This is a genomic window from Rhizobium sp. AP16, assembly GCF_000281735.1.
Taxonomy (GTDB): domain Bacteria; phylum Pseudomonadota; class Alphaproteobacteria; order Rhizobiales; family Rhizobiaceae; genus Rhizobium; species Rhizobium rhizogenes.
On the sequence record NZ_AJVM01000002.1, the window covers coordinates 1 to 57,237 of the forward strand.

A 57,237-nucleotide genomic window follows, 5' to 3' on the forward strand; every position below is an offset into this window, starting at 1 on the left:
CCGCCCGCCATTCAGTGGCAGGGTCACAAGGCGGTGGAGCGGCAAGATCTCGACTTCTTTCATGATCTTTTTGCCGGACAGGTCGCTTCGCGCCTGTCACAGGTGGCATCCGCCGTACAACAGCAGATCATCGTCGGCTTCCAGACCATACCACGCTTCCTGTTGAAAATGGTTGGGTCCTTGGTTCTGCTCGGCGCGCTATCCTGGCAGCTCGCCCTGCCTGTTTTCATCTGGATTGCACTTAACGTCCTGCTCACCGTCAAGATGGCGCCGATCTTTGCCGAACGCTCGCGCCGCACCGCCAAGCTGCGCAGCCTCGTAGCCGGAGCCATTACCGATCTCTATAGCAACATGCAGATGATCAAGCAGTTCGCGGCGGAGGATAGCGAAGCGGGTGCCATCCGCAGCATCATTCAGAAGTCCGTACGAACACAACACAAGGAACAACGTATCTATCGCACGGCGGAACTCGTCGTTATGGCCCTTAACATGGCGCTCTGGCTGTCGATACTCTCCATCGGTCTTTCCGGTTTGGTCGCTGGCTTTCTCACGATCGGTGAATTCGTCGCGGCAGTCTATCTCTTATATGGGCTGTCCGCTTACACCTTCACCTTCCTGCAGATGGGCCAGCAGATCTTCCAGGCGATAGGCACCATTAAGGACGCAATGCCCGTGATGACGACGCCACCCAGCATCACGGATCGGCCCAACGCGGAGAGCCTCGCGGTCAACAGCGGCGAGATTCGTTTCCAGGATGTCCGCTTTGCATATAAGTCCGGGAAGCCTGTTATCGATAATCTGTCGCTGACGGTTCGGCCCGGCGAGAAGGTAGGGCTGGTCGGCCTCTCCGGGGCTGGCAAGACGACGCTGGTGAGTCTGCTGCTGCGCTTCTACGACATCGGAGACGGCGCGATCCTCATCGACGGACAGGACATTCGCGAGATCACACAGGCAAGCCTTCGCCGCAACATCGGAGTCATCGCGCAGGACGTCGCGCTGCTGCACCGTTCGGTCGGTGATAACATCCGCTACGGCCGACCGGAGGCGACGCAGGACGAAATCGAACAGGCGGCAAAGACGGCAAAAGCCGATGGATTCATCAACGATCTTGCGGACGGCGAAGGCCGTAAGGGCTACGACGCCTTCGTCGGTGACCGCGGCATCAAGCTCTCCGGTGGTCAGCGGCAGCGCGTAGCGATCGCTCGCGTTATGCTGAAAGACGCGCCGATCCTCGTGCTCGACGAGGCGACCTCCGCCCTCGATAGTGAATCGGAGGCCGCCATCCAAGAAAAACTCAACCTCGTTATGGAGGGAAAGACGGTGATTGCCATCGCACATCGCCTTTCGACCATCGCCATGATGGACCGGATCGTCGTGCTCGATCAGGGTCGTGTCCTGGAAGAAGGCAGGCCGGACGAACTAATCGAGCAGGATGGCCTGTTTGCCCGCCTGTGGAAACGCCAGACCGGCGGCTTTATCCCCGAAGAAATCAATTAGCGATATTTTCGCCGCGAATTCATAATTTATGAAACGAAATCAATATCTTTGAAAGGTCGACACTTCCTGCCGCATATCAAAAAGGGGCGGAACTCTCGTCCCGCCCCTCTCAAATTTCAAACACCAATCTCAGTGGCTGTCACGGTTCATCGGAATGTCCGAGCCGCGTGCGCCAACCAGGAAGTCCAGGTCGGCACCGGTATCGGCCTGCATAACCGTCTTCACATAGAGACCACCGTAGCCGCCGGCGAGTGGCTTGACCGGGGACACCCAGGCAGCGCGGCGCTTGGCCAGCTCTTCGTCGGAGATCTCGAGCTGGATCGTGCGGGCCGGCACATCGACCGAGATCAGGTCGCCATTCTGAACCAGCGCCAGAGGCCCGCCATCGGCGGCTTCCGGGGCGGTGTGCAAAATGACGGTGCCGTAGGCGGTGCCGGACATGCGCGCATCGGAGATGCGGATCATGTCGGTGATACCCTTTTTCAGCACCTTCGGCGGCAGGCCCATGTTGCCGACTTCGGCCATGCCCGGATAGCCCTTCGGGCCGCAGTATTTCAGCACCATGATGCAGTTCTCGTCGATGTCGAGATCGTCGCGGTTGATGCGGGCGTGGTAATCCTCGATGCTTTCGAAGACAACAGCGCGGCCCTTGTGCTGCATGAGATGCGGTGAGGCGGCCGACGGCTTCAGCACGGCGCCCTTCGGCGCCAGATTGCCGCGCAGAACCGCGATGCCGCCCGACTGCGTCAGCGCCTTTTCACGCGGGACGATGACGTCGTCATTGTAGTTGACGACATCCTTGACGCCGTCCCAGATGCTTTCGCCGGTGACGGTAATCGCATCCTTATGCAGCAGGCCCATGTCGCCGACCGCCTTGATGACGACGGGCAGGCCGCCGGCATAATAGAACTCTTCCATCAGGTGCTTGCCCGAGGGCTGCAGGTTGACGATGGTCGGAACTTCGCGGCCAAGGCGATCCCAGTCGTCGAGCGACAGATCCACGCCGATGCGGCCGGCGAGCGCCAGCAGATGCAGCACGGCATTCGTGGAACCACCGACGGCGCCGTTGACGCGGATGGCGTTCTCGAAGGCTTCCTTGGTCAGGATGTCGGAAGGCTTCAGGTCTTCCTTGACCATGTCGACGATACGACGGCCGGAGAGCTGCGAGATCACGCGGCGGCGAGCGTCGACCGCCGGGATGGCGGCGTTGCCCGGCAGGGTCATGCCGAGGGCTTCGGCCATCGACGCCATGGTCGAGGCTGTGCCCATGGTCATACAGCTGCCGGCCGAGCGGGCCATGCCCTGCTCCGCATCCATGAACTCTTCCAGCGACATCTCGCCGGACTTGACCATTTCCGAGAACTGCCAGACAGCCGTGCCGGAGCCGACATCCTTGCCACGCCATTTGCCGTTCAGCATCGGGCCGCCGGACACCAGAATGACCGGGATATCGACCGAGGCCGCACCCATCAGAAGGCTCGGCGTGGTCTTGTCGCAGCCGCCGAGCAGCACGACGCCGTCGACCGGATTGCCGCGGATCGCCTCTTCGACGTCCATGGCCGCGAGATTGCGGAACATCATCGCCGTCGGGCGCAGCGTGCTCTCGCCGACCGAGAACACCGGAAACTCGACCGGGAAACCGCCAGCCTCGTAAACGCCGCGCTTCACGCGCTCTGCAAGATCACGCAGATGCGCGTTGCAGGGCGTCAGCTCCGACCAGGTGTTACAGATGCCGATGATCGGACGGCCGTCAAACGTGTCGGCCGGCAGGCCCTGGTTCTTCATCCAGGAGCGGTGCATGATCGCGTTCTTGCCGGTGCCGCCGAACCAGTCATAGGAGCGCAGTCTGCGCGGCCATTCAGCTTTCTTCTTCATAATCTCAGTACCTTTTTTCCGTCGTCCAGGGCGCCTCGTACGAACCTGGACATTGAAATCGATGGTCAGGCCAGCGTGTAGGCCGTCTTGACCGTGGTGAAGAACTCGGCGGCGTATTTGCCCTGTTCGCGCGGGCCGAAGGACGAGCCTTTGCGGCCGCCGAACGGCACATGGAAGTCCACACCCGCCGTCGGCAGGTTGACCATCACCATGCCGGCTTCGGCATTGCGCTTGAAATGCGTCGCATGCTTCAGGCTGGTGGTGGCAATGCCGGAGGACAGGCCGAACGGCGTGTCGTTGGCGACGGCAAGCGCCTCTTCATAGTTCTTCACCCGAATGACCGAGGCGACCGGCCCGAAGATCTCTTCGCGGCTGATGCGCATCTGGTTCGTGGCTTCCGTAAACAGCGTCGGCTGCAGGTAGAAGCCGGGCGTCTCGCGGCTGATGATCTCGCCGCCGAAAGCGAGCTTGGCGCCTTCCTGCTTGCCGATCTCGATATAGTCCGTGTCGGTCTTCAACTGCTTGGCATCGACGACCGGGCCGATATGCGTGCCGGCCTTGACGGCATTGTCGACGTTCAGTGTCTTCAGCTTCTCCGTCAGCGCCGCCACGAACTTGTCGTGGATGCCTTCGGTGACGATCAGGCGAGACGACGCGGTGCAGCGCTGGCCGGTCGAGAAGAAGGCGGAGTTGGCGGCGGCTTCAACGGCAACCGTGAGATCCGCATCGTCAAGAACGACCATCGGGTTCTTGCCACCCATTTCCAGCTGATACTTGCGGCCGTGCTCGACGGAGGACAACGCCACGCGCTTGCCCGTGCCGACGGAGCCGGTGAAGGTGAGGCCCGACAGGACCGGGCTGTCGAGCATGGCCTGGCCGACGACCGAGCCCTTGCCCATGACAAGGTTCAAGACGCCCTTCGGCAGGCCGGCGCGGTGAAGAATATCGACGATCGCCCAGGAGCAGCCCGGCACCAAATCGGCGGGCTTGAAGACGATGGTGTTGCCATAGCAAAGCGCCGGCGCGATCTTCCAGGCCGGAATGGCGATGGGGAAATTCCAGGGCGTGATGATGCCGATGACGCCGAGCGGCTCGCGGGTGATTTCGACGCCGATGTTCGGACGCACGGAAGGCAGCACTTCGCCCGCAAGACGCAGCGCCTCGCCGGCAAAGAAATCAAAAATCTGGGCGGCGCGGATGGTCTCACCGATCGCCTCAGGTAGCGTCTTGCCCTCTTCGCGGGCAAGCAGAGCGCCAAGCTCGTCCTTGCGGGCAAGGATCTCATCGCTGGTCTTTCGGAGGATCGAGTGACGCTCGAGGATCCCCGAACGCGACCATGCCGGAAACGCAGTCTTGGCGGCAGCAATCGCATCCGCAACGTCCTGGACGCTGGCGCTGGCGTAGAGGCCGACGACCTCGTTGGTGTCCGACGGATTGATGTTCTCGGCGCCGGTCGTACCGGTCCATTCGCCGGCGATCAGATTCTGATGAATGGTCATGGCTTCATGCCTTCCTGGATCTTTTTGAAAACGACCGGCCGCACAGGCGCAGCCGGCCTCGACGGATTAGAGCTGGCGAACCGCCACAGTCTCCTCAGTGGCAACGGCGAGCGGATTGCGCAGCGGCAAGCCGAATTCGGCGACTTCGATTTCAAAGACATCGCCCGCTTCCGGCTTGATGCCGTCGGCGAAAGACAGCGTCGCGGTACCGAACATGTGGACATGAACGTCGCCAGGCGCGCGGAACAGGTCGTACTTGAAGTGATGATATTCGAGATTGGCGAAGGTGTGCGACATGTTCGCCTCGCCCGACAGGAACGGCTTTTCGAAGATCACCTTGTCGCCGCGCTTGATGCGCGAAGAGCCACGGATATCCTCCGGCGCAACACCGATGCGGATTTCCGGGCCGAAGCTTGCCGGACGCAGCTTGGAATGGGCGAGATAGAGATAGTTGATCCGCTCGGTGACGTGATCGGAAAATTCGTTCGAGAGCGCAAAGCCGATGCGGAACGGCGTGCCGTCCTTGGCGATGACATAGATGCCGGCCATTTCGGGCTCTTCGCCGCCATCAAGCGCGAAGGACGGAGAAACGAGTGCCGCGCCCGGAGCTGCCGCGCCATAGCCGTTGCCTTTGTAGAACCACTCGGGCTGTACACCCTTCTCGCCGTCCTTGGGCTTGCCGCCCTCGATGCCCATCTTGAACATCTTCATGGAGTCAGTCAGCGTCTCTTCGGCGGCTTCGCTCGTCTTCTTATGCATGGAATCGCGGGTCGCGGCGGAGCCGAGATGCGTGAGACCGGTGCCGGTCAGGTGCAGGTGAGCGGCGTCCGGATGGGTGATCGGCGACAGGAAACGTCCGTCAGCATAGGCTTTTTCCAGATCGATCGTCTCGCCGAGACCATGTGCCTCGATGACGGAAACGAGAGACTTGCCGCTCTCGGCAGCTTCCATCGCCAGCGCATAGACGCTGCCGGCATTGACGACAGCCTTGGCGATATCGTCGGGTCCGTTGCGCACGGCGACAACGATCTCGCCGTTCGAACCCTTGATCTGGGAAATGAGCATAGTTTCATCCTTTCCTAATAGACAGAGGCTGGATGCATTCCACCGCTCCGGCTCTCAGCGAGAGCCGGACTCTGTCATGGATTTGGTTTTAAATCTCGGCTGAGCGCTTTAGCGATCAGCCCTTGTTCTTGTTGTAGACGTCGATGAAGACGGCGGTGAGCAACACCGCGCCCTTGATCATCTTCTGCGAATCCGTCTGGTAGCCGAGGATCGACATGCCCTGGTTCAGAACACCCATGATCAGGGCGCCGATCACCGCGCCGGTCACCTTGCCGACGCCGCCCGAAGCGGAAGCGCCACCGATGAAACAGGCCGCGATGACGTCGAGCTCCAGACCGTCACCGCCCTTGGCGGTGGCCGAATTCAGACGCGTGGCAACGATGATGCCGGCGATGCTGGCAAGCATGCCCATGTTCACGAAGGTATAGAAGGTCAGGCGCCGGGTATCGATACCGGAGAGCTTGGTCGCCTTCTCGTTGCCACCCATCGCATAAATGCGGCGGCCGATCGTCGTCCGCTGGGTCACGAAGGCATAGATTGCGATCAACACCAGCATGACGATCAAGACGTTGGGCAGGCCCTTGGCGGAGGAAATCTGATAGCCGAGGAACAGGGTCGCTGCAAAAAGCAATAGATTTTGCCCAATGAAGAAGCCCAGCGGTTCGACATCGATACCATGTTTTTCATTCACCTGACGACGACGCCAGGAAAGGAAGAACATCACAATCGGTATGGCGACGGTCAGAAGGATCGATGTTCCGTGGATGCCGCCGATGTCGAAGAAGTCCGGAAGGAAGCCGGTCGCCATGATCTGGAAAGCCGGCGGGAACGGACCGATGCTGCTGCCGCTGCCGGTCATGTTGATGATTGCATAGGTCAATCCGCGAAACACCAGCATGCCCGAAAGGGTCACGATGAACGACGGAATGCGGTGATACGCGACGAAATAGCCATGCCAGGCACCGACAAGGGCGCCCATCGCCAGGCAGATAATCGTCGCGAGAACCAGATTCATCTGCCATTGCACGACAAGGACGGCGGCAACCGCGCCGACGAACCCGACGACGGAGCCGACAGACAGGTCGATATGGCCGGCCACGATGATCAACAGCATGCCAAGCGCCATCACGACGATGAACGAATTCTGCAGCACGAGGTTGGTCAGGTTCAGCGGCCTGAAGAGAACACCGCCGGTAACGATCTGGAAGAAAAGCATAATGGCGACAAGCGCGATCAGCATGCCGTATTCGCGGATGTTATTGCGGATATAGTCGCCGATCGAGACGACGCTGGGGCCTTCTTTGCTTGGGCTGGCCGTAGTCATTAGTGCTTCTCCCCTGAGCGCATGATAGCGCGCATGATGGTTTCCTGGCTCGCCTCCCCCTTCGGCAATTCAGCGACGATCCGGCCTTCATTCATGACGTAGATGCGGTCGCAAGTGCCGAGGAGTTCGGGCATTTCCGATGAGATCATCAGAACACCCTTTCCGTCGGCGGCAAGCTGGTTGATGATGGAATAGATTTCGTATTTGGCGCCGACGTCGATACCTCGCGTCGGCTCGTCGAGGATCAGCACCTCGGGATCGGAAAACAGCCACTTCGACAGCACGACCTTTTGCTGGTTGCCGCCGGAAAGATTGACCGCCTCCTGAAATACGCCCGAGGAGCGAATACGCAGCTTCGAGCGGAAATTGGTGGCGACCTGAAGCTCGCGGACATCGTCGATGACTGTCGCCTTGGAGACGCCCATGAGATTGGCAAGCGTCGTATTGTGCAGAATGCTTTCGGTCAGCACCAGGCCGAGCTGCTTGCGGTCCTCGGTAACATAGGCAAGTCCGGCGTCGATAGCGCGGCGCACCGTGCTGACGTCCACCGGTTTGCCGTCGATGAACACCTCACCGCTGATCTTGTGACCATAGGACTTGCCAAAGACGCTCATGGCGAATTCGGTGCGGCCGGCGCCCATCAGGCCGGCAATGCCGACCACTTCGCCCTTGCGGACGTTGATATTGATGTCGTGCAGCACCTGGCGGTCGCGATGTTGCTGGTGGAAGGCATTCCAGTTCTTGACTTCGAGGATGGTCTCGCCGATCGGCACAGAGCGCGGCGGATATCGATCGGCAAGTTCGCGACCGACCATGTTGCGGATGATGATGTCTTCGCTGATCTCTTCCTCATGACAGTTCAGCGTCTTCACCGCCATGCCGTCACGCAGCACCGTGATCTCGTCGGCCACCTTGCGCACTTCGTTGAGCTTGTGGGTGATGATGATCGAGGTGATGCCCTGATTGCGGAATTCCATCAGGAGGTTGAGCAGCGCATCCGAGTCGCTTTCGTTGAGCGAAGCGGTCGGCTCGTCGAGAATCAGAAGCTTCACGCTCTTCGACAGGGCCTTGGCGATCTCGACGAGCTGCTGCTTACCGACGCCGATGTCGGTCACGAGCGTGCTCGGAGATTCCTTGAGGCCGACCTTGGCGAGGAGCTGCTTGGTGCGGCTGAAGGTTTCCTGCCAATTGATCACGCCCGAGGCGGCGACCTCATTGCCCAGGAAGATGTTTTCAGCAATCGACAGGAGCGGCACGAGGGCCAGTTCCTGATGGATGATGATAATGCCGATCTCTTCGGAGTCCTTGATGGTCTTGAACTGACGCACCTGGCCGTCATAATAGATATCGCCGTCATAGCTGCCGGCCGGATAGACGCCGGAGAGCACCTTCATCAGGGTGGATTTGCCGGCCCCGTTTTCGCCCACCAAAGCGTGGATCTCGCCCTGACGGACCTTCAGATTGACGTTTTCCAAAGCGTTCACACCAGGGAACGATTTGGTGATGGTCCGCATTTCGAGGATTGTATTGTCCATGTTTTGTATCCAACGCCGCAGCCGAACATAACAGACCGGACGACCGTCTTAAATATCAGAGTCAGGGCCCGTCTTGCGGCGGGCCCTGATCGGTAAATCGAAAGACTACTTCAGCTGGTCGGCCTTGTAGTAGCCGCCTTCGACGAGAACCTTCTCATAGTTGGTCTTGTCGACTGCGACCGGGGTCAGCAGGTAGGACGGAACAACCTTGACGCCGTTGTCGTAGGTCTTGGTGTCGGTGACTTCCGGCGTCTTGCCTTCCATCAGAGCGTTGACCATGTCGACGGTAACCTTTGCGAGGTCACGGGTGTCCTTGAAGATCGTGGAGTGCTGTTCGCCAGCGATGATGGACTTGACCGAAGGAATTTCGGAGTCCTGACCGGTCACGATCGGCAGCTTCTGACCGCCGGTGCCGTAGCCGACGCCCTTGAGCGAAGACAGGATGCCGATGGAGAGACCGTCATACGGAGACAGCACGGCATCGACATGTGCATCGGTGTAGTAAGCCGAGAGCAGGTTGTCCATGCGAGCCTGAGCCGTTGCCGGATCCCAACGCAGCGTGCCGACCTTGTCCATGCCCTGCTGGCCGGACTTCACGACTAGCTTGCCGCTGTCGATGTAAGGCTTGAGAACCGACATTGCGCCGTCATAGAAGAAGAAGGCGTTGTTGTCGTCCGGCGAACCGCCGAAGAGTTCGATGTTGAACGGACCCTTGCCATCCTTGAGGCCGAGGCCGTCAACGATCGAGTTAGCCTGGAGAACGCCAACCTTGAAGTTGTCGAACGTAGCGTAATAGTCGACATTGCCGCTGTTGCGGATCAGGCGGTCATAAGCGATGACCTTGATGCCGGCATCATGCGCCTTCTGCAGAACGTCGGACAGCGTCGTGCCGTCGATCGCAGCAATGACGAGAACCTTGTCGCCCTTGGTAACCATGTTCTCGACCTGCGAGAGCTGGTTCGGAATATCGTCGTCGCCGTACTGAAGGTCGGTGCCGTAGCCAGCAGCCTGGAGCTGCTTGACGATGTTGTTGCCGTCATCGATCCAGCGCGCCGAAGCCTTGGTCGGCATGGCGATACCAACGGTGCCCTTGTCTGCCGCGAAGGCAGGCGCCACAAACATAGCGACGCCGATAGCAGCGGCAGCCGTCAATGAGATAATGGACTTCATTACTCTCTCCCTTGTTTAATAATGCGGCGGACAAAAAATGCCCGCCCGAAACTGCGGCAGGTTCCGTAGAAGGAACAGTTACTTCTGGTTGTGAGAAACGAAGTAGAACTCCTCCACGCTCTCACGTGCATGAGCTGCACCCGGCGCACGCTGGGCAAATTCGTACGATTTCGTATAACTGTCAAATAGAATAACTGGCAAAATATATACCGAATTTGGTATAATGTTAAAAAATAGTACTTTTTTGCCGGCGAAAGGGAAAATTGGCCACCATGGAGAAAATATATAACGATTATTCGAGCGAAGGCATCGAGATTCACTCGGACAGTTTTCGCGACGACACCCTGCTCAAGGCCGGTTTGAAGCTCAATCACCTGCGTATGATCGTGACGATCGAGGATCACGCGCAGATTTCCGCCGCCGCCGAGTCCATGAACATGTCACAACCTGCGGCTTCGCGCATGCTGTCCGAAATGGAGTCGATTGTCAAAAGTCCGCTCTACGAACGGGTGGCTCGCGGCGTCGTGCTGACCCCCTTCGGACTGGCGCTCGCCAAGCGGGCGCGCAAGATTCTGCTCGAGTTGCGCGAGGCGAGCCGGGAGATCGGCGAGCTTAGAACCGGCAAGGGCGGCTCCGTCTTTCTGGGCGCTGTCACCGCCCCGGCAATCAGCCTCGTCGTGCCGGCGATCCAGCGCGTGACGCGCGCCTATCCGGGTATCGAAATCAATATCGAGGTGGAGAACAGCAATGTGTTGGCGCGCGAACTCCTCGCCGCCCGCCATGACTTCATCATCAGCCGCATTCCGGACGAGCTTAATCCACGCCTGTTCACCTCCCATGAGATCGGCGTCGAGAAAGCCTGTCTTGTGGTCCGCAACGGTCATCCACTCTTGGAGAAAGGCGTCGCCAGTCTTGAGGACCTGCCCGGCTACGATTGGGTCTTCCAGCCGCCCGGCACGATGCTCCGGCGCAAGGTGGAGGATATCTTCATCACCGCCGGCGTGCCCCTGCCGGAAAACATCGTCAACACGTCCTCTCTGCTGCTGACGCTCGCCGTCGTCTGCAAGACGGACGCCATCGCCCCGATCGCGCTCGACATGGCGCAATTTATCTGCGGGCAATCATCGAAAGCCGGCGAATCCTGCATCCTGCCGATCGACTTCGAGCTCGAAGTGAAGCCCTACAGCCTGATCACCGCCCGCGAACGCGCCATGCCGCCGAGCGCCCGGCTGCTGCATGACATGATCCTGGAGGAAAGCCGGAATCTTCTTCTGGCATGATCCCCGCCCATGATCGGCAACCCGCCATAAGCTCCGCACCAACTTGCGCGCTTATCCAGGATGCCTCTGGAGGCAGGCATGTTATTCGGGCAATCACTGTTTCAATCCGTCCTCGATCGCCTCGAGACGGAAGACGACAAATCGGCAAAGGATGAGGCGGCGCATCGCATCCGCGGTCTCAACGTCAGTTTTGTCGCGACCGTTCTCGGCGGCGAGCCGGCCGGGTCCTCTCGTCCGGACGATGCCTATATCGACAATCTTGGCAATGAGATCCCGTCGCCGGAGCCGCTGCCTGAACCCGAGCCGAAAGAGCCGGAGCCGCCAGTCATGCCGGATCACTTGGCGCGGACATCCAGGGAAGAGGTGGCCACGGATCTGGCGATCTCGCCGCAAAGCACCTTGCAGTCTCTCCACGAGAAACGCCGCGCCTTCGCTAAGGTCAATCATCCCGACAGCGTCGCCCCGCCCTTTCGCGAACAGGCGACCATGCGCATGATGATCGCCAATCAACTGATCGACGAGGCCCTGCGGCGTCTGGCGCGATAGTTATTTCTTTTCGTCAGTCGGCTCGTCGTTTTCGTCCTGATCGTCCGCAACAATGCTTTCAACCTCGGCCTTGGGCGGCTCCGGCTTGAAGTTCAACAGCAATACCCAGCCGCTGTAGAGGCCGAGCCCGCCGACGATAACAGCCCAGAACGGCTCCGGACCGAATGCCTCGATCGTCGCCCAGCCAAGGCAGACGCCAACGATCAGAACCCGCACCCAGAGCGGCTTGTAGACGGGATGGTTGGGATCGATCAGTTGCATGGGTCTCGTTCACCTGTTGGAGAGATCCCGTCTTTAGCGCATGATCTTGAAAACTGTGAAGCGGTTTCGGAAAAGCCTGTCCAAAGATAAGCCATTTTCGCAATGTGAATTTTAAAATTGTGAAACGCTGGCGGCTTGACGCCGCCTTCGGAAGATGGAATGAAAATTCCATCTTGATTTTTATTCGGTTCATTTGTTCCGAATCCAGGGAGGTAAAAATGACTGTCAGATTTGGTCTTCTCGGCGCCGGACGCATCGGCAAGGTGCATGCGAAAGCCGTCAGCGGCGATGCCAATGCCAAGCTCGTCGCGGTGGCGGATGCGTTTCCGGCCGCTGCGGATGCGATCGCTTCGGCCTATGGCTGCGAAGTCCGCACCATCGAGGCAATCGAGGCGGCCAAGGATATCGACGCCGTCGTGATCTGCACGCCGACCGACACCCATGCCGATCTGATCGAGCGCTTCGCGCGCGCCGGCAAGGCCATCTTCTGCGAAAAGCCTGTCGATCTCGATGTCGCCCGCGTCAAGGCCTGCATCAAGGTGGTTGACGAGGTGAAGGGCAAGCTGATGGTCGGCTTCAACCGCCGCTTCGATCCGCATTTCATGGCCGTCAAAAAGGCCATCGACGAGGGCCGTATCGGCGCGGTTGAGATGGTAACGATCACCTCACGCGACCCGGGCGCCCCGCCGGTCGACTATATCAAGCGTTCCGGCGGCATTTTCCGCGACATGACCATCCATGATTTCGACATGGCCCGCTTCCTGCTCGGCGAAGAGCCGGTTGCCGTCACCGCCACCGCCGCCGTCCTGGTGGACAAGGCGATCGGGGAAGCCGGCGACTACGACAGCGTCTCCGTCATCCTGCAGACCGCCTCCGGCAAGCAGGCGATCATCTCCAACTCCCGCCGCGCCACCTATGGCTACGACCAGCGCATCGAAATCCATGGCTCGAAGGGCATGGTCGCCGCCGAAAACCAGCGGCCCTTCTCGATCGAAGTCGCCAATGGCGAAGGCTATACTCGCCCGCCCCTGCACGACTTCTTCATGACCCGCTACACCGAAGCCTACGCCAACGAAATCGCCAGCTTCATCGCCGCGATCGAAAAGGGCGTGGCAATTACACCATCGGGCGCCGATGGCCTCGCGGCACTCCAGCTTGCAGACGCAGCGCTGCAGTCCGTCAAGGAAGGGAAACTGGTGAAGGTCGCCTGAGACCAGCCCAGCGTCATCGGAATCACAATGGCCGGGTTATCGCCCGGCCATTTCAGTTTGCCCGCGTCACTTCGCCGACCGCTGATCGGCCGGCGGAAGTATCTTGTGTTTCCGGCGTTACGACGCCAGCTTTGACGATGTCGCTGTCCATCATCGTCAGCGCGCGGTTGAGATGCCCTTCGAAGACCAGCGTCGGCTCGTCGGCAAGGACCCGCAATTCCGGCATGCCTTCCATACGCACGATATGCGAGTCCGCCAACCCCTCGGAAATACCCTCCAGCAACAGGTCGTAATAGCGCGCACCGGGACCGGTGATGGCGATCGGCATGCTCTCATGCAGGCTAAGCACGCGCGACAGGCCGTTGCCCAGCGCCAGTCCCGCCTGGCGAAAGGCGAGGATGTTGCGGCGACTGCCCTGACGGGCGCTGGCTGCAATCTTGTCGAGTTCGGCGACCGGCACGAATTTCGCGGGGATCGTGTCGAGCGGCACGTCGAAGGCCGAGCGCAGGATGGCGTAGAAGCCGGCATAGGCCTCGATGCAGCCGCGCGACCCACAGCGACAGAGGCCGCCTCCCGGCAGATGCAGCATATGCCCGAAATTCGGCGCCGATATCTGATGGACGCCCTCCTCGCCGCGACGCACGATACCGAGGCCGATGCTATGACCGAGCGATAGAGCGGCAAGCGCCCGGAAATCGGCGCCCTTCTCATTCTCTTCCTGCCGGCCGACGGCGGCGGCGACCAGCAGCGTCTCGTTGCCGAGGATGATCTTTGCCGGCCAGTCCTCGCGCAGCACCGCGGCGAAATCGATCTCTTCCCGCCCGAAGATGGGCGACCAGCGCAGGATCGGATCAGACGCATCGACCAGCCCCTTGCTGCTGATCGAGATCATCAGAACCTTGTCGCGCGACAATCGCGAGCGGGTAACGATACGGTCGAGCGCATTCCGCAGACCGGCCACGAAGGAGCCGACGCCGGAGACATCCTGCGGCCTCTCCTCGGTGAAACGATCCATCAACCGGCCGGCATAATCCACAAGCGAATATTGCACGGCATCGGATGAAATGATGACGACGATGAGATAACCGCAATCGCGCCGCTGCGAGAACAACACGCGAGGACGGCCACGGCCGCTCGCGGCCTGCTGCTCCGCCTTCTCGATGATCTGCGCCCGCTCCAGATCGGCAGTGATGACCGACACAGTCGCGGATGAAAGCTTTGTGAAATCAGAGAGTTCTGTATGGGCAAGAGGACCATGGCGGCGCAGCGCCGCAAGCACCAGAACGCTGTTCTTCTGACGGACCAATTCGGTACTCGATTTGGCCAGCATCAACAAGCCTCCCCCTCATTCCACCCTCCTGTCCGCATCTTCAGATGGCTCTTGTCCAGCGGCCAATTAAACCTGCAGACGCGGGTGTTGACAGTCGAAAAAATCTCTGACACTAAATTTCTCGACTGTCGAGAAAAAAAGCGAAACCTTTCTCGTCAGCATTATCGCGGCGGCCGACGGGAGTTTCAGGATACGTGCGGTCGCATTCACTCGGGAGGGTAATATGAAAGCTTTTATCAAGCTGGCAGCGGGCGCGGCCATCGTTTTGACCATGCAGACGGCAGCCTTTGCCAAGGACCTCGTCGTTGGCGTTTCCTGGTCGAACTTCCAGGAAGAGCGTTGGAAGACTGACGAGGCCGCCATCAAGAAGGCACTCGCAGCAGCCGGCGCCAAGTACATTTCCGCTGACGCCCAGTCTTCCGCTTCCAAGCAGCTGACCGACGTTGAATCCCTGATTTCCCAGGGCGCCAACGCGCTGATCATTCTCGCTCAGGACTCCGACGCCATCGGCCCGGCCGTCGAAAAGGCTGCCGACGAAGGCATTCCGGTTGTCGGCTACGACCGCCTGATCGAAAATCCGGCTGCCTTCTACATCACCTTCGATAACAAGGAAGTGGGCCGCATGCAGGCTCGCGAAGTCCTGAAGGCCAAGCCGGAAGGCAACTACGTGTTCATCAAGGGCTCGTCTTCCGACCCGAACGCCGACTTCCTCTTCTCCGGCCAGATCGAAGTGCTGAAGCCCGCCATCGACGCCGGCAAGATCAAGAATGTCGGCGAAGCCTACACCGACGGCTGGCTGCCGCAGAACGCACAGCGCAACATGGAACAGTTCCTGACCGCCAACAACAACAAGGTTGACGCGGTCGTCGCCTCTAACGACGGCACCGCCGGCGGCGCCGTTGCCGCTCTCGACGCCCAGGGTCTTGCCGGTTCGGTTCCGGTTTCCGGCCAGGACGCCGACAAGGCTGCGCTCAACCGCATCGCGCTCGGCACGCAGACCGTTTCCATCTGGAAAGACTCGCGTGAACTCGGCAAGCGCGCCGCTGAAATCGCCCTTTCTCTTGCCGGTGGCAAGACACAGGACCAGATCGACGGCGTCCAGACCTTCAATGGCGGCCCGAAGCATGTTGCCATGAAGTCCGTCTTCCTGACCCCGATCGCTATCACCAAGGACAATCTGAACGTCGTCATCGACGCCGGCTGGATCTCCAAGGCTGAAGCTTGCCAGGGCGTCAAGGCCGGCGCCGTCGCAGCCTGCAAGTAAACGGCGACCTTTGGACGGTTGATCCAACGATACCATCGACGCCGCAGCGGCTTTCCGTTGCGGCGTCGAATGCGGATGAGAGGCCAACAACTCTTCCTTGCAGTTGGAGACAGAGCTTCCCGCAGCGTGCCACGCCATCGCATAACCCGTTGATTTGCCGGATGGCGGCCATCGGGACCGGACGAAGACCGGCAGGACTTGCGATGACGAATTTTTGAGATTGGCGCGGTTGCCAGCGATAGCCCAGAATGCATCGCAGGCCGCGCCCAATAGAGGGAGAACGGCAAAGCGATGGCCGACATGACACAGTCCACCACATCGAGCGGGCCCCGGAACGCAGATGCCGGCGCAATTACCCGCTTCCTGCGCGCCACCGAAATCGATACCCGCCTGCTCGGCATGATCGGAGCACTGCTGATCATCTGGATCGGCTTCGATCTTTATCTCAGGGTCTTCGACGGCCGCGAATTCCTGACGGCCAGAAACCTTTGGAACCTCTCGGTGCAGACCTGCGAAATCGCGGTGCTGGCTACCGGCATGGTGCTGGTCATCGTCACGCGCAATATCGACCTTTCAGTCGGCTCGCTGCTCGGCTTCGTCGCCATGATCATGGGCGTCATCCAAGCCAAGTGGCTGCCGCAATATCTCGGCTTCGACAGTTCCTGGACCTGGATCATCACGCTCCTCTGCGGCCTGGCGATCGGCACGGCCATCGGCGCCTTCCAGGGCGCGATCACCGCCTTCATGAACGTCCCCTCCTTCATCGTGACACTCGGCGGGCTCCTCGTCTGGCGCGGTCTCGCCTGGTACGTCACCAGCGGCCAGACCGTCGCGCCGATGGACTCCACCTTCGTCATCATGGGCGGCAGCGGCGCCACGGGCTCGATCGGCGCCACCTGGAGCTGGGTCGTCGGCGTCTTCGCCTGCCTGATGATCGTCGCCAGCATCGTCGGCTCGCGCCGCCAGAGGAAGCGTTTCGGCTTTCCGCGCCGGCCGCTTTGGGCGGAATATTTCCTGGGCTGCCTCGGCTCCGCCGTGGTGCTCGGCACGGTCTATCTCTTCAACAGCTATAACTGGCCGGTCGGCATCGCCAAGAGATACGCCACGGAACACAATATTACCTGGCCGGATGCGGGCCTGGATATTCCCTATGGTATCTCGGTTCCGGTTCTGATCGCCGTGCTCATCGGCATCGTGATGACTTTCATCGCTACCCGCCTGCGCTTCGGCCGCTATGTCTTCGCGATCGGCGGCAATCCGGAAGCAGCCGAACTCGCCGGCATCAAGACCCGCTGGGTGATCATCAAGATCTTCGCGCTGATGGGCTTCCTTGCCGCCGTCGCCGCCGCGATCTCGACCGCCCGCCTGAATTCGGCGGTCAACTCGCAGGGCACCACCTACGAACTCTTCACCATTGCCGCCGCCGTCATCGGCGGCACGTCGCTCGCAGGCGGCAGCGGCACGGTCGCCGGCGCCATGCTCGGCGCCCTGGTGATGCAGTCGCTACAATCGGGCATGGGTCTCGCCAATGTCGACACGCCCATTCAGAACGTCGTCGTCGGCGTTGTCCTGGTGGTCGCTGTCTGGCTCGACATCGTCTATCGCTCGCGTGCCAAGTAAAAGGAATTCTGAACCATGACGGATCAAACCACTCCGCTTGTGGAAATGAAGAACATTTCCATCTCCTTCGGCGGCATCCACGCTGTCGACAACGCCTCGGTCGACCTCTATCCCGGCGAAGTCGTAGCCCTGCTTGGCCACAACGGCGCCGGCAAGTCGACGCTGATCAAGATCCTCTCCGGCGCCTACAAGCGCGATAGCGGTGATATCCTGATCAACGGCGAACCCGTCGATATCCGCACCCCGCGCGACGCCAAGAAATACGGCATCGAGACGATCTACCAGACGCTGGCCGTCGCCGATAACGTCGACGCCGCCGCCAACCTTTATCTCGGCCGCGAGCTGCAGACCCGCTGGGGCACGCTCGACGACGTCGCGATGGAAGCGAAAGCCCGCGAAGTGATGGGGCGCCTCAACCCCAACTTCAAGCGCTTCAAGGAGCCGGTGAAGGCGCTTTCGGGTGGCCAGCGCCAGTCGGTGGCGATCGCCCGCGCCATCCTCTTCGACGCCCGCATCCTGATCATGGACGAGCCGACGGCGGCACTCGGCCCTCAGGAAACGGCGCAGGTCGGCGAGCTGATCAAGCAGCTGAAGAAGGAAGGCATCGGCATCTTCCTCATCAGCCACGACATCCACGACGTCTTCGACCTCGCCGACCGCGTCTCGGTGATGAAGAACGGCCAGGTTGTCGGCCACGCCCGCACCGAAGATGTCACCAAGGACGAAGTCCTGGGCATGATCATCCTCGGCAAGGTCCCGCCAAAGGCCATCCCCGGTCCCGGCGCGATGAAGGCCTGAACCGCAACATTGTCACCCCATAAACAAGGCCGCGACCCAAAGGGCTCGCGGCCTTGTTTCATTTGATCGCACCGATCTGCACTTTCCCGCATTTTCCGCATTGAAGCCAAACGCTTCCTGGGCTAAGAACCTGCCATCGGACAGGCGAGTCAACCCGCCTCAGGCATGCACCCGTAGCTCAGCTGGATAGAGTGTTGGATTCCGATTCCAAAGGTCACAGGTTCGAATCCTGTCGGGTGCGCCAGTTCTTCTCATTCATCCAATTGCGCCGTAAGATTTGTCCCGCCCACGATTTTGGGTCTCAGAGGGGATAAATCGGCGTTCCCCAATTATTGCTGCTGCAAGATAATTGGCGGCACATACATCGGCGTTATGAGGCCGTCGCTTTGGATTCGCTTTTGAACATTGGACGGCCGCGAGGCAGACGACGTCGGTTTCGTGCCGGCATTCTTTTTTCCGGATGGAGATGACGCGGATACCGATTGTGATTCCGTAAGTGTCATTGCCTGCAGCACGGCAAGCGCGAAATCGCTGTATGCCTTTCCTCCTTGGGAAAATAGCCAATATTTCCCGTATTGACCTAACGTTACACACTGCAGTCCACCCGCCGAACACGCGGCTGGTGGGGTCGAACTGCGGCTGTGATATAACCAGCCATGATGAGGCGGCTTTGTCGTCAACGCCGCTAAATCTTCAAGCCGAATTGGATCGCCATTTACGGCGTTAGCATAGAGATCACGCATGACCTGAACGGCTTTAGCACTATTGACTGGTGTGACCGTAAGAGTTGATGAACTGGAAAAAGCCCCGACACTCAGTGCAACCTCGCTGGTGACCCCGGCAGGCGCAAACGTCCGTTTTGGAGAGGCGCTTAAAGAGCTGTCATATTTGAGGCTGGCACCTGAGATATTCGCGAAAGCTGGAACCGTGTAGGGGTCGTCAATCGCTTTCGAAAGCTGCATCTTTATTTGATCATACGACGCTGATTCGACGCTGCTCTGATATCTCTTTGCCCCCTGCAAGCTAGCAACATCAGCACAGCCGGAAACAAGTATTGGAAATAAAATTACACAAAGTCTCGTTTTCATAGCTGCCCCACTCGCCCATTAAACGATAGTAATATTTGCAATCACACGCTGCTCGATCGCTCGGCAGCCACCACCCTACCGCCCCAGCCACGCCCTCAATCCACTCCCCCTATGCGGATCCGCATAATGAAACAGCGCCGTAGCCCTGATCTTCTCGGGGTCGCAGGGTGCGTTTGTGTGGATCGAGCGATAGCCCCAGAAGAAGTAGAGATTTCCCGGGACCATGGAGATGCGAAGGAATCGATCCGGGATCGATTTTGCCATGCTGCGGAGGGCCCATTGGGTGAGCGGGTTGTCGAGCAGGATCTTGTCGATCAGATTGCTGGCATACCAGCGCCTGACGCGCCGGAAATTCGGCAGGACGATGAGTTCACCATTGTCCTTTCCGGTGGGCACCTCGATGGGCAGCAGCACAGTCAGAACATAGGAATCGAAGTGAAACACCATCGAATGCTTGCGGCCCGTGCTGCCGGTCAGGCATCGCAGGATTTGATAATATGGTTGGTCGGGCGCGGGTCTCGACGTCGCGATCTCATAGGCGCGCATGCAAATGTGCCGGAGCGCCGGCGACGACGCCAGCTTCCCGAGCGCTGTTTCAGCGACGGGTTCCGGACCGCGCAGCATGGTGTAGCGATTGCCCGCCGCCGCCACCGTATCCCGCACGAATTGGCGCAGGGCGTCCAGCTCAGCGGGCGAAATATATCGGGGAAGAACGGCATATCCATCCCGATCGATCTCCTGAACCAGCGACGAAATCTCCGCCTCCGACAGTTCCCGGCAATCGGAAGGCTGGTGAGGGTCAATCGGCTCACCGGAATCAGGCGGCTCAACAGCGCCCGCTGAAGCGACGATTTCGGAATCCATAATATCCCCTCCCATCATCCGTAATAAATTCAATTAAAAGTTAAGTTCAAATCATCGTCAAGGACGTTTTTTTCTTTAATAACACGAACTTATTTGAAATATTTCGACTTATGAAGGAATTTCACAACAGCAACAACGGGATATAATTTACAATCTTCACGCTACCAGCACATAATCTTCTATATCTCTGCCCGCATGAGGCGAATAACGACTATCGCCAGAAACATAGACAGAAATACTCTCGGAGATAGCTCAGCGCGACATCGACCGTAGCCTCGTCACTTCAAAATCGAATTCGCCCGCCGGCCTGAAAACGAGCGGTGGCTCACAGGATAGACAAGGCGCTGAACCAGAAAGTTAGCCGGGCAAATTTCTCCAGCGATCACGACATTGTGCGCAACAGCTAAAAATCATGAAAAAACTGTAACTTGTCTCTCGGCTCATTGAGAGCGACATTTCCCTCGCGCCGGATAAACGAGGTGATAGACATGTCAGACTTGGAAATGTTGGTGAGACGCCGGATCGAGGAAGAACGTGCCAAGGGCACATCCCCGGAGCGTATAACCCAGCTCATTCAAGAGCTCTTCAACAGCGTGGACGCCGCCCAGGCGAACGCGCCCGTAGCGGCTTCTCGCAGACGATAGCAAAACTCCCGTAGACTGACAGCGGCCGGCACGCGACATCTCTCGCTGAGCCGGCTCGCTTTTGCCCGGCCGAGCATGGAACCTGGCCGGGCGAAACACAGATGACATTACCAGCCGAGAGTGGTCTCAGCGCATGCCCGACTCCTTGTCCAGCGCCGTCAAGATCCGGTATGCCGCCTTGACGCGCGCGGGGATCGGATAGTTTCGGTTCGCCAGCATCACGATGCCGATCCCCTTGGCGGGAACGAAGGCGACATAGGCGCCGAAACCGTTGGTGGAGCCGGTCTTGTTGATCAGCACGTCCCTGCGCGGCGGCTGAGGAGGCACGAGCTTATTCGCCTTGTTGGGGTTGCGGGACATCTCGTTGGAATTTCCCGCCTGCAGCCGCTCAAGGCTTGTGGGATAGGCATACATTTCCCAACCCAGCCCCTGCGTCATGTCGCCGATCCTGTAATATCCGGTATGCGTCGTGGCGATCGCGCTTTGCAGCGTTTCATCCTGCTTCGAACTGTCCATGTTTACCTCAAGGAAGTGGATCATGTCGGCCGCGGTCGTCTTCACGCCGTAGGCTTCCGAGTCCAAGGCGCCCGGCCCCACGCGGATGGGTTTGTTACTCTTCGAATAGCCATAGGCGTAGTTGCCCATCTGATCCTGGGGCACGCGGATATAGGTATGAGTCAGGCCAAGCCCCGGGAAAATCTTCTGTTCCATCAGATCGTCGAAAGACTCGCCCATGCTTGCGGCGGCGAGATAGCCGAACAGGCCGATGCTCGGGTTGGAATAGAGCCGACGGGTGCCGGGGGCATAGGCCGGCTTCCAGCTCCGGTAATAGCCGATCATCTTGTCCTGACCGGTCACATCATCAGGAAACTGCAACGGCAATCCGCCCGCCGTATAGGTGCCGAGATCGAGAAGGCTGATAGTGTCGAAGCTGCTGCCGGCCAGAGCCGGCAAATACTTGCTCGCCTTGTCGGAGAAGGACAGCGTGCCGCGCAACTGTGCATAGGATGCAAGCGTCGCGGTGAAGGTCTTGCTGATCGAGCCGAGCTCGAAGATCGTATCCTCGGTGACCTTCTGCCCGTTTTCCCTGGAGGCGACGCCATAGTTGAAGACATAGCGCTTGCCGTTGACAGTGACCGCAACAGCCATGCCCGGAATGTCGTTTTCCTTCATGACGGGCCGGATCGCGTCGTTGACGGCCCGCTCAAGTCGGGCTTGCTCGCCGCCATCAGCAGCGCAGGCACTGCTCCCATGGAAAAGAGAGGCGACGGCGATCATTCCAAATGTTGGAAGAAAGAGATTTCTCATAACGAAAACAATGTCCTCATGTGAATGGTCAACCGCATCCGCATTGAATGACGGCGAGCGGTTGTCAAAGGGGGGAAGCAGACGGTGATTGATCCCGTTGATGTCTTAAGGGCCACCTGCACTTCTCGAAGCAGACTATGCAGCCGCGCCATGCCCTCGACAAACGATCAATTCTGGGCTTAGACATGAGAAAAACTTGGGCATTGAGGAACTATGGATATCTCGCAGCTACCACTGAACGCCCTGCGCGTCTTCGAAGCCTCGGCGCGGCATGGCAGCTTCACGCGGGCCGGCATGGAACTTCGGGTCACGCAAACGGCCATCAGCCATCAGGTCAAGGCGCTTGAAGAGGTCCTGGGCATCACCCTATTCAAGCGCCTCCCGCGCGGCCTGGCGCTGACCGATGAAGGTCATGCACTGCTACCGGTGCTGACTGATGCGTTTCGCCGCATGAGTGCGACGCTCAGCCAGCTCGAGGAAGGCAATTTCGACGAGATACTGACCGTCGGCGTGGTTGGCACCTTCGCGATCGGCTGGCTCCTGCCGCGCCTCACCTCCTTCAAGACACAGCATCCCCATGTCGATCTGCGCCTCAAGACCAACAACAACCGCGCCGACATGGTATTGGACGGCCTCGATTTCTTCCTCCGGTTCGGCGATGGCGCCTGGCATGGCACGGAAGCGATCCATCTGATGGATGCACCCCTTTCTCCGGTGTGCACGCCGGCATTAAGTGAAGGGCTTCACACACCGGCAGACCTGGCTAATCTTGACCTGCTGCGGTCATACCGGATCGATGAATGGCCGCTCTGGTTCAGGGCGGCGGGGGCAGCATCACCCAATCTCCGCGGCTGGATGTTCGATTCGTCGTTGACGCTGGTGGAGGCTGCGGCGCGCGGCGTGGGCGCGGCACTCGTCCCCGTCGCCATGTTCTCGGAGGAGATCGAAGCCGGCCGGATCGTTCAGCCGTTTCCAATCACCGTGCTGACCGGTAGCTATTGGCTGACCCGGCTGAAATCCCGCGCGGAAACCGCTTCGATGAAGACATTCCGGCAATGGTTGATGGCGGAAATGGAAGATCAGCCATAGCAGGCTGAAGACCCTCGCTCAGCTTATCCTTGGCGCGGCGAGCGTAAAGAGATTGGTCGGCGCGCCATGCAGCATGACCTCGCGCTCCAAGGTGAAGCCGCATTTCTCCAGCACATTGCGTGAGGCGACATTGACCGGACGGACGAGGCCGATCACCCGCTCGGCATGCAAGTCATTGAACGCAAAGTCCAAGACCTGCCGCACCAGCTCGGTCGCATAGCCCTTGCCCCAGCTATCCGGATGCAGATGATAGGACAGGTTCAGCCCCTCGAACTCCTTCGATGTGGTCACGCCCCCGAACCCGATCAGCCCGCTATCCGCTTCGACGGCCCAGCGTCCGAATCCGTGGCTGCGCCAATGATCCATATCGCGCGCAAGGCGCCGGGCACTCTCCTCTCGCGTATCCGGCGTCGGGTCAGGCCGATGCGCGACGAGCTCCTGCCGTGAAAAAAGCGCGGTGACGAAATCGACGTCCGCCTCCACCGGCACCCGTAGAAGCAGCCGCTTTGTGTGCCAAACCCGCTCAGTCATCGATCATCCTAACAACCCCTCTCCCGGAACGAGCACAGTTGCCGCAATCAGAGGCAAAGAAAAACGCCCACGATCTATTGTGATCGCCATGGGCACTTTGCGGTCTTCCATGGATTATGTAAATCGAACGGAAACAAGGATTGGGAGATGGTTATGAACGACGACTTGCTGGGCACTGATATCAATGCGATTGCGCGGATCCATGGGACTTTCACGCTGCGATCCGGTCAGGTCTCAAACGAATATTTCGACAAGTATCGATTCGAATCCGACCCAGCTCTTCTGCGCCGCATAGCGCGACGCATGTTGCAGCTTCTGCCGAGCGACACGCAGGTTCTGGCCGGACTGGAACTCGGCGGCGTCCCGATTGCCACAGCAATGTCGCTGGAAAGCGGCCTGCCAGCCGCATTCATTCGCAAGGAAGCAAAGAGCTACGGCACATGCAAGGCGGTCGAGGGCCTGGATATCAAGGGCAAGAAGGTCACGTTCATAGAAGACGTGATCACCACGGGCGGCGCGGTTGTCGACGCGGCTAAGCTGGTCAGCGCCGAAGGGGCCGATATCCTCGCTGTCGTCTGCGCCATCTGGCGGGGGAAAGGCGAACCCTCTCTCCCCGGACTGCCCGACCTCCCGGTCTTTCCGGCGCTGCTGGCATCGGAATTGCTGTAGGACCGCACCCGAGCTTATACGGCTACGGCCAAGGGCGCCTGTTCGTAGCAGCAGGCGGCGTTGGAAACGCCCACGCGGCATCCGGATGCATGAAGCGCATCCGCCACCACCTCCACGAAGAGCCGGCGGAACCATACGGCCCTGCTATCGGCCTGGTCGACCCGACGATAGAGCATCGTCACCGGATCGGCCGGCAGGTCGAGAGGCGGCTGCGAAACCGTCAGATTATGCAATTGCGCCATGCAGCGGGCGATCGATTCCGGGATCGTCGCGATGGCCGGCATGGCTCTGAGCGCCATCGGCAAGGCGGAATAACGCGGCACGGTCGCGACGACCTGACGATGGTATCCGACACGGGCGAGAGCAAGATCGACATTGGTCAGCGTGTTGCCTTCCAGGGAGACGGTAATGTGGTCCGCCTTGGCAAAATCCTCAAGCCCAAGCGGCGCGTCCAACCGGATGTGCCGCGGATCGTAGATACAAGCCGACGCCTGATTGAACAGTGGCGCGCGAATGTGCCAGGATGCCGGTTCGTCATGCACCGAGATGCTGAAGTCATAGGCCCCTTCATCGAGCAGGCGCCCAGCTTCGCGTTTGTCGAAAGCCACACCGGTCAGTCGGGCGTTCGGCGCAAGGCCACGCAACCGCGCCGCCAACGGGCCGAAAAAATCCGATTCGAGATTGTCGCACATGCCGACGCGAAACTCGCCTTGCCAGCTTGAAGGGTCGAAAGCCGCTGGTGGTCGAATGGCGCGTTCAATGCCCGAAAGCGCGTCCTCGATGGCAGGCGCAATGGACAGCGCCCGCGCCGTCGGCTGCAAACCGCGCCCGACCCGCACGAACAATTCGTCGTCGAGCGTCTCACGCAACCGTCGCAGTGCTGCGGAGAGGCCCGGCTGGCCAAGCAACAAGCGTTCGGCGGCACGGCTGACATTCCGTTCCTGCATCAGCACGGAAAAGGCGAGCAGCAGATTGAGATCGATTTTTCGAAGTGCAGCATCATTCATCATCGCTAGTAATACCTGACATGGTTACTATCAATTTGCAATAGGGTTTCAACGTGTACATTTTCTCGTTCCCTGCCGTTTGCAACCTCCCAAGAGGCGGCAGCATAGAAAGGAACGATCCCGATGACTTCTTCCCAAACCCGAAGCGGGGCCGGATTTGCGCTGCTGCTGCTATGCGCCGCCAACTTCCTGGACGCCATGGACGTCTCCACCATTGGGGTGGCCCTACCCGCAATCCAGAAAGAGCTCGGCATGCAGGCGACATCGCTGCAATGGGCCGTCAGCGCCTATGTGCTCGGCTATGGCGGCTTCCTGCTGCTCGGCGGCCGCGTTGCCGATCTCTTCGGCCACCGCCGCGTCTTCCTCTGGTCGCTCGCCGTCTTTGCCGCCGCCAGCATCGCCGGCGGCTTCGTCGACAGCGCGCCGACCCTGATCGCCGCGCGATTGATCAAGGGCATCGCCGCCGCCTTCACCGCGCCGGCGGCGCTTGCATTGTTGCTCTCCGTCTTCGGAGAAGGCAGTGCCCGCGCCAAGGCGCTCGGCGTATTCTCCTCCACCGGCGCTGCCGGCTTCGTGCTCGGCATGGTGCTGGGTGGGGCTGCGACCATCATCAGCTGGCGGGCAACCATCGTCATGGGTGCCCCTGTTGCCATCCTCGCGCTGATCGTCGCACCTTTCGTCCTGCCCGCCGATCACAAGCGAAGCGGCCCAAGCGCCCGCTTCGACTGGGCAGGCGCAATCACCATCACCCCTGGACTACTGCTCTTCGTCTTCGGCGTCACCAACGCCGCGGCCGATGGCTGGCAGGCATTAGCCACATGGGGATCCCTGGTTGCGGCTCTGGTGCTGATCCTGCTCTTCCTGCTGGTCGAAGCACGGCATAGCGATCCTATGGTGCCGCTTGCCATGTTCCGGCGCGCCAAGCTCAGCCATGCCAATGCCATCGCCGCGCTGTTCCAGGGAGCCTATGTCGGCTTCCAGTTCATCGCGACGCTCTACTATCAGACCGTCGTCGGCTGGTCGGCCTTCGCCACTGGATTCGCTTTCGCCATTGGCGGCGTCTGCGTCATGTTCCTCGCACCGCGCTTCGCCACCATCGGGCAGGCTCGCGGCACGACCCTGCTCATGACGTTGGGCGTCGGACTGCAGGCCATCAGCTATCTCTTCTGGGCGCTGTCGGCCGGCCATATCGATACGATCCTGCTGGTCGCCATCTCGCAGCTGCTGCTTGGTATCGGCTATGCCATGACCTATCCGTCCATTCAGGTCGCAGCCCTGTCCGATATCGAAGAGGATAAGGCCGGCCTGGCTTCGGGCATGCTCTTTGCCTCTTTCCAGATTGGCGGCGGCATCATCCTGGCGGCAGCCTCGGCCGTCTTCAGCGCAGCACCCAGTTACGGCTGGAACCCCTATATCGCCGGCATCGGTTTCGTGACGATCCTGGCCGCCGCCATAACGTTGCTGGCCGCTGTCGGGCCAAAAACGGCAACATCGCGTCCGGATGCCTACCAGGCAGCCGAATAGCCAACGACTTTCATACCCGCGCCAATCCGGCGCGGGTACTCCGCATCATTGTGTCAGCGCTCTTCCCCGCGCACTTCATTGACTCCGAACGGTCGTTGCAAGATGGTGTGCCAACGCTGGAGCCCCTGGTTTTAGAAGGGATGGCAGGCCCTTCGCCTTGGGACGCACGAAGCCGCTACAGTGGGCAAGAGGAGTCTGCATCCATGTTCGATCATGTCTCGATTGGCGTCAAAAGCCTGGAAAGATCCCAGCAATTCTACGATGCAGCGCTAGAACCCCTCGGCTACGAGCGGCTGACGAATTTCGACGGCACTGTCGGCTATGGCGCAGAGCGGGCGCAATTCTGGGTCAGCCAGGTGGAACGTCCCGTTCCGGCAGATCGCGGCTCCGGCCTGCATTTCTGCTTCGTGGCACCGAGCCGGGAAGCAGTCGATGCCTTCTACGCCGCCGGCATCGCCCAAGGCGGCGAGGACAATGGCAAGCCGGGTATCCGGCCGGACTACAGCCAGTTCTACTATGCCGCCTTCGTCATCGACCCCGACGGCTACCGTCTCGAAGCCTATTTTCAGACGGGCTTGTGACGATGATCGCCTGATCGGCAACATCCCATCGTGTAACCTGCCTCCACGGAACGCTGCTCATGGCGGCATCTCCGCACACCACTTTTGCTAACCATTTGATGTTTCAGGCTACTGTCAGGCTTCTGCCGTAAATGCACGGTCGATGGGGATTATCAGTGCCGTTGCGCAAGACGCCAGTGAAATTCCGTCTCACTTTTGCATTCGACGATGGAAGGCGGCGTTTCCTGATGTATGATGACTATGTTGCGTACCCGAAACGCGCGACGTCACTCAGCAGACCCCTTGCATCGTTTCTGACGTTGTTTGCCTTCTGGTGGCTGCTGCTGCTTGTTTTCAATAGATTTCCTGAAATCGATCTTTCTGTTGCCCGCAGCGTCTTTACCAATGCGCCCTGCCCTTCGAGTGATCCGATCGGCAAGGTTTGTGGCATATTCGCTTACGACAGGAGCTCGCTCTTCGCCTTCCTGCGCGCCATCACGCTCGTCCTGCCCTATATCGCAATCATCATATTGCTCGCGCTTCCGATTCTGTCCTGGAGGCGGCTCGGGCCGCTTTGGCGCACGCCGAAAATCGACCGGTACATAGCCGCGCTGCTGTCGCTGGCTCTTGGCTGCGGCCTCCTCGTCAACGTCATCCTGAAAGGCTTCTCCGGCCGGCCGCGCCCTCGTGGCACCGATCTCTTCGGCGGGGCGCTGGATTTCGTCCAGGCGGGCTCGTTCGCCGGAAAATGCCTCAGGAACTGTTCCTTCATCTCCGGAGAGGCATCATCGGCCGGCTGGCTTCTCTGTCTTATCTTGCTGCTGCCGCCGCGCTGGCGCATTCCGCTCGGCGTGCCGCTGGCAGCTATATCGATCCTGATGCCGACCATGCGCGTCCTTACCGGCGCCCATTACCTGTCCGACGTGGTCCTCGGCTGGCTTTCGTCGCTGGTGATCTTCGCGGGCATGCTGGCGATTCTCGAGCTCCTCGGCACCTCTTCAGCCCACCCTGGGCAGAAGGCGTGACCGGTCGTTCCTCGATCTCCCAGCAGCTGCAGGCATGACCGCCTTGCGGATTCGAGCCGTCAGTTCGGCAAGCCCGAACGGCTTTACGAGATAATCGACCGCACCGATGCTCAATCCGGTCATCTGATCGGAAATCTGGTCATAGGCGGAAAGGATGATGACCGGCGTCGTCCCCACCTGCGCCTCCATGGATTTCAGCAGGTCCAGACCACTTCCGTCCGGCAGGCGCAAATCAAGAAGAACCAGGTCATAATGGTCTCCGGCAACCGCCATCTTCGCCGCTCCAAGGTCCATCGACCAGTCGACCGCAAACCCCTCCGCCAGCAGATGATCCTGCACGGCGTTACCGATGATGGCATTGTCCTCGACCAGTAAAACCCGCACGGCTGCTTCCTTGATTCAAGAAAGGAAGCTATGATCGGGATTGCTGACGGCGACCTGAACTCCACTTAACCGTGCGACAAAAAGCGCGGATAAGCGCAATCGACCAAGGCACAGGTGGACGCTATTCAGGTAAATGTCAGGAACGGCGGGCATGGTCTCGCGCTCAAACAGTCTGAGCCGCGTCCCGCGCGTTAAGTTGTACGGCATTCCCGCTCTGTTCAGGGGAATGCCCTGGAGAAAACCGTTGAACAATAAAAACACTCAGTCTGGCGGACGCAGCGTCCGACCAGCCATCGGCAGCGTCACTCTTTGTCTTATAGCCACCCTTTATATCCTTCTTGTGACGAACCGGATGTTCTGGACCAAGGCTTATGGCTATTTCATTGAAGAGCCCGCCGCCTTCGCCGGCTTCGTCGTCGGCATCTCGGCCGTCGTCATGGCGCTCTTCACGTTTTTCTCCGCCAAATACATCACCAAGCCGATCCTGATTTTCTTCGTTCTCGTGGCTTCGGTGTCCTCGTGGTTCAACGACCAGTTCGGCGTGATCATCGACAAGGAAATGATCCGCAACGCGGCGGTATCGACGGGCGCCGAGGCGGGCCACCTGATCACCACGCGTTTTGTGACGCATGTGCTGCTGACCGGTGTTCTTCCGTCGCTGGTGATCGCGTCCGTACGCATCGTCCATCGCCCCATTCTCAAGAAGCTTGCCTACAACACCGCAGTCATTCTCTCCTGCGTCGCGATCTTCATGGTCGCCGGCATCAGCTTCTACAAAACCTATGCCGGCGTCGGCCGGGCGCATCGCGACATGATGGATACGCTCAATCCGGTGGTGCCGATTACCAGTGTCGTACGCTACATCGTCGATTCCACCAGGAATGCAAACGTCGTTGCACAGCCTCTGGGCACGGACGCCCGCAGGGTTGGAGCCGTCGACAACGGCAAGCCGCGCGTGACGATCATCGTCGCCGGCGAAACGGCGCGCGCCCAGAATTTCTCGCTCGGCGGCTATGGCAAGATGACCAATCCTGAGCTGGCGAAGCAGAATATCGTCTATTTCCCCAACACCACGAGCTGCGGAACGGCAACGGCGACATCGATCCCCTGCCTGTTTTCCGTCTACCCGCGGGCGCAATATAGCCATCGCAAGGGTCTGGAAACGGAGAACCTGCTCGACGTGCTGACGCATGCCAAGGTCGACGTGACCTGGCTGGACAACGACACCGGCAGCTACAATGTGACAGATCGCGTTCCCTATACCTATCTGCCGCCCTCAGCCGATCCCCGCTTCTGCAAGGACGGCGAATGTCATGATGCGATCCTGGTCGACAAGATCGACAACTGGCTGGACCACATCAAGGGAGATAGCGTCCTCGTGCTGCACCAGCTCGGCAGCCACGGCCCGGCCTACTACCAGCGCTACCCCGAAGAGTTTCGCCGCTTCACGCCGGACTGCCGGGCCAATGATTTCGGCAAATGCTCGCAGGAACAGATCAACAATGCCTACGACAATACGATCCTCTACACCGATCACATCGTCTCGGCGGTGATCGACAAGCTGAAGCAGCGCTCGGCCACGGTATCCGGCGCGGTGATGTATTTCTCGGATCACGGCGAGTCGCTTGGCGAGAACGGCATCTACTTGCACGGCACGCCGTATATTATCGCGCCGCCGGAGCAGACACATGTGCCATTCCTGGTCTGGATGGCCGACGATCTGGCAAAGATCGGCGGCTATGACATGAGCTGCGTTGCCAAGCAGGCGACCGAAGGCACCCACTCGCACGACAACATCTTCCATAGCGTTCTTGGCATGATGGACATAGCAACGAAGGTCTACGATCCCAGCCTCGACGTCTTCGCCGCCTGCCGCCATCCGGCAAACAAGCTGGCGCAATTGAATTGATGCCTGCGGGTCTGTGGCTTCAATCGCGGTATCGCCAATCCGATATCGCGATTCCTTTCGTCACCCTGCACGACACGTCTGCGACGTTGCTCGTCCTCAGTATCGCTATCGTCATATCGAATTCCTCGAACGGAACCCTCGAAACTTTGAGGGTGTTTCGCGATTGGGAACGCGAGTAAATGCCACCCGAACATCATGGCGATAGGCAACGGACACAATCATGACGGCAAACACGGTCGAATTCGGGCTCGATACATTTGGCGACGTCACCCATGACGAGAGCGGAAAGCCGGACTCTCATGCGCAGGTCATCCGCAACGTCATCAAGGAAGGCGTGCTCGCGGACCAGCTCGGGATCGATTTCTTCGGTATCGGCGAGCATCACCGTGAGGATTTCGCGGTCTCCTCGCCCGAGACCGTTCTGGCCGCCATTGCCGGCCGCACGTCGCATATCCACCTCGGATCGGCGGTCACGGTTCTGAGTTCCGATGACCCGATCCGCGTCTTTCAGCGCTTTTCGAGCCTGGACGCGGCATCGAATGGACGCGCCGAAGTGATCCTCGGTCGCGGATCTTTCACGGAATCCTTTCCGCTGTTCGGCTTCGAGCTGTCGCAATATGAAAAGCTCTTCGAAGAAAAACTCGATCTTTTCGCCGCATTGCTCACCAACGAACCGGTGACCTGGAAAGGCAGCATCCGCCCGCCGCTCGACAAACAAAAGGTTTTCCCGACGATCGAGAAGGGTCACCTGAAGACGTGGATCGGCGTCGGCGGCAGCCCGGCTTCGGTCGTGCGCGCCGCACAGTATAATCTGCCGCTGATGCTGGCGATCATTGGCGGCAGCCCCTACCGTTTCCAGCCTTATATCGATCTCTATCACAAGGCATTCGCGCAATTGGGCGGCACGGCCCAGCCGATCGGCATCCATTCTCCCGGTTACATTGCCGATACCGACGACCAGGCCCGCGAAGAACTCTGGCCCTGCTACAAGGTGATGCGCGACCGCATCGGCCGCGAGCGCGGCTGGCCGCCGGTGACGCGCAACGAATTCGAGGACGAGATCGAACACGGCTCACTCTATGTCGGCTCGCCCGAAACGGTCGCCGCCAAGCTGACGCCGGTGATCAAGACGCTCGGCATCAACCGCTTCCAATTGAAATACAGCACCGGCACGCTCAGCCACCAGAAGCTGATGCACTGCATCGCGCTTTACGGCCAGGACGTCATCCCTGCCGTGCGGGCGGGACTAAAGTAGCTCCCGCAATCCCCAAGCGCCCTGCTGATCGGCCGAAAAGCACAATTACGGTCGCCTCGGCGCGGCCGCAGGATTCCTGTTGCCATGCTCCGTAATGGATACTACATTTGTCGTAATTCGTAGCATACGCTACAGATCCTGATAAATGGAAGTGCGGCATGACAACGGACGCTTTATCGCAGGCGAGTTTCGACAGCCGGATTCTTGTCGCGATCGAGGGGCTCTCGCCCGCTGAACAGCGCGTGGCCCGCTTCTTCATCGACCAGAAGCAGGCCGTGCTGCTGAACTCCGCCGCTCAGATTGCCGAGCTTGCCGGCGCCAGCGATGCGACGGTGGTGCGAACCGCCCGTGCGCTCGGCTTCGAGAGCCTCTCGGCGCTTCGCGCGGCGCTGCTTTCGGAACTGACGGGAGCCCCGACGCCCGGCAACCGGCTGGAGCGGACACTTGCCGAAACCGACGGCGACGCTGCCGGCATCCTGCACCATGTCATCGGCATTCACGAAACCGCGCTGGACGTTCTGAAACGGCCAGAGACTGCCGCGAGCTTTACGCGCGCCATCGATATTCTGGCGGCGGCAAACCGGCGCCATGTCTTCGGCATCGGCCCCTCCGGCGCGATGGCGGATTATGCCAGCCTGCAATTCAACCGCATCGGCCTGCCCACCTACCCGCTCTCCGCATCAGGCATCGCTCTCGCCGACCGCCTTCTCTGGCTCGGCAGGGGCGACGCCGTTTTGATGATGGCCTACGCGCCGCTCTATCGCGAAGTCGAGGTCGTGCTCGAACAGGCCAGTCGGCATGGCGTGCCGGTGATCCTCATCAGCGACGATCTCGGCCCACTGGTCGCCGACAAGGTGGCGGAAATCCTTCCCGTCCCACGCGGCAAGGCCGATCATCTCGCCATGCATGCCGGCACCATGGTGCTGATTGAAGCGATGATCGTCGGGCTCGCCGCGCATCGCCGACAAGCCGCCTTCGACAGCCTTGATCATCTGAGCACCCTGCGCGGCTCCATCGACAAGGCCTGGAGCAAACGCGGCACGAAGAGAAAGAAATAGCATGCGGAATCAAACCCCTATCCGCCACTCAGGATTCATTGCATGAATAGCCTCACTCCTATCCTCTCCACCCTGACGGCCTCCTTCCTCGGCTCTTTCGTCGAAGTCGTGGAAGCCTTCACCATCGTCCTTGCTGTCGGAGTCACCCGCAGCTGGCGTCCGGCCCTGATCGGTGCGGCGCTCGCGCTTGCCTTGCTGGCCGCTCTCGTCCTCATTTTCGGGCCGCTGCTGGCGCTGATCCCAATCCATACGATGCAATTCGTCATCGGCGTTCTCCTGATCCTGTTCGGCATGCGCTGGCTGCGCAAGGCCATCCTTCGCTCGCTCGGCGTCATCGCCCTGCATGACGAGGCCGCCGCCTTCACCAAGGAAACGGCAGCCCTGCGGCAGCAATCCGACGACCGGCGCGCCGATTATCTCGCCGGCCTTGCATCCTTCAAGGCGGTGCTGCTGGAAGGTGTCGAGGTGGTCTTCATCGTCATCGCCGTCGGCGGTGCCCACGGCATGACGCTCTATGCCGGTCTTGGTGCATTGGCCGCCTTCGTCCTGGTCATGCTGATCGGCCTGCTGGTGCATCGCCCGCTCGCCACCGTGCCGGAAAACACGCTCAAATTCGTCGTCGGGCTGATGCTGACCAGCTTCGGCATCTTCTGGACCGGCGAAGGCATCGGCGCGGACTGGCCGGGCGCAGATCTGGCGCTGATCGCCATCTTCGCGATCGTTTCGCTGGTATCCTTCATCATCGTTCGCAGCCTGCGCGGCTCAACCGGCAAACCCACCGCAAAGGCAGCCCAATGAGCGTCGTCCGCACCGCCCTGTCCGAGCTGATCGGCATGTTCATCGATGATGGCAGCCTGGCGACCCTCTGCCTGATCCTGGTCGCCGCCGTCGCCGGTGCCGTCCAGCTTCTGGCCCTGCCGCCACTTATCGGCGGAGTCCTGCTTCTGGTGGGATGCGTCGCCATTCTGGTGCACAGCGTTCTGCGTGCGGTAAAACGATAGGATCATCATTCCCCTGCAAACCATTGATATGCAGGGGAAATCGAGGAACTCCCTGCGAACTGATCGCCATCCCTGAGCGAGGCGATGGCCGCCCTGTCCCTCGACAGATCGTTTGGCAGGTGCGAAGAAGCTGAAAGGTTCAGCGCGATTGAGAGGCGTTCAGATGAGCAGTGCATATCCGGAAATCTATCTGGTTCGGCATGGGCAGACGGAATGGAGCCTGTCGGGCCGGCATACCGGACGAACCGACATACCCTTGACCACCGCCGGAGAAGATGCCGCCCGCAAGGTTACCGGCCGCCTGCCTGCCATCGACTTCGCCGCCGTCTGGTCGAGCCCGTCGCAGCGCGCCAGGAACACCTGCGCACTGGCCGGCTTCGGTGACGTCGTTGTCATCAAGGACGATCTGGCAGAGTGGGATTACGGCGCCTATGAAGGCATCACCACCAAGGACATTCAAGCTCAACGCCCCGGCTGGGAGATTTTCCGCGACGGATGCCCAAATGGAGAGACGGTAGCCGATGTCGGTGCACGGGCCGACCGGATCATCGGCCAGCTCCGAGAGATCAACGGCAACGTCCTGATCTTCTCCAGCGCCCATTTCCTGAGGGTCTTTGCCCCGCGCTGGATTGGCCTACCGCCGGAAAACGGCGCACGTCTCGTGCTCGACACCACCAGCATCAGCACTCTCGGCTACGACCACGACTTAACCGAACCCGTTATCCGCCGCTGGAATCAGATCTAACGGATCGCATCGCCAACAGATAATGATCGAGCGGCAACAAGGCCGCTCGATCAAAGCTTAGCGTCGAACAGTACCCGCCTTACCAGGCCGTCAGCCCCAGCAGCTTTTCACCCAAAGGTGTCAGAACCGCTGTCTCGGCATTATGCTTTTCCCATTCGCGCGGGTCGCCCGGAAACGAGTCGCGCTTCGGATGATCGCGCTCGCGCCATAGGCGGATGCGCTCTTCCCTCTCGACAACATCGTCGAACTCGGCCGGGTGCATCGATACATACTGCGCCATACGCACGCGGTTTTCCGCATGGTTTGGGCGAACACCGTGAGCCAGCAGCGAATTGAAGATCATCAGGTCACCCGGCTCCATCTCGATATTGACGACGGAAAGCCCCATCATATCGGGATGCATCGGGTCTCGATCCGCAGGCTGCGTCTTCTCCCACTCTTCGAAACGCTCGAATAGTTCCGGCACGCATTGAAACCCACCGACATCGCCGTCCTGCTTCTTCAGGCTAAGCACACCCTGCACGCCGATCGGCAGCGGGCGGCGCGATGTGTCCACATCCCAGTGAATGAAGCCGTTCGGATTGCCCTTGACCTTCTTCGGCGCATTGAGATTGGCGCGATCGATGGTCACCCACAGATCTTCGCGGTCCCAGATATCGACAAAAACGTCATAGATGCGCCGTTCCATGCGGTTGTCCCACAGCGCCTGGTGATTATAGATCTCCAGCATGCCGGTGTTGTTGAGCTCCTTCATCTTGTGCTCGCGGCGTTGCGGCGCGTACCAGGTCGACGGATCGTTCGGATCCTTCTCGTCAAATGCCCAGAGCACCTCCACAAGCCGCTCGACATTGGCGGCGGGGACCGCCTGCCGCACGATCACGTAGCCCTTGGTGATCCAGTGCTGCCAGTCCTGCTGCGAAAGAACCCGCAAAGGCAGCGTCTTCTTGATGTCCTTCAATTGCGTCGTGACCGAAGAAGCGGTCGGATGAGCGTCTCGTTTCAAGGCCTGTTGCATATGGTCCTCCCATCGGATCGATGCCTGTCGTTTCAGGCGACGACCGATTTGTAATGGGACGTAAGCTGCTCGTGTTGCCCTGCTCCGGCAATTTCTGATACTATTCTGGCTTATGTGAGCATAGTGGCGCCCGATGAGACCCTATCTTGAAGTGTTGCAGCGCTCGCCAGAGGCCTCGTGGAGCATGCTCAACCGGCGGCTCGACGACGCCATTCCCTTCCAATGGCACCATCATCCCGAATTCGAGCTCACCCTCACGCTGAACTCGATCGGCCAGCGTTTCATCGGCGATCACAGCAGCGATTACGACGACAGCGATCTCGTGCTGGTCGGGCCGAACCTGCCGCATACATGGGTCTCGCGTGCCAAGATCGACCAGCACCAACCGCATGTCGCGCTTGTCCTCTGGTTCCATCGTGATTGGCTGTTGCGCATGACCGGCGGCGCCGTCGAGTTTCGACCGATCGAGACGATGCTGGAGCGAGCCGATGGCGGCCTGCATTTCTCGAAGGAGACCGCACAAGCAGTGCGGCTTGAATACGAAGCCGTCTTCGACAAGCCGCCGGTGGAGCGCCTGTTGTCCCTCTTGAACATCCTTGCCAGAGTTGCCGAGGATCGACAGGCAACACCGCTTGCGAGCGCGCCGGGTCGGTCACCGGACATCAAGGAAAGCCGCGAACGCATCGACCGCGTGCTGACGCATATGCATCTCCACTATGCGCGCGCCATCAGCCTGGAGGAGCTGGCCGATATCGCCGCACTCAGCGTTTCCGGCCTGCATCGCATGTTCCGCCGCCACACCGGCACCGCTATTTCCGACTACCTGACGCGCATGCGGATCGGCGACGCCTGCGCCCGCCTCTCCTCCACCACTCAGGCGATCCACCACATCAGCGATGCGGTCGGCTATCACTCCATCGCCAACTTCAACCGGCAGTTCAAGACCCTCAAGAGCATGACGCCGCGGCAATACAGGGCATTGTTCGTCAGGCGATGACCGGCGAACGGCGAAACAGCCTGGCGATCCTTGCCGCTGCCGCATCCGCCGCTTCTGGCGGCATGCGTGCAATGCCGAACAACAGGCCCGGCCGTGGCGGACCGAGGTGCAGGGATGACATGGCGCGGAGCGCGAATCCCTCCGCGTTGATCCTTCGCGTCGCCGCCAGATCGTCGGTGCCCTCATCCTTGAACCAGGTGGCCAGCTGCAGCCCGCCGGCGCCCTCGCCCACTTCGAGCCAATCGCCGCAATGACGGCGTAGTGCCGAAACGGTGGCGGCCATGCGTGCGGCATAGATCGTGTTCATATGCCTTAGATGCGCGCGAAAACGGCCATCGCGAATGAAATCGGCAAGCGCCGCCTGGATATGGATGGGGACGACGGCCCCTCTCAACAGCTGTGCGGCTGTCACCTCCGGCACAAGCCAGGACGGCACGACCGCGTAGGCAACGCGCAGGCCTGGAGCAAGCGTCTTCGAGAAGGTGCCGAGATAGGCGACGACTTCGCCACGATCAATGCCCTGCAATGCGGCGATCGGGCGCGACGCATACTGGAACTCGCTGTCATAATCGTCTTCCAGCACGACCGAACCGTTGGCGCGGGCAAATTCGAGCAGGGCCAGACGGCGTGAAAGGCTCATTGTTGCGCCGGTCGGATATTGATGCGAGGGCGTAGCATAGATCAGCCGCGGCAGCAGGCCGGCGGCTTTGGTGACATCGATGCCCTCGATATCGCAGGGCACAGGCACGAGGCTCGCGCCCGCCATCCGCAGCAGCGCCTGCGCGGTCGCATATCCCGGCTCTTCCATCCATGCGATAGCCCCATCCGGGCGATCGGATCTCAACAGGACGCGCGCCAGAAGATCAATGGCCGCTCCGGTCGAGGGAACGATAATAAGCTGCTCCGCGCGCGCGATCACGCCGCGCGTGACGGAGATATGCTCGAGGATCGCTTCGCGCAGCTCGCGAATGCCGCTGTGAGCGCCGTAGCCGAGGTCATGCACCCGGAGCGAACGGCCGCGAGCGCCGAGATACCGCGCCCAGGCGGCATGCGGAAAGGCGGCGGTATCCGGCACGCCGGACTTGAACAAGCCGTCGGTGGCGACCTCGAGCGTTGGCGGCGGGCTGAGCGGAGATGGCTCCGCCTGCCCTTGCAGAGGCGGTGTTGCGAATGCGGCAACGCGGGTCGCCGCCCCCGTCGTCGACTGCAGATAACCTTCCGCTTTCAGCCGTTCATAGGCGTTGACCACGGTGGAACGCGCCACACCGAGCGAGATTGCCAGCATCCTTGTCGACGGCAGCTTTTGTCCCGGCAACATCTGCCCTCGAAGGATGCGGTCTCGCATCAGGCGATAGACCTGCCCCTCCAGATCGCCCGAAGTTCGATCGAGCGCCGGCCATTGCGCGGCAGATGTCATGACGCCCCCAACTGGTCTGTTTAAAATATAAGAACTGGCTATTTATAACATACCTCTTTGGCGGCAAGGATCAAAGCGACACCAACGAGGAAAACCATGGCCGATCTCTCCCCGCCATCCACCGACGACTATCCGACCACAGAACGCACGCGCGTGCGGCGCGAACATCATCGCGGCAGCCATGCGCAGGCGGACGTCCATGCTATCCTGGACGCCGCCCCGCTCTGTCACGTCGGCTATGTCATCAATGGTGCGCCCTATGTGACGCCGACGCTGCATTGGCGCGAAGGCAATCATGTCTACTGGCACGGCTCCGCCGCCAGCCGCTTTCTGCGCGCAGCGGAGGATATGCCCGTCTGCCTCACCTGCAGCATCATGGATGGCTATGTGCTCGCCCGCTCCGCCTTCTACCATTCTGTCAACTACCGCTCCGCCATGGTCTTCGGCAAGGCATGCCTGCTGGAGGACGCCGAGGAGAAGGCCGATGCCCTACGCCGTTTCGTCGAGAACCTGTTTCCCGGCCGCTGGGACAGCCTGCGACCGATGACCAGCCAGGAGGTGAAAGCGACCTCCGTGCTACGGATGGAAATCGAGGAGGCGACCGCCAAGGTGCGCAACGGCCCGCCGGGCGATGCCGACGAGGCGGATGTTCCGGTCTGGGCGGGCGTCTTGCCGGTGCGCAGCCACCTCGCCCCGGCGCAAGCCGCACCCGGATTGCTCGACGGAATAGAGCTACCCGAACCGCTGGCGGCGCTGATACAATCAGGCCGGCTTCGATAGATTGCCCTCGCATTTGATACCGAAGGACTTCGACATGGACCTTACGAATTGGAACGGCGTGCCGCGCCCGGAACGGATCACTCTGGAAGGCCGCTATGTCCGGCTGGAACCGCTCGACGCCACGCACCATAGCACCGACCTCTTCGCTTCGGCGCAGGCGCCCGGCGCGGATGATCGTTTCCGCTACCTGTTCGAGAACGCCCCCGCCGATCTCGCCGCCTTCACGCCCTGGCTCGAGAAAGCCGCAGCCAGCGCCGACCCGCTGTTCTTCGCCACGATCGACAAGCGGACCGGCCGGGCCGAGGGCCGGCAGGCATTGATGCGGATCGACCCCGCGCATGGCGTCATCGAGATCGGCAGCATTCTCTGGGGTCCGGCAATCGCCCGCAGTCGCATCACCACCGAGACGCTCTATCTCTTCGCCTCCTATGTCTTCGACACGCTCGGCTATCGTCGCTTCGAGTGGAAATGCAACAATCTCAACGAGCCCTCCAAACGCGCCGCCGAGCGCTTCGGCTTTTCCTTCGAAGGCATCTTCCGCCAGCATATGGTCGCCAAGGGCCAAAACCGCGACACCGCCTGGTTCGCCATGATCGACGCCGACTGGCCGCGCCTGAAGGCCGGCTATGAGCGGTGGCTGAGCCCGGAGAATTTCGACGAGGCCGGACAGCAGAAGAGCAAGCTGACGTTCGGCTAGAGCAGTTTTCGAAAGTACACGACGCGTTGAGTTTCCTCAAAACCCAACGCGTCGTGAAAGGCATGACTTTCGACATTGTCGAGCAGCGCATCCGAAGCAAATTCCTGGCATCCGGCGGCGCGTCCCCAATCGGCGACGGTACGGCAAAGCGATTGCGCTACGCCCTGCCGCCTGTACTCCCGGCGCACATAAATGCCCTCGAGGAAAAGCACAGGAGAGGTCTTGCAGCCATTGACATAATCATGCCGGAGCGTCGCCTCGGCAAACCCCACTGCGTGACCCGTCTGATCGCAAGCAATGAAGGCGATGGCATTTTCTTTCGTGAGAATTTGTGTCAGCTCGGCTCGATGATACTCCATCGAGCTACTCGGCCAGAGCTCAGCGCGCAGACGCAACCATGCATCCAGATGCTCGAGACTGGCTTCCTTTATTTGCATCTTCCCTCCCCATCCTTTGATAGATTTAGCCGCAATGACACTCCCCCAGCTAAGCCGTCAGAAACGCGCTTCGCATCATCGCGACGACGTCCGAAACGGTCGGCCCCGTGACTGGCGGCGGGTTTGGCGCCTCGCAAAACTCCCGCCAGATAAAGAATGTCAGCTCGGCACCATCCGTCCCCGGCTCCCCCGCAGGCTGACCGAAGGAGCCAAGAACCCGATAACGCTCATCCTTCCAGAACAGGGCTTCAAGCCAATCATAGACCGGCATGATATGGAAATGTAACGGATGTCCCGGCGAATGACCGTAACGGCCAATATGGACGCGCGCGGGATGAAGCAGGGTTTCGAGCTCCCGCTGCACCTTGGCAAGAAGAGACCCAAGCGATGCAAGCGCTTCGGTTGGCAGATCGTACAACGCATTCGTTCCGAGCTTGGAGCCGACCATCAGATAACCCGGCAGGACCGTGTCCATGCGATGGTTCACGAGCCAATGCTCCGTCTCGTGAATTCTGAATTTGGAAGGAATATCCAACGACGTCACCTTTTCATTGCTGTCAGGGCAGCCCAGCCAAGACTTTCGTCGGCAAAGGCCCATGTCCTCAGGCGGAGTTAACTTGAGACGACGAGGTTGATCAGCGTCTGCAACATAGTGAAATGCAACGCTTCTATCTCGACTCAAGTTTTCCCTTTCGCGACCACAATCATCGCGTTACATATCGCGCATATTCACGCGCCAACCACCAGATGACAATTCGAGGACAATGGCATGACGTCAAAAAACAGTTCGCGCCTTTACGCTGCTGTTTCATCCCTGTTGTGGCCAGCCATCTTTTGCGCCGGCCTGACAGGCTCCTATTTCGCCTTCCAGTCCGATATGCATCTGCTGTGGTTCAACGTCACTTATTTCTCGATTGTGGCGATCATTGCGCTCTTCGAGCGGCTGATGCCCTATGAAGAGACCTGGCTGGAGAGCGATGGCGAGACGTTCAACAACATCGCACACACGCTCCTGAGTAAGGGCGGCGTGCAGATCGCCGCGGCCATTGGCACCTCATTCCCGATGGCGGTGGCGACCGTGGCGCAGCCTTTCCTGAGCCACAAGGCGAATATCTGGCCGGAGCAATGGCCGATGGCCCTGCAGGTCGTGCTCGGGCTCGTCATCGCTGAATTCGGCCTCTATCTCGCCCATCGCCTTGCGCATGAGTACCTGTCGCTCTGGCGCTTCCATGCCCTGCATCACAGCGTCGAACGCCTATGGGTTATCAATACCGGCCGCTTCCATATCATCGACTCGCTGTTCAAGATCGCGCTCGGCCAGATCCCGCTCTATCTGCTCGGCGCACCGCTGCCGGTCTTCCTGTGGATCGGCGCGGTCACGGCCTTTATCGGCCTTCTGACCCATTGCAACATCGATGTCCGTACCGGCCCGCTCGACTGGATCCTCTCGACTCCGCGCCTGCACCGCTGGCATCATTCCAAGCTGCTGGCCGAGGGCAATACCAATTATGGGGAAAACCTTGTGATCTGGGACCAGATCCTCGGCACCTACTATAACCCACCTCGCCCCTCCTCCACCGACATCGGCATTACCGGCAAGGTCGCCGACAGTTTCGTTGCCCAACTCGTGCAGCCCTTTTCCAAGAAAGGCGCCAAGCAGATCATCGGCAAGAAGCCGAAGGAAGTCCGGGACAAGGAAGAACTGGCCGCCGCCAAGGCCGCCTCCCGGCGCAAGCAGGCCGAGGAGCCGATCCGCAAGTCAGGCTGAAAGACACGCGACACCGGTCAAATTTTCGAATGGATATGCGGCGCAGGGACAGGCAGGGATGAAATGGCCTCGCCCCCGCTGCCGCGCGAAAGCGCATAGACTGTGTCCAGGGAAACCGGCTCGGCCCAATTCGGCGCGCCGCCGACACACGTAAACCTATTTCAAATCGAGAAGATATTGTCATTTAACGTGTATTGAAAAAGGCACCCTGGGGGGTTACCTATCCCTCGCAAATTATTGACCATGAAAGATTAGGAAAACTATTGAAATGGAAGGGAGATTTACCACAGATCATCTCAAGCAACTCCATAGAATATTTTTCACATCTCGTGAAATAGATAGACTTGAACGAGAATTCATTAAGCAAGGCATAGCACACTTTCATGTTTCCGGTGCCGGACACGAGTCGACGGCGCTGTTGAATGAATTCCTTCATGACGACGATTGGCTGCATCTGCACTATCGCGACAAAGCACTGATGCTGGCGCGCGGCATGCCCATTCGTGAGTTTTTTTCCAGCCTTCTCGCCACGGGCAATTCCCATTCCGCCGGCCGCCAGATGAGCGCGCATCTTTCCTCCCGCGCTCTCAACATCACGTCCATCGTTGGTCCGGTCGGCAACAATGCACTTCATGCCGTCGGTGCCAGCGCAGCGCTGAAGCATAAGGCAGGCATGCCGATCGCCATTTGTTGCGTTGGCGATGGCACCACGCAGCAAGGCGAATTTCTGGAAGCCGTGGCCGAAGCCGTGCGCGGCCAATATCCGGTCGTCTTCGTCGTCGAGGACAATAGTTTCTCCATCTCGACGCGGACCAGAAAGCAGACCTTCTTCGATCTGCCGACCGGCCCCGCACCATCCTTCTACGGCCTCGACATCATCCGTGCCGAAGGCGACGATCTGGCGGCCTCGCGCGAAGCCTTCCGCAAGGCCGTCCGCCATAGCCGCAACAACCGCACGCCGAGCCTTGTCGTCATCAACATGGAGCGGCTGACCGACCACACCAACGCCGACGACCAGAAGACCTATCGCACGCAGGATGAGATCGAGAACGCGGCTTACCGCGATCCTCTCATCAATTTGAGAGCCGCCCTGCTGAAGGCGGGTATCGACGACACCGCGCTGGACAAGATCGAAAAAGACCTGACTGCAGAAGTGCAGGCGGAAGCAGCCCTTGCCCGCAAGGAAGATGCGCCTAAGGTCGAGCCGGAAGCAAAAGCGCCCTACCCAGCCTCCTTCGACAAGACAGCCGAATATCGCGGCGGCGCCAGTGCTGCGACGCTGACGATGCGCGAGGCGCTGAACGGCGTGCTCGACAAGCAGCTGGCCAACAATCCGGATGTCGTCCTCTTCGGCCAGGACATCGAAGACCCCAAGGGCGATGTCTTCGGCGTCACACGCGGCCTCAGCACGAAGTATCCCGAGCGCGTCTACAATGCGGCGCTGAGCGAATCGACCATCGTCGGCACCGCCGTCGGCCGGGCGCTAGCCGGCCAGCGCCCCGTCGCCTTCCTGCAATTCGCCGATTTCCTGCCGCTCGCCTATAACCAGATCGTCTCGGAAATGGGCAGCATGTTCTGGCGCAGCAATGGCGACTGGGAATCGCCCGTCATCCTGATGGTGAGCTGCGGCGGTTACAAACCCGGCCTTGGACCGTTCCACGCGCAAAGCTTCGAGAGCATGCTGGCGCACACGCCCGGCATCGACGTCGTCATGCCCTCCACCGCCGGCGATGCTGCTGGCCTGCTCAATGCCGCTTTCGAATCCAGACGCCCGACCGTCTTTCTCTATCCGAAGGCTGTGCTCAACAATTCCGACGGCCGCACCTCCGTCGATGTCGACCAGCATTTCGTCCGTCCCGGCCTGTCGCGTTATATCGCCCGCGGCCGCGACCTGACGCTGGTCACCTACGGCAACACGGTGTCGCTCTGCGCCAAGGCGGCAAGCGCCTTCGAGACCCAGGGATTTTCGGTCGAGGTCATCGACCTGCGTTCGATCTCGCCCTGGGATGAGAAGGAAGTGCTTGCCAGCGCCAAGCGCACCAAGCGCCTGATCGTCGTGCATGAAGACAACCGCACGGTCGGTATGGGCGCCGAAATCGTCGCCACCGTCTCCGAAAAGGCCGACGTGCCCGTCGTCGTCCGCCGGCTTGCCCGTTCTGACTCGCATGTCCCCTTTAACTTCGGCAACCAGCTGGAAACGCTGCCATCCTACAGCAAGCTGGTCGATCTGATGGCCGAAGTCCTCGAATGCGAGGTCACCTGGCATGAAGAGGACAAGTCCGGCCCGACGGCCGCCATCAAGGCGATCGGCTCCGGCCCCGCCGACGAAAACGTGCTGGTGACCGATCTCCTGGTGAAGCCTGGCGATACGATCGAGGTTGGCCAGCTCGTCGCGGTGGTCGAGGCGACCAAGGCTTCGGTCGAGATCTGCGCCAATATTGGCGGCGTGGTGCAGGAAGTCTTCGTCAAGATCGGCGACCAAATCGCCACCGACAGCCCACTTCTGACCGTGGACGCCGACCGCGACCTCAGCGAGCGCAATTTCGCGCTGGCTTCCGAGGTCCAGAACAAGTTCGTGCTGCGCCGCCTGAAGTCGCACGCCATCCCGGCGCTCCGCCGCCATTCCGGTAATTTCACGGAAATCGCCGTCAGCGGCATGGGCTTCGCGACCGGCGCCCGCCGTGTCAGCAATGAAGAGATTATCCATAACTGGCCGAACCGGCGCGCAGAGGAAATCTTCGCGCTGACCGGCATCAAGAGCCGCTATTGGGTCGGCCCCGGCGAAAGCACGCTGAGCCTGGCGACCAAGGCCGTTCGCGACCTTCTGCACCAGACCAATACGACGATCCATGACATGGACCTCGTCATTGCCGCTACCGGCACGCCCGATATCGCGACGCCGTCGCTCGCAAGCCGCGTTTCGGTTGCCGTTGCCGAAGACGGCGTGCGGCCGTCGCTCGCCGCCTACGACATGGGCGCCGCCTGCTCCGGCTATCTCTATGCCCTGCAGCAGGCTTACGATTTCATTGCCCAGCAGAACGACGCCAAGGTGCTGATCGTCACCTCGGAAGTGCTGTCGCCGCTGCTCGACATGAGCGATTTCTCCACCGCCATCCTGTTCGGCGACGCCGCCACTGCCTGCCTGGTGACCAGCCGCGATATGGCGCGCAATCCGCTGTTTGCAGCCAGCCGCCCGGTCATCAGCGGCCGTCCGGAGCCGGGCGATCTTCTCTATGTTCCGCTGCCGGACAAGGGCGTCATTTCCATGAACGGACGCTCGGTCTTTACCGAAGCCGTGCATTCCATGTCGCGCTCGATCGAGGATGCCTGCGTCGATGCCGGATTGGAGCTTGCCAATCTCGACCTTCTGGTGCCGCATCAGGCCAACCAGCGCATCATCGACACCATCGCCAAGCGCAGCGGCCGCCCGGCCCTGAGCGTCATCGAGAACTACGGCAACACCAGTTCGTCGAGCATACCGCTCGCCATGATGCATGTCGCCAAGGAGCGCGCCGAACCGCTCAACCTCGGCCTCGTCGCCTTCGGCGGCGGCATGACCTCTGGCGCTGCCATCGTACGCACGATCAAGTAACAACCATCCGCAGTAAAAGCCGCCGTCTTCCATGGACGGCGGCTTACGCGGATCCTCGGCGCCTGATTTCCGATCATGAGCAATGTCGCTCTGCCGATGGAGACCATTTCTGAGCCTCTCCTCACTCAATAAACCCCGTAGTCTGTGACGATCGAAGGCCATCGGGCTCGATTGGCTATTCGGCAGGCCTATTCTTGGCAGAGGTATGCATCAACAAAATGCAACCTATAGCCACTAATGTTCACTACAATTCATCCATCCTTGCTTGCGCCTCTTCTTGAAAAGCACCGGAGCGGTACTTTACTTAAGGTGCATGGCACAGACACACAGTCCATCGCATAGATCGCTCCTACGTTACGAACTCGCTCCTGATAGCGGGGCACGTCAGGCATTGGAGGAGACCTTTGCCGCATACGCGCAGATGATGGTGATTCTCGCCGAGATCGTCTCGGACAAGACCGGGGCAAATCTCGTGGTTCTTCATGAACTTGCCTATGAAACCATCCGCGAACGCACCGGTTTGCCCGCGCGTCTGGTGACGCTGGGCCTGCGTGATTTTGCGGCCAATCGCGGCGGGGCGACCGATATCAGTCGCCTGCCGCTCGATGAAAAGCTCTTTGCCATCAAGGGTCCGTCGGACCTGACAATCTCGACGGTGCGCGGCCGTGTTGCCGTGCCCTTCGACGTGGCCGGTTATTTCAAGGGGTGGGAGAGTGTCTTTCCCGCCTATCTGATCGCCGATGGCGGCCACTACGAGATTCACATCGGCGTAACGCCAAACTCCCCCCGAACGGAGGAAAACAGCATGACGAACGAAGGCATTCTTTCCCGCATGGGACGGCTGATTGCCGGCCTCGCAAATACGGCCATCGACAAAGTGGAAGGCGCAAACAAGGTCGCAGTCATCGAACAGGCGCTGCGTGAGATCGACGCCGCCGCCGATGAAGCCCGCGCCGATCTCGGCAAGGCACGCGCCGAGGAATACCGCATCCAGAGCCGCCGCACCGAAATTGCCGACGACCTTACAGCCCTCGACGAAAAGATCCGGCTCGCGGTCTCCACGGGCCGCGACGACCTCGCCAAGGCCGGCGTCGCCCGCCAGATCGATCTCGAAGCCCAGATCGCCGCGCTCGACAAGGCGCTGGCGGATGCCCATGAGCAGATCGACGAGGGCCAGAAGGCACTGCAAGCCATTCTCGCCACAAGGCGCGAGGCGGAGGCCCGGCTCGCCGATTTCAAGCGCAGTCTTGCGCGTCACGCACCGGAGGAAGCAGCAGGCGGCAAGCCGCATGCGACGCCTGGCGCCGGTGCCGCCCGCGCGGCGGCCGCAGTCTCGCGCCTGACCGGCGTTCCCGCGGGCGAACCCGCAACCAGTGCCGAGCTCGACGAACTCGACCGCCTGCACCGGGAACAGGCTATCGAAGCCCGCCTTGCCCGTTTCAAGGCGAATGATCAGTAACGACCATGCACCTTTTCCTCGCACCTGAATGCGGGCCTTTTGCCATCGCGGCAATGATCCTGGTCGGCCTGACCGCCATCGAAATTCTCTCCATGCTGCTCGGCTTCTCCTTGAGCGAGATGATCGGCAAGCCGCATTTCGATGGTCATGACGGCGTTGTCGCCGGCCTGCTCTCCTGGATCAATCTCGGCGGCGTGCCGCTGTTGATCCTGATCATGCTGCTGCTTGGCATCTTCGCCATCACCGGCTTTGCCATACAGACAGTCGCCGACCTCGTCTGGACGCCACTGCCGGCAATCGTCGCCGTGCTTCCCGCTGCCTTTCTCACCGTCCCATTGGTGAGAGGCTCAACACGCACCATCGCGCGGCTCATCCCCCGCGATGAGACCTATGCCGTCAACGCCGGCGATTTCGTCGGCAGCACAGCGCAGGTCACCATCGGCCCATTGGACCAGGGTCTGCCCGGCCGCGTCTCGGTCAAAGACGTGTACGGCAACTGGCACCAGCTGCGCGCCAGCGCCGCCAAAGGCGAAGGTCCGCTTGGCGTCGGCACCAAAGTTCTTCTTGTCGACCGCAAGGCCGATATCTTCATCGCAGTTCCCGCGCCATCGGACCTTATCGGTTCCGACGCTCAATCCTCTACGGAGCAACACTAATGTACGGCCTATATGACCTTCTTCTGCCAGCGGGCATCGGCATCGTCCTGATCCTCGGGATCGGCTTTGTCTTCGCCTCGCTTTATGTCCGCTCAAGCCGGGATGAAGCCTATGTGCGTACCGGTCTCGGTGGCCAGAAAGTCGTCCTCGACGGCGGTTCCGTCGTCCTGCCGATCTTCCATTCGATCGCTCGGGTCAATCTCAAGACCTTGCGTCTCGAGGTACAGCGCGGCGAAAATGATGCGCTGATCACCAAGGACCGCATGCGCGTCGACATCGGCGCCGAATTCTATGTCCGCGTCAAGCCGGACGCCTCCTCCATCGCGCTTGCCGCGCAGACACTCGGCAGCCGCACCAACGACAGCGAACAGCTGCGCCAGCTGATCGAAGCGAAATTCGTCGACAGCCTGCGCTCTGTCGCCGCCACGATGAACCTCGATGCCCTGCAGGAACAGCGCATGGATTTCGTCAAGGCGGTCCAGGAAGCAGTCGGTTCCGACCTGCAATCCAACGGTCTCGAACTCGAGTCCGTGTCGCTGACCCGTCTCGACCAGACCGACATCAAGCATTTCAACGCCAACAACTTCTTCGACGCCCATGGTCTGGCGGCGCTGACCCGTGTCACCGAGGGCCGCAAGAAGGAGCGCAACGAAATCGTTCGCGATACCGAAGTCGCGATCGCCCAGAAGGACCTGGAGGCCCGGCAGCAGTCGCTGACAATCGAGCGGACGAAGCGCGAGGCCGAGCTCAGCCAGGAGCGCGACATCGCCAACAAGTCGGCCGCTACCCGCGCCGAAACCGCACAGCAGGAGCAGGCCGCCAAGCGCTCGGAAGAGGAAGCCCGCATTGCCGCCGAACAGGCAATCGCCGAACGCGAAGCCTTGGCAAAGCAGGTACGTGAGTCCGCCAACATCGACTCGACCCGCGCCGTGCAGCAGCGTGACACGGAAGCCCGCCGCGACAACCAGATCGTTGCGCAGGAAAGCGCGATTGCCGTTGCCAACAAGAGCCGCGAGGAATCGGAAGCCAAGGCGAAAGCCGAAGTCGCACGCGCTCTCGCCATCGCCGCGGAAGAAAAGGTCGGCACCGCCAAAGCCGTCGAGATCGCCGAGCGTGAAAAGCAGATCGCGGTGATCGACGCGCAAAAGCGGGCACAGACCCAGGCGACCGCCGTCACCATCGCCGCAGAAGCGGAAAAGCAGGCGGCAATCGACCAGGCCGACGCCATCAAAACGCTGGCCACCGCCGACGCCGATGCTGCGATCATCAAGGCCAAGGGTATTCTGGAAACCGGTAAGGCGACGGCTGAAAGCGAGGCGCTGCTCAACGAGGCGCGCAACAAGCTCAGCCCCGCCATCATCGAATACGAAATCACCCGCGAACGCATCCGCATCGTCCCTGCAGCGCTTGCCGAAGCGGTCAAGCCGATCGAGAAGATTTCGGATATCAGGATCTTCGACACCGGCGGCATGCTCGGTCGCAACGGCAATGGCGCGAACGGCGGCAGCGGTATCGGCCTTGGCGAGGGGCTTGCCGGCCAGCTGCTCTCCTATCAGGCCAACAAGCCGATCCTCGACCGCCTGCTCAAGGAAGCTGGCTTCGACGGCGACAATGCCATCTCGGCGCTCCTTGGCAATCTGGAAGGCAAGGCCGCGACTGCGCAGTCGAGCGACGATTATGCCGAAGACGCCGAAGAGGCGAATAAGCCAGCTTAACGGCTGCGCCTGACCGACCCAAAATAAAACCCCGGAATCCTCTGCGAATTCCGGGGTTTTCGTAACGTTTACAAGCCAGCCCGGATTACGCCTTCGGGCGGTTTCTCAGCGCCTCGGCTTCGGCATAGAATTTCTTTTCCCATTCCTTGTGATTATCGAGGCCCTCTTTGATGAAGGGCGTGAAGATCGCCAGGTTCATCAAAGCCCAGTTGACGATGCGGGCCGGGAATTTCAGCGGCTTGACGAAATCGACGAAGAGGACGACGCGGGTCTTGTCCGTGTGGTTCCAGGCCTCGTGCTCGTAGGCGTCGTCGAAGATCAGCGCCTTGCCTTCTTCCCAGTGGCAGATCTGCTTGTCGACGCGGATGGCGAGCTGGTCCTTCGGCTCCGGCACGATCAGGCCGACATGCAGGCGCAGAACGCCATTATAGGGGCCGCGATGGGCGGGCAAATGCTTGCCCGGCTCGAAAATCGAGAACATCGCCGTGGTCAGCCCGGGGATCTTCTGCACCGCCGCCCAGGTGTTCGGGCAGGCCTTGATGTTCTGCTCCGACTTCACGCCGAATCCGAGAAGGAAGAAGGTCTTCCAGCGGTTATCGGTCGAAATCGTCTTCACATCGGTAGAAATGTCCTGGAAGGTCGGCAGCTCACTCTGGCGTTCCAGCACCTTTTCCAGCTCGGCACGGATCGCGGGATAATCCTTCTCGATCTCGGCGGCCCAGGGGAAAGTGGCGTTGTCATAGACCGGCGGATTGCCGAGCTTGGCGTATTTCAGATTAAGGCTTTCGGCCCAGGCGACGACGCCCATAAAGAAGCGTGTGACTGTGCTTGGGCGATCCATCGGCGCGATGCCGGTTGTACCAAAGGTTTGTTCCGGAGCATTCGGCTCGGCGGTTGTGGGAGCTGGTGCGCTCAAAGTGCTCTCCGTCATGTCTGTCTGCGTAGGGGTTGTTTGGGAGGAGGAAATCTTGTCTCAGGGGAATTTGCGTGGGAATCTTGGAGCGGCAATAGGTCCAGCAACGTCTGTATTTGCCTGGCCGATCCACGATCTGCGCCCGACTCCTCTGTTATGCAATGATCATAATAAGCGATTATATGAGTTCATTAGTCGAATTTCGCAAGAGTATCCGTTCGCAAGAGCGGGGCTTTGTCGTGCGTAATTTTCAATGCCTGTTTTCCGCGGATATCTGCCCAGGAGCCGGCGGAAATACGGCCAAGTCCAAGATTTTTTCCGCAATGATTTCACAATTTTGCGAGCTCACAGCTCATCTCGCTTAGTCTTGGTGTTCAGCAGCGAGCGGATCGATACGCCGGACGAAATGCCGCCGTCAGCGGCACCCTTCACGATGCCGACACGCTGCGACAAATAGATGCTGGTATGGCCGCTGCAGATGTAGGCGAGGAAGCAGGCGACGGCGAGATAGACCGTGTGTGTCGCCCCGAAGAGCTCGATGCCCATGATCATGCAGGCGAGCGGCGTATTGGTAGCACCTGCGAAAACCGCGACGAAACCGAGTGCCGCGAAGAGATCGACCGGCGCGCCGAGAATGGCGGCGATGGCATTGCCAAGTGCGGCGCCGATGAAGAACAGCGGCGTCACCTCGCCGCCTTTGAAGCCAGAGCTCAGCGTCACGATAGTAAAGACCGCCTTCCAGAACCAGCTCCAATAATCGACGCGCGCCGGATCGAAGAAGCCCGGGATTGTCGCATCGCCCGGATTGGGTGACCAGACGCCGAGACCGAGATATTCTCGGGTGCCGAGCGCATAGACGAGGCCGATCAGCACGATGCTCGCAATCACCGGCCGAAGTGGCGCATAGGCGCAGATCTTCTTGAAAACGGCCGACATCCTGTGGGAAATCTCGCTGAAGCAGCGGGCCATCAACCCGAAAAGCACCCCGGCAATGCCGACCTTCAGAAGCAGCAGCGCATCCAAATGGAAGGTGCTAGCCGGCGTGCCGGCGAGATAGGCGATATGGTACTGGATGTGCTCGATACCCCAAGCATGGCAGGTCCAGTCGGCCGCGATCGCTGCCACAAGGCTGGGGATCAGCGCTTCATATTGCATACGGCCGATGGTCAGCACTTCGAGCGCGAAGACTGCGCCTGCGATCGGCGTACCGAACACCGCGCCGAAACCGGCGGCGATGCCGGCCATCAGCAGGATGCGGACTTCGGCGTGGCTCAGTCGGAAAAACCTGGCAAAGGCACTGGCGATGCTGCCGCCGAGCTGCACCGCCGTTCCCTCGCGCCCCGCCGAACCGCCGACCAGATGCGTTAGGACGGTCGAGACCAGGATGAACGGCGCCATGCGCAGCGGTACGCCACCGCCCGGCTCATGGATCTGCTCGACGATCAGATTATTGCCGCCCTCCGCGCCCCGTCCGAAACGCTGGTACGCCAGCACCATCAGGAAACCGGCAACCGGCATCAGGAAGATCAGCCAGGGATAGTCGAACCGCGCCTGCGTCGCCCGGTCGAGGCTCCAGAGAAACAATGCGCAGAGCGAGCCGACCACGGCCGCCATCGGCACCACCAGAAAGATCCATTTGAATATGCTGCGCAATTGCTGGAAACGATGATGAAAGAACTCGGATGCCGACATCAGTTCGCCCCTCTCGGAAGACCAGCGATGGGCCTGACGGGGACAAGGATCATAAAACAAAATTGGGGTAACAGCAGTATTGCGGACACGACTCTACTCCTTCGCCCCACCGGGCACGTTGAGTAGGAGTCATCAGCTTCCCTGAATCTTCAGAGCAGCGGTTCGGCCACCATGGCCCGGCAGAAATCCATTACCGTTGGATTTTCCATACAGATAAGGAAGCGTCCCTGTCAATCCTGGCGCCGCGGATGCGGCCGCCCTTCAAACTGCTTTGGCGATCATTTCGATCGGCGCGATCAGGCCGCTGCCGACCGACATACCGACATTGCCCACGCGCTCCGCCGCCTTCGGCCCCATCAGTGCGCCGAGGCTCAGCGACTGGCCGCCACCGGCGGCGCTGGCGCGCATCTCCTGCGCCAGTCGGATTGCCAGCGCACTGCGATCCTGCTCGGACTCCACCGTGAAGCCGGCCTCGCTCAGCAACTGTCGATAGGTTTCGGGCGTACAAACGAAGCTCGTCTCCGGCGTCATCGCCCAGGGCATCGGATAGGGCAGCTCGCCGGCCCGCATCTGCATAATTTCATAGAGACCGAACCGGCCGCCGGGCTTCAGCACGCGTCGCACCTCGGCAAACAGCCTCGCCTTATCCTCGATGTTCATGCCGACATGAATGAGCGTGGCACGCTCGAAGCTTTGGTCGGCAAAGGGAAGCGACAGCGCGCTCGCCTGGCGGAACGACACCGGCGCGGCCATGCCGCAACGCTCGGTCAGAACATTGGCGACCTTGACGAATTCATCGGTCAGATCGACACCGGTGACGATAGAGCCATAGGTGCTGGCCATATAGCGCGCCGGCCCGCCAAGTCCCGATCCGATATCAATCAGCCGCATGCCGTCGATCAAATCGAGATCCCGGGCAAACTCCCGCGTGGCCTCGCGCCGTCCGAGATGGAATTCATCGACCCCGGCAAGGTCGTCGATACTGAGATGATCGACATCCTTGCCGCTAGCGGCGAGCGCCGCAAGGATCGTCTCCTCCAGCGAGCCATGCGTATAGTGGCTTGCGACCTTTTCCTCGGTGGACATGACCCCTCCTCCCATGACCTCGCATTCAGAGCATGATGGAAGGATGCTGCACCTGCCTCCCTATCCCGTCAAGCAATTGGGCAGATCTCAATGAAACGGCCGCCCGAAGGCGGCCGCTTGAATGTCGAAGATAAAGCAGGGGCAACCTCAAACCTTGAGTTCGCGCCGCTCCGTTTCCGTGACCATGGCAAGATCCAGCACACGCTGCAAATTGGCGGCATGGCGGAAGCTCGGATCCTGCGGGCTGCCGGTCATCACCGCATCGGCGAAACGCTGATAATTGGTCAGTACCGGCGGCACTTCGATGACCTTCCACGTTGCCGTTTCAGTGTCGTCGCCAAGGCAACCGCGCAGCTCCGAACCGTTGGGGCTGTGGTTAACTTCCAGCCCGCCGCGTTCGCCATAGATGCGCAGCTTCAACTCGTTCAGATGCCCGGTCGCCCAGCGGCTCGCATGCACGACGCCGAGCGCGCCATTGGCGAAATCGACCGACATGGAGAAGCTGTCATTGGCATCAAGCGTATATTCGCCGATGCGCTCATCCGGAGCCTTATTGAAGGTCTTTAGCCGGGCGAAGACATGATCGATATCGGTCGCTGCGCCATAGGCGGCGAAATCGAGGATATGGATGCCGATATCCCCGAGCACGCCGTTGGAACCGTGCCCGGTCGACAGCCGCCACAACCACTTGGATTCGCTCCGCCAATCGCCCCAAGCCCTGGAAACGAGCCAGCTCTGCAGATAGGAAGCCTCGACATGCTTGACCGTGCCGATCTCGCCCGAGATCACCATCTCGCGCGCCTTCTGCAGCTGCGCGACATTGCGGTAGGTCAGGTTGACCATGTTAATGACGCCGGCTCGTTCGGCCGCCTCCGTCATCTCCAGCGCCTTGTCGTAATTCTCCGCCAGCGGTTTCTCGCAGAGAACATGCTTGCCGGCGGCCAGCAGCGGCAAGGTCGTCGGGTGGTGGGCCTTGTCCGGCGTGACATTGGTCGCCGCGTCGAAGTCGCCCCAGGCCAGCGCCTCGTCCAGCGACAAGAAGCGGTTCTTGATATCGAACGTATCGGCGAAGGCGGCGAGCCTCGTCGCATCCGTATCGACGGCGCCGACAATCTCGACGCCTGGAATACGGACGAAATGCTCGGCTTGGTTCTTCGCCATGCCGCCCGTGCCAACAATTATGAGACGCATTTTATACCTCAGCGATAACCGGCTTCGCCGGCCTGGTGGAGTTTAGGACCACGTTCGACGATCGGCTCCAACGCCTTCTCGACCGGCACGTTCGGCGCATCATGGATGCTCGCCTGTGTACCGAGCGGATTGTGAGCCCATTTGACGGAGTTGATCAGAACCTTCTGCACGGTGTCATTGTGATAGGTCGGATAGGTCTCGTGACCGGGGCGGAAATAGAAGATATTGCCGGCGCCACGACGCCAGGTCATGCCAGAGCGGAAGACTTCGCCGCCCTGGAACCAGGAGATGAACACCGTTTCCAGCGGCTCGGGAACGGAGAACTGCTCGCCGTACATTTCTTCGTTTTCCAGCTCGAAATGTTCGCCGAGACCGGCAGCGATCGGATGGCGCGGGTTGATGACCCAGAGTCGCTCGCGTTCGCCCGCTTCGCGCCATTTCAGCGCGCAGGGCGTGCCCATCAGCCGCTTGAAGACCTTCGAGAAATGGCCGGAATGCAGCACGATCAGGCCCATACCTTCCCAGACGCGCTTGGCGACACGCTCGACGATCTCGTCACTCACGGCGCCGTGGTCCTTGTGACCCCACCAGAGCAGCACATCGGTGTCCTTCAGCCGGGCTTCGCTCAGGCCGTGTTCCGGCTCCTGCAACGTTGCAGTGGTTGCTTCAATACCGGCATCGGCATTGAGCCCCTTGGCGATCGTCGTATGCATGCCCTCCGGATAGATGTCGGCGACGACCTTGTTTGTCTGTTCATGAATGTTCTCGCCCCAAACGACGGCACGAATAGTCATTACGGCACTCCTCTAATACCATTGAGATTGAACAGGTTATGCGATCCAAAGCGCTTTGGAAAAGCGCCACTTTCAGGCCTCCATCAGCCCTTCCAGCGCAAGAGATAATGCGTCCGAAGCGATTTGACAAAGGCTAAAATTACCATGCGAAACACCTGTCTTTTCAGTGCGACACGGATTTTGAAAACAGGTTGACGACGATGACGCCGGCGATGATCAGACCAAGGCCGATGACCGCCGCCAGATCAAGTTTCTGGCGGAAAAACACCAGCCCGACGGTGGAGATCAGCACGATGCCGAGCCCGCTCCATATGGCGTAGGCAATGCCGACCGGGATCACCCGCAGGGTCACGGACAGGCAATAGAAGGAGGCGGCATAGCACAGCACGAGCACGATCGAGGGACCGAGCCGGGTGAACTGCTGCGACATCTGCAGTGCTGTCGTGCCCATCACCTCCAGCACGATCGCCACCATCAGCACCGCATAAACGGACGCGTTCGCCATCAAACCCTCTCGATATTCATTAGAGTTGCGTGAGCTCGATCAGCCGCTCGACCAGTTTCTCGCGGGCGCTCTCGTCCATCGCATGGCTGTCGAGCAGATCGGCTAGCCAGATCCCATCGGTCGCCAGCCGCACGATCGCCGCATCCACGGAGGAGTCCGTGCCGACATATTCCTCGCTGCGTTCGCGCACCCAGTCGAGCCAGCGCTGCCGCAATGGCGGCTCGCTGAGCAGCACCATCGTCACCTGAGCCCAATCCTTCGTTTCCTTGGGTTGGTCGCGCAGCGCCAGGCAGGCGCGAAGATAGCCGCGGGTGAAGCGCCCATGCGGCAGCGGATCGGCTCGCATCTCCTCCTCAATCGCCCGGTCCAGCCGCTCGATCAAACTGTCGAACAAGGCCTCCAGCAGCGTATTCTTGTTGGGGAAATGATGCAGCAATCCGCCCTTGCTGACCCCGGAGGCACCCGAAACCGCATCCAGCGTCACCGCCGTCATGCCCTTCTCCGACGCCAGCCGCGCCGCCACCTCCAGCAACTGCTGGCGGACGAGCAAAGGCTGCTTCTTTCTGTGGTGCGCTGTAGACATGGCGACATAACATACCAGTTGGACGGTTTCGTCAATGCGCTGCGTGATGGGCGACGTCGTTCTGGTCGAAAATGGTCAGCTTTGCCCCATCGACAGCAAAGGCGATCGGCGCACCGCTAGTGATGGATGTCATGCCCGGGTCGGTGCCGATGATCTTCGAGCCATCCTTCAGCCGGACATGCACGAGCGACCGGTCGCCCAACCGCTCCACCGTCTCTACCGTTCCGGCGATGTCGCCCTTGTCCGCAGTGGTCGCCACCAGATATTCCGGCCGAATGCCGAGCGTCAGCTCCGAGCGCGCCATACCGTTCACCGAAACCGCAGTCTTGATGATCGATCCGTCCGGCAAAGTCGCCGTCGCAAAGCCCCCGGCCTCGCCGACGCCGGCCACGTTGACGAAGTTCATTCCGGGGGAGCCGATGAACTGGGCGACATAGCGCGTTGCCGGCCGTGTATAGATCTCCACCGGCGTCGCCACCTGTTCGATCTTCTTGTTGTTCAACAGCACGATCCGGTCGGCAAGCGTCATCGCCTCAATCTGGTCGTGGGTGACGAAGACCATCGTTGCGCCCAGCCGCTCATGCAATTGCGCAAGCTCGACGCGGGTGCGGTTGCGCAGACCGGCATCGAGGTTGGACAGTGGCTCATCGAACAGGAAGACATCGGGCTCGCGCACGATGGCGCGGCCAATGGCGACGCGCTGACGCTGGCCGCCTGAAAGCTCGGATGGCTTGCGGTCAAGCAGATGCGGCATCTCCAATATGGTGGCTGCGATGTCGATGCGTTTTGCGATCTCGGCCTTCGGTGTACCGATATTTCTGAGACCGAACGACATGTTGTCGCGCACTGTCATATGCGGATAGAGCGCGTAGGATTGAAACACCATCGATACGCCGCGTTCGCCGGGCGGAAGCTGGTCGACCCGCTGTCCGCCAATCCAGACCTCACCGCTGGTGATCGCCTCAAGCCCTGCGATCATCCGCAGCAGGGTCGATTTACCGCAG

General features: G+C 60.3%; 52 protein-coding genes, 1 tRNA gene and 1 riboswitch (1 of these 54 only partly in view). Of the genes, 27 read left to right on the top strand and 26 right to left on the bottom strand.

The window, feature by feature from the left end; genetic code table 11:
- Positions 1-1,497: ABC transporter ATP-binding protein (locus PMI03_RS02995; protein ID WP_007689729.1), on the top strand; the 1,497-nt coding region annotated here is incomplete at its 5' end.
- A 129-nt stretch (positions 1,498-1,626) separates the two neighbouring features.
- Here PMI03_RS02995 and araD read toward each other — a convergent pair.
- From araD to chvE, 6 genes are all read right to left on the bottom strand, one after another.
- Positions 1,627-3,372, bottom strand: coding sequence for an L-arabinonate dehydratase (gene araD, locus PMI03_RS03000; RefSeq protein ID WP_007689731.1), 1,746 nt, complete (start codon positions 3,370-3,372; stop codon positions 1,627-1,629).
- 65 nt (positions 3,373-3,437) lie between these two features.
- The gene (locus tag PMI03_RS03005; protein WP_007689732.1) at positions 3,438-4,871 is read right to left on the bottom strand and encodes an aldehyde dehydrogenase family protein; all 1,434 of its coding nucleotides are present in this window, start codon (positions 4,869-4,871) and stop codon (positions 3,438-3,440) included.
- Positions 4,872-4,937: 66 nt separating this feature from the next.
- Entirely contained in the window at positions 4,938-5,936 is a 999-nt protein-coding gene (araD1, locus tag PMI03_RS03010; RefSeq protein ID WP_007689734.1) for an AraD1 family protein, read from the bottom strand.
- 115 nt (positions 5,937-6,051) lie between these two features.
- On the bottom strand, positions 6,052-7,260 hold the full coding sequence (gene mmsB / locus PMI03_RS03015) for a multiple monosaccharide ABC transporter permease (protein WP_007689737.1): 1,209 nt from the start codon (positions 7,258-7,260) through the stop codon (positions 6,052-6,054).
- Positions 7,260-8,795 carry a multiple monosaccharide ABC transporter ATP-binding protein gene (gene mmsA, locus PMI03_RS03020; RefSeq protein ID WP_007689747.1) on the bottom strand — a complete coding sequence of 512 codons (1,536 nt, stop codon included), beginning with the start codon at positions 8,793-8,795 and terminating at the stop codon, positions 7,260-7,262. Before mmsA ends, mmsB begins: the two co-directional genes overlap by 1 nt.
- Before the next feature lie 105 nt (positions 8,796-8,900).
- Entirely contained in the window at positions 8,901-9,965 is a 1,065-nt protein-coding gene (gene chvE, locus PMI03_RS03025) for a multiple monosaccharide ABC transporter substrate-binding protein (RefSeq protein ID WP_007689749.1), read from the bottom strand.
- A gap of 272 nt (positions 9,966-10,237) precedes the next feature.
- On the opposite strand from chvE, the gene PMI03_RS03030 reads away from it, so the two are divergent.
- Entirely contained in the window at positions 10,238-11,245 is a 1,008-nt protein-coding gene (locus PMI03_RS03030; protein ID WP_007689751.1) for a LysR family transcriptional regulator, read from the top strand.
- A 78-nt stretch (positions 11,246-11,323) separates the two neighbouring features.
- A complete protein-coding gene (locus PMI03_RS03035; protein WP_007689752.1) occupies positions 11,324-11,791 on the top strand; it encodes a hypothetical protein in 468 nt (155 codons plus the stop codon).
- On the opposite strand, the gene PMI03_RS03040 is transcribed toward PMI03_RS03035, so the two are convergent.
- Positions 11,792-12,052 carry a hypothetical protein gene (locus PMI03_RS03040; RefSeq protein WP_007689758.1) on the bottom strand — a complete coding sequence of 87 codons (261 nt, stop codon included), beginning with the start codon at positions 12,050-12,052 and terminating at the stop codon, positions 11,792-11,794. It abuts the gene before it with no gap.
- A 218-nt stretch (positions 12,053-12,270) separates the two neighbouring features.
- Here PMI03_RS03040 and iolG point away from each other — a divergent pair, with 218 nt between their 5' ends.
- Complete coding sequence (gene iolG, locus PMI03_RS03045) at positions 12,271-13,263, top strand: inositol 2-dehydrogenase (protein ID WP_007689760.1); 993 nt, start codon at positions 12,271-12,273, stop codon at positions 13,261-13,263.
- Between the two features lie 52 nt (positions 13,264-13,315).
- On the opposite strand, the gene PMI03_RS03050 is transcribed toward iolG, so the two are convergent.
- Positions 13,316-14,593 (bottom strand): ROK family transcriptional regulator, encoded by a 1,278-nt coding sequence (locus PMI03_RS03050; protein WP_007689762.1) that lies wholly within the window; start codon positions 14,591-14,593, stop codon positions 13,316-13,318.
- Positions 14,594-14,816: 223 nt separating this feature from the next.
- Between PMI03_RS03050 and xylF the strand changes: the two genes are divergently transcribed.
- The 4 genes from xylF to PMI03_RS03070 all read left to right on the top strand — a co-directional run bounded on the left by xylF (position 14,817) and on the right by PMI03_RS03070 (position 18,519).
- A complete protein-coding gene (gene xylF / locus PMI03_RS03055; protein ID WP_007689764.1) occupies positions 14,817-15,857 on the top strand; it encodes a D-xylose ABC transporter substrate-binding protein in 1,041 nt (346 codons plus the stop codon).
- A gap of 291 nt (positions 15,858-16,148) precedes the next feature.
- Positions 16,149-17,477: a sugar ABC transporter permease gene (locus PMI03_RS03060; RefSeq protein WP_007689766.1), complete on the top strand. Its 1,329-nt coding sequence runs from the start codon at positions 16,149-16,151 to the stop codon at positions 17,475-17,477.
- A 15-nt stretch (positions 17,478-17,492) separates the two neighbouring features.
- Complete coding sequence (locus tag PMI03_RS03065) at positions 17,493-18,275, top strand: ATP-binding cassette domain-containing protein (protein ID WP_007689768.1); 783 nt, start codon at positions 17,493-17,495, stop codon at positions 18,273-18,275.
- Between the two features lie 167 nt (positions 18,276-18,442).
- Positions 18,443-18,519: transfer RNA gene (locus PMI03_RS03070), tRNA-Arg, on the top strand.
- An 85-nt stretch (positions 18,520-18,604) separates the two neighbouring features.
- Here the strand turns inward: PMI03_RS03070 and PMI03_RS30875 are convergent.
- The 3 genes from PMI03_RS30875 to ampC all read right to left on the bottom strand — a co-directional run bounded on the left by PMI03_RS30875 (position 18,605) and on the right by ampC (position 22,179).
- Positions 18,605-19,363: a hypothetical protein gene (locus PMI03_RS30875; protein WP_007689770.1), complete on the bottom strand. Its 759-nt coding sequence runs from the start codon at positions 19,361-19,363 to the stop codon at positions 18,605-18,607.
- A 75-nt stretch (positions 19,364-19,438) separates the two neighbouring features.
- Complete coding sequence (locus PMI03_RS03075; protein WP_007689772.1) at positions 19,439-20,227, bottom strand: hypothetical protein; 789 nt, start codon at positions 20,225-20,227, stop codon at positions 19,439-19,441.
- A 770-nt stretch (positions 20,228-20,997) separates the two neighbouring features.
- Complete coding sequence (ampC, locus tag PMI03_RS03080) at positions 20,998-22,179, bottom strand: class C beta-lactamase (RefSeq protein WP_007689775.1); 1,182 nt, start codon at positions 22,177-22,179, stop codon at positions 20,998-21,000.
- 213 nt (positions 22,180-22,392) lie between these two features.
- On the opposite strand from ampC, the gene PMI03_RS03085 reads away from it, so the two are divergent.
- On the top strand, positions 22,393-23,268 hold the full coding sequence (locus tag PMI03_RS03085; protein ID WP_007689776.1) for a LysR family transcriptional regulator: 876 nt from the start codon (positions 22,393-22,395) through the stop codon (positions 23,266-23,268).
- An 18-nt stretch (positions 23,269-23,286) separates the two neighbouring features.
- Here the strand turns inward: PMI03_RS03085 and PMI03_RS03090 are convergent, their stop codons facing one another.
- The gene (locus PMI03_RS03090) at positions 23,287-23,799 is read right to left on the bottom strand and encodes a GNAT family N-acetyltransferase (protein WP_007689777.1); all 513 of its coding nucleotides are present in this window, start codon (positions 23,797-23,799) and stop codon (positions 23,287-23,289) included.
- Positions 23,800-23,952: 153 nt separating this feature from the next.
- Here PMI03_RS03090 and pyrE point away from each other — a divergent pair, with 153 nt between their 5' ends.
- Positions 23,953-24,468, top strand: coding sequence for an orotate phosphoribosyltransferase (gene pyrE / locus PMI03_RS03095; RefSeq protein WP_007689778.1), 516 nt, complete (start codon positions 23,953-23,955; stop codon positions 24,466-24,468).
- A 14-nt stretch (positions 24,469-24,482) separates the two neighbouring features.
- Here the strand turns inward: pyrE and PMI03_RS03100 are convergent, their stop codons facing one another.
- On the bottom strand, positions 24,483-25,478 hold the full coding sequence (locus PMI03_RS03100) for a LysR family transcriptional regulator (protein WP_007689779.1): 996 nt from the start codon (positions 25,476-25,478) through the stop codon (positions 24,483-24,485).
- A 120-nt stretch (positions 25,479-25,598) separates the two neighbouring features.
- Here PMI03_RS03100 and PMI03_RS03105 point away from each other — a divergent pair, with 120 nt between their 5' ends.
- From PMI03_RS03105 to PMI03_RS03115, 3 genes are all read left to right on the top strand, one after another.
- The gene (locus tag PMI03_RS03105; RefSeq protein WP_007689780.1) at positions 25,599-26,999 is read left to right on the top strand and encodes an MFS transporter; all 1,401 of its coding nucleotides are present in this window, start codon (positions 25,599-25,601) and stop codon (positions 26,997-26,999) included.
- A gap of 203 nt (positions 27,000-27,202) precedes the next feature.
- Positions 27,203-27,580, top strand: a complete 378-nt coding sequence (locus PMI03_RS03110; RefSeq protein WP_007689781.1) for a VOC family protein — start codon at positions 27,203-27,205, stop codon at positions 27,578-27,580.
- Between the two features lie 227 nt (positions 27,581-27,807).
- Positions 27,808-28,584 carry a phosphatase PAP2 family protein gene (locus tag PMI03_RS03115; RefSeq protein ID WP_007689782.1) on the top strand — a complete coding sequence of 259 codons (777 nt, stop codon included), beginning with the start codon at positions 27,808-27,810 and terminating at the stop codon, positions 28,582-28,584.
- Here the strand turns inward: PMI03_RS03115 and PMI03_RS03120 are convergent.
- Positions 28,558-28,968: a response regulator gene (locus PMI03_RS03120; protein WP_007689783.1), complete on the bottom strand. Its 411-nt coding sequence runs from the start codon at positions 28,966-28,968 to the stop codon at positions 28,558-28,560. The genes PMI03_RS03115 and PMI03_RS03120 overlap by 27 nt on opposite strands.
- Positions 28,969-29,119: 151 nt before the next feature.
- On the opposite strand from PMI03_RS03120, the gene PMI03_RS03125 reads away from it, so the two are divergent.
- The 6 genes from PMI03_RS03125 to PMI03_RS03155 all read left to right on the top strand — a co-directional run bounded on the left by PMI03_RS03125 (position 29,120) and on the right by PMI03_RS03155 (position 34,936).
- Entirely contained in the window at positions 29,120-30,877 is a 1,758-nt protein-coding gene (locus PMI03_RS03125) for a phosphoethanolamine transferase (RefSeq protein WP_007689784.1), read from the top strand.
- A gap of 220 nt (positions 30,878-31,097) precedes the next feature.
- The gene (locus PMI03_RS03135) at positions 31,098-32,132 is read left to right on the top strand and encodes an LLM class flavin-dependent oxidoreductase (RefSeq protein WP_007689786.1); all 1,035 of its coding nucleotides are present in this window, start codon (positions 31,098-31,100) and stop codon (positions 32,130-32,132) included.
- 158 nt (positions 32,133-32,290) lie between these two features.
- Entirely contained in the window at positions 32,291-33,190 is a 900-nt protein-coding gene (locus tag PMI03_RS03140) for a MurR/RpiR family transcriptional regulator (RefSeq protein WP_007689788.1), read from the top strand.
- 42 nt (positions 33,191-33,232) lie between these two features.
- Positions 33,233-33,988 carry a COG4280 domain-containing protein gene (locus PMI03_RS03145; RefSeq protein ID WP_007689789.1) on the top strand — a complete coding sequence of 252 codons (756 nt, stop codon included), beginning with the start codon at positions 33,233-33,235 and terminating at the stop codon, positions 33,986-33,988.
- Positions 33,985-34,191: a hypothetical protein gene (locus tag PMI03_RS03150; protein ID WP_007689801.1), complete on the top strand. Its 207-nt coding sequence runs from the start codon at positions 33,985-33,987 to the stop codon at positions 34,189-34,191. The genes PMI03_RS03145 and PMI03_RS03150 overlap by 4 nt, the downstream gene beginning before the upstream one ends.
- A gap of 163 nt (positions 34,192-34,354) precedes the next feature.
- The gene (locus tag PMI03_RS03155) at positions 34,355-34,936 is read left to right on the top strand and encodes a histidine phosphatase family protein (RefSeq protein ID WP_007689804.1); all 582 of its coding nucleotides are present in this window, start codon (positions 34,355-34,357) and stop codon (positions 34,934-34,936) included.
- A 79-nt stretch (positions 34,937-35,015) separates the two neighbouring features.
- Here PMI03_RS03155 and PMI03_RS03160 read toward each other — a convergent pair whose 3' ends face one another.
- Positions 35,016-35,951, bottom strand: coding sequence for a phytanoyl-CoA dioxygenase family protein (locus PMI03_RS03160; RefSeq protein WP_007689806.1), 936 nt, complete (start codon positions 35,949-35,951; stop codon positions 35,016-35,018).
- Between the two features lie 133 nt (positions 35,952-36,084).
- Between PMI03_RS03160 and PMI03_RS03165 the strand changes: the two genes are divergently transcribed.
- Positions 36,085-36,948, top strand: a complete 864-nt coding sequence (locus PMI03_RS03165) for an AraC family transcriptional regulator (protein ID WP_039973608.1) — start codon at positions 36,085-36,087, stop codon at positions 36,946-36,948.
- Here PMI03_RS03165 and PMI03_RS03170 read toward each other — a convergent pair.
- On the bottom strand, positions 36,938-38,365 hold the full coding sequence (locus tag PMI03_RS03170; protein ID WP_007689809.1) for a PLP-dependent aminotransferase family protein: 1,428 nt from the start codon (positions 38,363-38,365) through the stop codon (positions 36,938-36,940). The two genes, PMI03_RS03165 and PMI03_RS03170, sit on opposite strands and share 11 nt — an antisense overlap.
- 96 nt (positions 38,366-38,461) lie before the next feature.
- On the opposite strand from PMI03_RS03170, the gene PMI03_RS03175 reads away from it, so the two are divergent.
- Complete coding sequence (locus PMI03_RS03175) at positions 38,462-39,145, top strand: pyridoxamine 5'-phosphate oxidase family protein (protein WP_007689810.1); 684 nt, start codon at positions 38,462-38,464, stop codon at positions 39,143-39,145.
- 34 nt (positions 39,146-39,179) lie between these two features.
- Positions 39,180-39,842, top strand: a complete 663-nt coding sequence (locus tag PMI03_RS03180) for a GNAT family N-acetyltransferase (protein WP_007689811.1) — start codon at positions 39,180-39,182, stop codon at positions 39,840-39,842.
- Here PMI03_RS03180 and aac(6') read toward each other — a convergent pair.
- Both aac(6') and PMI03_RS03190 read right to left on the bottom strand, forming a co-directional pair.
- Positions 39,839-40,279, bottom strand: coding sequence for an aminoglycoside 6'-N-acetyltransferase (aac(6'), locus tag PMI03_RS03185; RefSeq protein WP_007689812.1), 441 nt, complete (start codon positions 40,277-40,279; stop codon positions 39,839-39,841). The two genes, PMI03_RS03180 and aac(6'), sit on opposite strands and share 4 nt — an antisense overlap.
- A gap of 49 nt (positions 40,280-40,328) precedes the next feature.
- The gene (locus tag PMI03_RS03190; RefSeq protein WP_039973609.1) at positions 40,329-40,814 is read right to left on the bottom strand and encodes an HIT family protein; all 486 of its coding nucleotides are present in this window, start codon (positions 40,812-40,814) and stop codon (positions 40,329-40,331) included.
- A 234-nt stretch (positions 40,815-41,048) separates the two neighbouring features.
- Here PMI03_RS03190 and PMI03_RS03195 point away from each other — a divergent pair, with 234 nt between their 5' ends.
- The 5 genes from PMI03_RS03195 (at position 41,049) to PMI03_RS03215 (ending at position 49,469) form a co-directional block, all read left to right on the top strand.
- Positions 41,049-42,047, top strand: coding sequence for a sterol desaturase family protein (locus tag PMI03_RS03195; RefSeq protein ID WP_007689814.1), 999 nt, complete (start codon positions 41,049-41,051; stop codon positions 42,045-42,047).
- A gap of 268 nt (positions 42,048-42,315) precedes the next feature.
- Complete coding sequence (locus tag PMI03_RS03200) at positions 42,316-45,639, top strand: thiamine pyrophosphate-dependent enzyme (RefSeq protein WP_007689815.1); 3,324 nt, start codon at positions 42,316-42,318, stop codon at positions 45,637-45,639.
- A gap of 313 nt (positions 45,640-45,952) precedes the next feature.
- The gene (locus PMI03_RS03205; RefSeq protein WP_007689816.1) at positions 45,953-47,098 is read left to right on the top strand and encodes a PspA/IM30 family protein; all 1,146 of its coding nucleotides are present in this window, start codon (positions 45,953-45,955) and stop codon (positions 47,096-47,098) included.
- A gap of 5 nt (positions 47,099-47,103) precedes the next feature.
- Positions 47,104-47,754: an OB-fold-containig protein gene (locus tag PMI03_RS03210; RefSeq protein WP_007689818.1), complete on the top strand. Its 651-nt coding sequence runs from the start codon at positions 47,104-47,106 to the stop codon at positions 47,752-47,754.
- Entirely contained in the window at positions 47,754-49,469 is a 1,716-nt protein-coding gene (locus tag PMI03_RS03215; RefSeq protein WP_007689820.1) for a flotillin family protein, read from the top strand. The genes PMI03_RS03210 and PMI03_RS03215 overlap by 1 nt, the downstream gene beginning before the upstream one ends.
- A gap of 85 nt (positions 49,470-49,554) precedes the next feature.
- Here the strand turns inward: PMI03_RS03215 and PMI03_RS03220 are convergent, their stop codons facing one another.
- The 8 genes from PMI03_RS03220 to PMI03_RS03255 all read right to left on the bottom strand — a co-directional run.
- Entirely contained in the window at positions 49,555-50,400 is an 846-nt protein-coding gene (locus PMI03_RS03220) for an aspartyl/asparaginyl beta-hydroxylase domain-containing protein (protein WP_012652072.1), read from the bottom strand.
- Positions 50,401-50,727: 327 nt separating this feature from the next.
- Complete coding sequence (locus tag PMI03_RS03225) at positions 50,728-52,074, bottom strand: voltage-gated chloride channel family protein (RefSeq protein WP_007689823.1); 1,347 nt, start codon at positions 52,072-52,074, stop codon at positions 50,728-50,730.
- 116 nt (positions 52,075-52,190) lie between these two features.
- A riboswitch (Fluoride riboswitch) is annotated at positions 52,191-52,278 on the bottom strand.
- 57 nt (positions 52,279-52,335) lie between these two features.
- A complete protein-coding gene (locus PMI03_RS03230; protein ID WP_007689825.1) occupies positions 52,336-53,160 on the bottom strand; it encodes a class I SAM-dependent methyltransferase in 825 nt (274 codons plus the stop codon).
- Positions 53,161-53,307: 147 nt separating this feature from the next.
- Positions 53,308-54,351: a Gfo/Idh/MocA family protein gene (locus PMI03_RS03235; protein WP_007689827.1), complete on the bottom strand. Its 1,044-nt coding sequence runs from the start codon at positions 54,349-54,351 to the stop codon at positions 53,308-53,310.
- An 8-nt stretch (positions 54,352-54,359) separates the two neighbouring features.
- The gene (locus tag PMI03_RS03240; RefSeq protein WP_007689835.1) at positions 54,360-55,145 is read right to left on the bottom strand and encodes a ThuA domain-containing protein; all 786 of its coding nucleotides are present in this window, start codon (positions 55,143-55,145) and stop codon (positions 54,360-54,362) included.
- Positions 55,146-55,308: 163 nt separating this feature from the next.
- Complete coding sequence (locus PMI03_RS03245; RefSeq protein WP_007689838.1) at positions 55,309-55,650, bottom strand: multidrug efflux SMR transporter; 342 nt, start codon at positions 55,648-55,650, stop codon at positions 55,309-55,311.
- Between the two features lie 19 nt (positions 55,651-55,669).
- Complete coding sequence (locus tag PMI03_RS03250) at positions 55,670-56,233, bottom strand: TetR/AcrR family transcriptional regulator (RefSeq protein ID WP_007689840.1); 564 nt, start codon at positions 56,231-56,233, stop codon at positions 55,670-55,672.
- Between the two features lie 31 nt (positions 56,234-56,264).
- Positions 56,265-57,237, bottom strand: partial view of an ABC transporter ATP-binding protein gene (locus PMI03_RS03255; RefSeq protein ID WP_007689842.1) — the 3' portion only. It continues 116 nt past the right edge of the window; 973 of the gene's 1,089 nt are visible here — the last part of the coding sequence; its start codon lies beyond the right edge, outside the window; it ends in the stop codon at positions 56,265-56,267.

Excerpts from the sequence above, each read along its gene's own strand:
- araD (WP_007689731.1), bottom strand. The coding sequence starts at position 3,372 with ATGAAGAAGAAAGCTGAATGGCCGCGCAGACTGCGCTCCTATGACTGG.
- PMI03_RS03005 (WP_007689732.1), bottom strand. The coding sequence starts at position 4,871 with ATGACCATTCATCAGAATCTGATCGCCGGCGAATGGACCGGTACGACC.
- araD1 (WP_007689734.1), bottom strand. The coding sequence starts at position 5,936 with ATGCTCATTTCCCAGATCAAGGGTTCGAACGGCGAGATCGTTGTCGCC.
- mmsB (WP_007689737.1), bottom strand. The coding sequence starts at position 7,260 with ATGACTACGGCCAGCCCAAGCAAAGAAGGCCCCAGCGTCGTCTCGATC.
- mmsA (WP_007689747.1), bottom strand. The coding sequence starts at position 8,795 with ATGGACAATACAATCCTCGAAATGCGGACCATCACCAAATCGTTCCCT.
- chvE (WP_007689749.1), bottom strand. The coding sequence starts at position 9,965 with ATGAAGTCCATTATCTCATTGACGGCTGCCGCTGCTATCGGCGTCGCT.
- PMI03_RS03030 (WP_007689751.1), top strand. The coding sequence starts at position 10,238 with ATGGAGAAAATATATAACGATTATTCGAGCGAAGGCATCGAGATTCAC.
- PMI03_RS03035 (WP_007689752.1), top strand. The coding sequence starts at position 11,324 with ATGTTATTCGGGCAATCACTGTTTCAATCCGTCCTCGATCGCCTCGAG.
- PMI03_RS03040 (WP_007689758.1), bottom strand. The coding sequence starts at position 12,052 with ATGCAACTGATCGATCCCAACCATCCCGTCTACAAGCCGCTCTGGGTG.
- iolG (WP_007689760.1), top strand. The coding sequence starts at position 12,271 with ATGACTGTCAGATTTGGTCTTCTCGGCGCCGGACGCATCGGCAAGGTG.
- PMI03_RS03050 (WP_007689762.1), bottom strand. The coding sequence starts at position 14,593 with ATGCTGGCCAAATCGAGTACCGAATTGGTCCGTCAGAAGAACAGCGTT.
- xylF (WP_007689764.1), top strand. The coding sequence starts at position 14,817 with ATGAAAGCTTTTATCAAGCTGGCAGCGGGCGCGGCCATCGTTTTGACC.
- PMI03_RS03060 (WP_007689766.1), top strand. The coding sequence starts at position 16,149 with ATGGCCGACATGACACAGTCCACCACATCGAGCGGGCCCCGGAACGCA.
- PMI03_RS03065 (WP_007689768.1), top strand. The coding sequence starts at position 17,493 with ATGACGGATCAAACCACTCCGCTTGTGGAAATGAAGAACATTTCCATC.
- PMI03_RS30875 (WP_007689770.1), bottom strand. The coding sequence starts at position 19,363 with ATGAAAACGAGACTTTGTGTAATTTTATTTCCAATACTTGTTTCCGGC.
- PMI03_RS03075 (WP_007689772.1), bottom strand. The coding sequence starts at position 20,227 with ATGGATTCCGAAATCGTCGCTTCAGCGGGCGCTGTTGAGCCGCCTGAT.
- ampC (WP_007689775.1), bottom strand. The coding sequence starts at position 22,179 with ATGAGAAATCTCTTTCTTCCAACATTTGGAATGATCGCCGTCGCCTCT.
- PMI03_RS03085 (WP_007689776.1), top strand. The coding sequence starts at position 22,393 with ATGGATATCTCGCAGCTACCACTGAACGCCCTGCGCGTCTTCGAAGCC.
- PMI03_RS03090 (WP_007689777.1), bottom strand. The coding sequence starts at position 23,799 with ATGACTGAGCGGGTTTGGCACACAAAGCGGCTGCTTCTACGGGTGCCG.
- pyrE (WP_007689778.1), top strand. The coding sequence starts at position 23,953 with ATGAACGACGACTTGCTGGGCACTGATATCAATGCGATTGCGCGGATC.
- PMI03_RS03100 (WP_007689779.1), bottom strand. The coding sequence starts at position 25,478 with ATGATGAATGATGCTGCACTTCGAAAAATCGATCTCAATCTGCTGCTC.
- PMI03_RS03105 (WP_007689780.1), top strand. The coding sequence starts at position 25,599 with ATGACTTCTTCCCAAACCCGAAGCGGGGCCGGATTTGCGCTGCTGCTG.
- PMI03_RS03110 (WP_007689781.1), top strand. The coding sequence starts at position 27,203 with ATGTTCGATCATGTCTCGATTGGCGTCAAAAGCCTGGAAAGATCCCAG.
- PMI03_RS03115 (WP_007689782.1), top strand. The coding sequence starts at position 27,808 with ATGTATGATGACTATGTTGCGTACCCGAAACGCGCGACGTCACTCAGC.
- PMI03_RS03125 (WP_007689784.1), top strand. The coding sequence starts at position 29,120 with ATGGTCTCGCGCTCAAACAGTCTGAGCCGCGTCCCGCGCGTTAAGTTG.
- PMI03_RS03135 (WP_007689786.1), top strand. The coding sequence starts at position 31,098 with ATGACGGCAAACACGGTCGAATTCGGGCTCGATACATTTGGCGACGTC.
- PMI03_RS03140 (WP_007689788.1), top strand. The coding sequence starts at position 32,291 with ATGACAACGGACGCTTTATCGCAGGCGAGTTTCGACAGCCGGATTCTT.
- PMI03_RS03145 (WP_007689789.1), top strand. The coding sequence starts at position 33,233 with ATGAATAGCCTCACTCCTATCCTCTCCACCCTGACGGCCTCCTTCCTC.
- PMI03_RS03150 (WP_007689801.1), top strand. The coding sequence starts at position 33,985 with ATGAGCGTCGTCCGCACCGCCCTGTCCGAGCTGATCGGCATGTTCATC.
- PMI03_RS03155 (WP_007689804.1), top strand. The coding sequence starts at position 34,355 with ATGAGCAGTGCATATCCGGAAATCTATCTGGTTCGGCATGGGCAGACG.
- PMI03_RS03160 (WP_007689806.1), bottom strand. The coding sequence starts at position 35,951 with ATGCAACAGGCCTTGAAACGAGACGCTCATCCGACCGCTTCTTCGGTC.
- PMI03_RS03165 (WP_039973608.1), top strand. The coding sequence starts at position 36,085 with ATGAGACCCTATCTTGAAGTGTTGCAGCGCTCGCCAGAGGCCTCGTGG.
- PMI03_RS03170 (WP_007689809.1), bottom strand. The coding sequence starts at position 38,365 with ATGACATCTGCCGCGCAATGGCCGGCGCTCGATCGAACTTCGGGCGAT.
- PMI03_RS03175 (WP_007689810.1), top strand. The coding sequence starts at position 38,462 with ATGGCCGATCTCTCCCCGCCATCCACCGACGACTATCCGACCACAGAA.
- PMI03_RS03180 (WP_007689811.1), top strand. The coding sequence starts at position 39,180 with ATGGACCTTACGAATTGGAACGGCGTGCCGCGCCCGGAACGGATCACT.
- PMI03_RS03195 (WP_007689814.1), top strand. The coding sequence starts at position 41,049 with ATGACGTCAAAAAACAGTTCGCGCCTTTACGCTGCTGTTTCATCCCTG.
- PMI03_RS03200 (WP_007689815.1), top strand. The coding sequence starts at position 42,316 with ATGGAAGGGAGATTTACCACAGATCATCTCAAGCAACTCCATAGAATA.
- PMI03_RS03205 (WP_007689816.1), top strand. The coding sequence starts at position 45,953 with ATGGCACAGACACACAGTCCATCGCATAGATCGCTCCTACGTTACGAA.
- PMI03_RS03210 (WP_007689818.1), top strand. The coding sequence starts at position 47,104 with ATGCACCTTTTCCTCGCACCTGAATGCGGGCCTTTTGCCATCGCGGCA.
- PMI03_RS03215 (WP_007689820.1), top strand. The coding sequence starts at position 47,754 with ATGTACGGCCTATATGACCTTCTTCTGCCAGCGGGCATCGGCATCGTC.
- PMI03_RS03220 (WP_012652072.1), bottom strand. The coding sequence starts at position 50,400 with ATGACGGAGAGCACTTTGAGCGCACCAGCTCCCACAACCGCCGAGCCG.
- PMI03_RS03225 (WP_007689823.1), bottom strand. The coding sequence starts at position 52,074 with ATGTCGGCATCCGAGTTCTTTCATCATCGTTTCCAGCAATTGCGCAGC.
- PMI03_RS03230 (WP_007689825.1), bottom strand. The coding sequence starts at position 53,160 with ATGTCCACCGAGGAAAAGGTCGCAAGCCACTATACGCATGGCTCGCTG.
- PMI03_RS03235 (WP_007689827.1), bottom strand. The coding sequence starts at position 54,351 with ATGCGTCTCATAATTGTTGGCACGGGCGGCATGGCGAAGAACCAAGCC.
- PMI03_RS03240 (WP_007689835.1), bottom strand. The coding sequence starts at position 55,145 with ATGACTATTCGTGCCGTCGTTTGGGGCGAGAACATTCATGAACAGACA.
- PMI03_RS03245 (WP_007689838.1), bottom strand. The coding sequence starts at position 55,650 with ATGGCGAACGCGTCCGTTTATGCGGTGCTGATGGTGGCGATCGTGCTG.
- PMI03_RS03250 (WP_007689840.1), bottom strand. The coding sequence starts at position 56,233 with ATGTCTACAGCGCACCACAGAAAGAAGCAGCCTTTGCTCGTCCGCCAG.